Here is a 57671-nt window from a genome sequence, read left to right as displayed (position 1 = left end):
CGCCTTGCAACATCTCACCCATTAAGCCGAATGGAATACCGCTTACCTCGGTCAGGAAAAAATCGGGGTTATTTTTTTCGTAATCAAAATATTCACCAAACCAAAGGCGGTTGAGATACGGAAAATGCTCCATGTACAGGTTAGCGCTGTTATTAAAACCATCACTTTTATTGTACTGATTGGCCGAGTGCAAGTCGATGATACCCGGGTGACCATCTTTAGTCAGTACCCGTTTTACACGTTTCATGGTAACACGGTCAAAGGCCACATCGTCCAGGTAAATGCCATCGATGCCTACGTTTTCGGTGAGCCAGTTCATGCCTTCCACGTAGTAATTGTGCCAGCGGTTCATACCGCTGTTGATGATGGCCGCATCCTTAATTTCAGGAACAAACCAGGCAGCTATATAGTCATCGCCCACGTGCTCCTGCAGCCAGCTAAAGCCCCCGCCTTTGCCCGACGAATAGATCTCATGGCCCAAGCTTCTCAAAGCAAATGTTTCATAGGCGTGATTTGACAACTCACGTATGGTGTTATAGATCTTTACCTTTAACCCGGCAGCATGAGCCGAATCATCATAGGCTTTCATCGACTTCCAGGCAATAAAAGGGTAATTGATATTAGGGTTGATAGCTGTGGCATGATGTATATTGATCACCGTAGCCCCTGCTTGTTTAATAGTATCAATAGGCTTATAAGCATGATAAAACCTGGTTGCCCACTGAAAATCGGTATTTATGGTATGGAACGGGGTGATGAGTAAATTGAAATTGTAATACAAAACATCACCTTTATGCAGTTTTCTTTCGCCGCTGTAATTGTTGGCAAGTACCGCTTTGCCATCATCCTTTACTTTGATCCCGCCTTTGTCGCCATTGCCCCATGATGATGGTAATATCAATGGTTTTTGCAGGTAGAAATTGGTGTTTAACGGGCGCATATATTTATCATCGCGTAGGGAATATTGCAAGCCGGCATTTACATTACCTATCCAGGCACCGTCCTGATTTTTATGTGCCACATCCCATTTCCATTCAAAGTTCTCGGGGCGGTAACCGCCTTTTTGGCCTAAGCCCATCATATATTTGGCAACATCCCTTTTAAAGGGGATGTGCATGGTAATATCTTTCAGATCAATATCATTAAGGGCTTCAACTTTTACTGTGTAGGCCATAAACCCGTCAAATTCTATGGAGGCACTTACCTCCATTTTCAGGCTGTCATTACCGCTTGTAGCTTTCCACTGTACTGTACCCGGCTCCTGTTTGATAAATTGCAGGCCTTCACTTTTCAGCTTGATGTTTTTACCCCCGGCATTTAAAAAATGAAAATGAATGGCCTCGGTTAACAGATTGTTAGGCGTATTGGCATATTCGGTCATTTCGGGAGTAAAAAATGTTTGGATCTGTTTGGGGAAACCATCACTGTTCACCTCTACTTTTCTGCCCAGCAGATCAACTGTGTTATCTTTTACGGCCAATGGTGTATATGGCGCTATCACCGTATTATTTTGCGCCATAGTAGAGTTAAGCCATCCCAGTCGGGTCATTTTCCAGGGCTCATCTACCCCGCCATTTTTTGCGAGGGTTTTGCCAACTGTAATGGCTAACTGAATTTCTTTTGCAGGTTTACCGTTTATGCTGATGGTTGCTTTGCCGTTATAAATTGCAGGGGTAGCATTTGCTGGGACATCAATACCGCACCATAAAGCCTGAATATCACCCTTGGCTACCGTAACGGTTTTGCTCAGCGGCGAACCATCATAAGCTGTACCACCTGTATTGATACAAAAAATAGCCGACGCCGGGATAGCTTTACCCGAAGCAGTCTTCAGATCGCTGAACTTAATTTTTACATCATCAATATTTTGCAAAGCATATATGCCTAACTGAAAAGAAAAATTCTCGCCACGTAATGCTGTCGCCGCGTATCTGCTTTGCGGACCGTGCTCAATCCAGCGCTGCGGCAGGTCTTTGGTTATTCGGATAGAGTTCAACCTGTCTTCAGGGAAGATCAGGAATTGCTCACTTTTATGTTTGCTGATCAATGCATCAGTTTCATTTTTTGTGGCGATCACCTCCATCGGGTAAAAGCTATTGAACGCGTCAATAGATTGAAACTCCTTTACCGAAGCCAGCGGGATATTGGAGCTTAATCCATTTAACCATGCTACCGAAGCTGTGTTCTCGGGTTTTAGGTAAGTACCTTTGGGGTAGTTGGAACGGCCTTCATTTTTATAAGGCATGTAGTACACAAAATAAGTTCCTTTACCCGATGTAGGTTCAAAAACCAACTCGCCAGTTTCCCGGTTTATAGTACCCAACTTTACATTGGTTATCTTTTGTTTTGTTTGGGCATCCTGAATAATGATCCTTTTGTTTTCAGGCTCGGTATCCCTTCTACGCCATGGGATAATGACTTTTGCTGCTTTACCGGTGCCGTTAAAAGTTAAAACCACCCGGTGATTTCCTAATGAATCCTCGGTCCAGCAGTTTTTACAATTGGTGTAAGGTATTTTTTGAGCAAAAGCTGCAAAGCAGGGTAACAGAAAGGCAAACGCAAGGAGTTGTTTTTTCATAATCATTATTCAGTGGTATCTAAATTTAATAAGTTGGTTTAAGCCCTTTACTTTTCCAATAAGCGGCTATAGGTTTATATGGGCCGTACTTGTGCTGTGTTTCAGAAAAGGCATCATTAAAAGGGCCCTTATCATAATCAATAGCCTTTTCTTCATAGTGCGGGTATTGAATTTCTTTTACTTTTTCGCTCGGGCGCGGATGTTTCTTGTCATCATTTATAAAAGCTGCCAGGTCAAGCGCTTCGGCATCAGTAAGGTATGGCTTGCCGTGTGTAACCTTATCATAAGGCATATTGGCCACCAGCCATTGCGCCAGTTTAACCACCCGGTGCATACTTGACCCTTGCCGGTACGCTTTTGCACCCCATAGCGGCGGGTATGTATATGTTACATTACCATACCTCATTTGCCCTTCGCCGGTTGCGCCGTGGCAACGTGTGCAATTTACAGCATAAAGGCGTTCGCCATTGTCTGATGAAGCCGCGGTATCAGGAAAAGCGATCTCCATATTTTTTAAGCCTTTGGTATGGCTATCCACATGCGATGAGTCACTAAGCCATTTTAAGTATGACATGATGGAGATCATTTCCTTACCATCAAGCGGCAGCGGTTTACCCAGGTTTGGGCGCATTACGCAATTGTTTATCCTTTCGGCCAATGACAGTATCCTGCCTTCCCTTGCACGGTATTGCGGATAATTGCGAAAAACTGTTACGAGGTTAAAGGCATAAGGATGTGTGCCTGCATCGCGGTGGCAATTGGTGCAATTCATTTTATTGCCGGTGTAATGCCCGTTAATACCCTCCGGACCAATATAATAAGCGGTATTCAACATCAGTTGGCGGCCATACCTAACAGCCTGGCCAAATTTATCGTGAGGTATTTTTAGTGTATCAATAGTAACCAAACTATCAGCACCAATCAATGCGGTATTTGAATTACTTAAAGTCGCTGCACGATCTTCATTGCAGGAGGTAAACAGTTGCGCTACATCCGCAAGTACCACGAGCATTAAAAGCCAGACCATGTATTGATACCGTTTTTTCATCAGGGTTTTAAATAGGGATTAAGCCGGTCACTTTTTATAAAATTTGCCCGGTAAGTAGGTACCGATGTTTCCATTGTCCATAATAAAACGCCTTTGCGGTTGGTTAAAACAATGATATGCCTTTTGGAACAGCACACCAGCACGCTGGTATCATTGATCATATAAGCGCTGCCCATACGGCCATTAAATACTTCTTTAGGAAGCTGAATATGCAGATCGATCTTTGAAGTTTGCTGCTGTTCATCCAATTTCATGGCAAACACTCCCGACTGGTGTTTTTCGACCCCGTTATCAAAGAACATTAAATCGCCATCGGCATTGATATGCGCGGCGTGGGCCTGGGTAAAATTACATTCGGCGGGCATGGTCATTGTACCACCTTTGCCAAACTTCCAGATCACTTTGCCGGTGTGGGCATCTATCTTCCAGATCTGGCCATTGTTATAGAAGGACATCAGATAATTGCCATCCTTATCATAATTCAAACTGTTGGCGTGCATCCAGTCTTTTTTGGTTTTAAGCAACTTAGGGTCCTTAAGCGGATCCATCACATCAAACACGCTCCATTTCCATTGCTGCTTACCTGTTTTATCCATTATCATGATACCATCGCCATTCACGGTGTCTTTTTTGCTGCCGCCGATAGAACTCAGATCCATAATCTTTTGGTCAACAAACAAGGTTACTATCTGATCTTTATTGTTCTTTAATATTTCGTGGTGTATGGTTTGTTTAAAATCACCCTGCCCTTTTTTCAGATGCAAAAGGGTATCGCCTAACAAGTTAATTTCCAGGATCTCGCTGCCGTAACTGGTGGGTTCATCATTGCGGCCCAAAATGGAAAGCAGGGTATTGTCTTTTGTAAAATGGATCACCTTAAAGCCCAGGTTATCAATCATATGGTACCACCTGATCTGTCCTTTATAATCAACCAGGTAAGCAACGCCGGGGGCATACCGTTTATTGATGAGCATTAAACCATCCTTAAACACAGCGGGAATATGGCCATCGGAAGCACTTTTTGCTTTAAACTGATCCTGCAAAAACAAAGGCAGTTCATTCGATCTGAAAGTATAGGTTTTACTTACACTTTTAACCCCATTGGCTACGGTAACAATATGGTAAGCATAATTTGTTTTTGGGGTTATATTACATAAGATAAACCTATGCGATTCCGTATTTTTTGATACCGGCGAAACTTGTTTCGTGGTATCCGCCCCCTTATCCACCCAATATTCAGCGTAGGCGTCCACGGGTGAGCCGGTAAGCACATCGATCTGAATTTTTAATTCATTATCATTATGCAGGCCTACTTTTATCTCTTTGATCACGTTGCTATTGGAGCAGCCCGCTAATATTGCTGAGGCAACTACTACTGCAATACATCTCAAAAAATACTTCATCATACTATTTACAATACTATATTGGTTTTGTACCATTTGTGTTAAATATAAAAGAATATACAACCCTTTGCAGGGCTGTATATTCTTTTTTTGAAGTTAAAACACAGGTATTATTGCCTTCCGGAGTTACTTAAATTAGGGTTAATAGTAACCTGATTTAAAGGGTATGGGAAATATTGGTCACGTGGCATAACCACTGTTGGTGTTTGCCCTGTTCTTTTCAAATAGGCATTTACAATAACATCATATTTACCCATTCTTATTAAATCAGCTCTTCTTTTTCCTTCATAATACAATTCCCATCCGCGTTCCTGCAATAAGGCATCCCTCAATGTGGCCTGGGAATAATCACTCAACACAAGCTGTTTGGCGTGCGACCGACCTTTAACCTGGTTTATTAAGTTTATACTTTCGGCATTTGGTCCATTCAGTTCGTTCAACGCTTCGGCCCTGCTTAATAATACATCGGCATAACGTAAAATATCAACACTATGACCATCATAATAGGTATTTGCGCCAAGCGGGTCAGCATATTTCATAGTAGCAACATCGGGCATATAAAAAGCTCCCGGAGGCGGGGTAGCGCCTATTGTTGGCGCCTGCTGATGCACTAGGTTATCAACACCGGTATATGAAGTGAAGAACATCTTTTTACGGTCATCCGCATTATCATAACTGTTATAAAAATCCCAGGTTACTGCATAGTACTGCCACCTGTCGGTTAAAACCGGGTGTTGTAACGGACCAAAGTGATTCAATAGCTCCGTACCGTTTACGTTGGCATCGCTCAATACCGAAAAGATATTTTCAGAACACCATTTATTGGCTTCGGCAAATAAACCGGCATAAGAAGGATAAAGCTGGTAAACATTCAGATCCATCACCTGCTTGGTTAAATCAGCGGCTTTTTGCCATTGTTTTTCGCGCAGATAAAGTTTAGCAAGCAATGTAAGGGCTGCTCCTTTGGTTGCGCGGCCTACATCATTGGTTGAATAGATGGAATTACTTTTATAATCAACCGGAAGCGTACTTGCAGCAGCTGTAAGATCGGTTATTAAAAGCGCATCGATCTGGGCAACCGGGGTAACCGGTGGCTGAGCTGTATAATTAGGATTGGTAAGATCTTTTTCGGTAAGGAGTACTACAGGGCCCCAGGCATCGGTAAGATCCATATAGGCCACAGCGCGCAAAAATTTAATTTCGGCGAGAAACTGATTTTTATGATCGGCAGAAACCGAAGTCATTGGTGTAATATTATAGATAGCGTTGTTTGCATTGGCTATCAGCTTGTATATTTGCCTCCAATCCTCGGCCAGCAAGCCATTGGCTGAGTTCCATTGCACTAATGAAAGCTGACCAGGGTCGCCACCATAGCTGCAATGCCCAACATCGGTCGTAAGATCGGTAAGGGCAAAGTGCCTTACGGTCCAATAATCAAAGTTATCGCCAACAGCCGGTCCTTTTAAGCGGGCATAAACCGCATTTACCGCGGCAATAGCATCAGATTCGGTTTTAAAAGCGTTGGCACTCGTTAAACTGCTGTACACCTTAGGGTCGAGGTTTTTATTACAGGAGAACTGAATAAAAACCGCTATGGTGATCAAAAGAATACTATATTTTTTCATTTCTTTTAAATTTTATGTTGATCCTTAAAAAAGGATAATTGTTGTTTTGTTAATGGATAGAAGCTTTTATACCAAAGGTGATAGTCCTGAACGCCGGGAATCCACCAAAATCTAAACCGCCAGCCAGGTTATTAATTGAACCCACATTTTGGGTACTTGCTGAAACAGCAGCGGCATGAACGTTAACCTCCGGATCTGTACCTTTATAGCTGGTAACCGTAAATAAATTCTGGGCCTCGGCATAGATCCTTATTCCCTGAAGAATTTTCATATTCTGGAATAATGACGATGGGAAGCTATAACCCAATGAAACCGATTTTAAGCGTGCAAAAGAAGCGTTCTCTACAAATCTTGAGTTAACATAGCCACCGTAGGTAGTTAAAAAATAACCTTCCCGGGGTACATCAGTATTTTCATTTTTGCCGGCAACAAATCTGTTTAACGCATCGGCACCGGTTGTCGACTCCAGTACGAGCCTATTCATGTTAAATAAGGAATAACCAAACGCGCCCTGGATAAAAATGTTCAGGTCGAAACCTTTGTAATGGAAATCATTACCAAAGCCGGCTGTATAATGTGGGTTTGAGTTACCCAAATAGGTTTGATCACCGTCAGGTGTAATTTTACCATCGCCGTTCACATCCTTATACTTAGGATCGCCGGGTTTTGAATTTGGCTGTGGAGCGTAGGTTTCTCCTGTTTTTAATACGCCTTCGTAAACATAACCGTAAAGCTCTCCCAGCTCAACCCCAGGCACCACTTTGGTAAATGGCTGTCCCGAAACCACGCCGCTTGGGTTAGCCGTATTGGTAACTATCTCTTTAACATTGTTTGATAGTTTCAAGGTTTTTTGCTTGTTATATGAAATATTGAAACTGGTGTTCCATGAAAAATCCTTTGATCTGATATTGCTTGTATTGATAGAAAGCTCAATACCCTGATTTTGGATAGAACCGGCATTTATTAACTGGGTACTAAAGCCCCAATACTGTCCAATAGGAATATTGATCAGCAGGTCGCTGGTTTTTTTACGGTAAATATCAATAGTGGCATTAATTCTGTCGTTAGCAAAACCCATATCTAAACCTAAGTCAAACTGCGCTGTGCTTTCCCATTTCAGGTTAGGATTTGGTAATATTGATGGTTCAATACCCACTTGCAACGGACCGCCGTCGCTAAGCACGGTGCTATAGTTGGTAAATGTAGTGATGTAACGGTTGTTAGGGATGCGGTCGTTACCGGTAATACCGTAGCTTACCCTAAGCTTTAAACTGGAGAAGGTATTTAAATTTTTAATAAACTCATCTTCAGTAAATTTATAAGCTACAGCGCCTGATGGAAAAAGACCATGGCTAAAGTTGGAGCCAAACTTTGACGAAGCATCATCCCTTAAGGTAAAAGTTGCTAAAAGTTTGTCTTTATATGAATAATTTAACCTTCCATAATAGTCGGTAAGTTTAGATTGATCCTTATTACTGCCGTAACCATTTGTAAGAGAACCAGCGCTTAAATTATAAAACAAAAATGCGTCGGTAGGAAAACCTTTAGCTCCCGCGTTTAGTGATTCTGTTACGTCTTTTTGGTTGGAGTTACCTACCAACAAAGTAAACGCGTGATCCTTTAATTCATATTTATAGGTAAAGTAGTTTTCGACCAACCACCTGAATGAAGTATACATCTGCTCTGAGGCTATACCATTATTTGCTTTACCGGCAGTTAATGTTCTTGGGGTGTACTGGCCAGCGGTGGTTTGGTTATATTCGCTACCGGCACCCAGGTGATAGGAAAGTCCTTTAATGATCTGATAATCTAAAGCGATGTTTCCGTTTACCAGTTTGTTACCGCTTGTATTGGTTGGCTCCAAAAGGTTGGCCAGTGCGTTGTTTTTTCCCTGGTAAACATAATAAGTACCATCAGGATTATAAACCGGGATATTAGGCTGTGCTGTTAAAATACTGAACAAAGGCGCTGTAATATCACCAGAATAGGATTGCTGGTTTTGGTTAGTGCTTGCCCCGTAAAAGTTGGCGCTTAGTTTAATATTCTCATTAAGCGTTTTTTCGGCACCTATTCTTGCACTGTATCTTTCCATACTGGTGTTTTTTAGTACACCAACCTGTTTTATATAATTACCTGAAACATAAATTTTTGAATTTTTATCGCCACTGCTGATACTCAGGTTGCGGTTTTGAACGGTTGCATTTTGCGTAGCCGCTTTTAACCAATTGGTATTGGTAACCGGAAAACTTGGTGGAAAAATTGGTGGGTTGCCATCTTCAATCGCTGTGGCGTTCTGAATGGCGGTATATTGAGCACCTGTAAGTAGGTTAGGTTTGTATGTTAAATACTGGGTACCGTTTGATACATCGGCATCAATAGATACCTTACCTGTTTTACCTTTTTTGGTAGTGATCAAGATTACACCATTACCACCACGGGAACCATATATGGCAGTTGCCGATGCATCTTTTAAGATTTGAATATCGTCAATATCATTAGGGTTGATCAGGTTTCCATTATCCGTAATAAAACCATCAACAACATACAACGGCGAGTTACTTGTATTAATAGAGTTACCACCCCTCACCGTAATAGAGATAGCTCCACCCGGTGCAAAGCTTGATTGCTGTACCTGTACACCCGCAGCCTTACCCTGTATGGCCTGGCCAAGGCTTGATGTAGTACCACCCAGGATCAGGTCATCACTTTTTACCGAACTTACAGAACCGGTAAGGTCGCTCTTTTTCTGGGTACCGTAACCTACTACTACAACTTCGTTAAGCTTATTCAGGTCTTCCTCTAAAACAATAGATAGTTCGCTGGATGTTCCGATGGTTACGTCCTGTGTTTTGTATCCTACATAGGTTACCGTTAAAACTCCCGATTTACCTTTAAGTGTTAATTTAAACTTACCGTTTATATCAGTTACGGCATTGTTTTTAACCCCTTTTTCGGTTACAGTTGCGCCAATTACCGGAACGCCTTTATTATCCTTTACTGTACCATTTATTGCGGTTTGGGCACTTGCCCATACCGGTAACAGTACAAGCAGGTAACAGCAGATCATTTTAGAAAAGAGCTTGCATAACCTACGCCCTTTTAAAAATGTACTTTCACTGAAACCTGAGCCAAATTGTGTGTAAACTTTAATCATACATTGTTGGTGTTAGTATTAATTAATCAATTAGTTTTTGTTCGTTTTATTTATTGTTTTGGATATTGGAAATTAGAGATAAGGCCTAAACAAAGCAAAGTTGAAGGCCCGCAAACACCACGCAAACGTTTGTTTTACAAAAACTTAAATGACGCAAACGTTTGATAAATGGGAAAACACACCGGATATTTTAGGAGAAGAGGCTGTAAACAACCTGCTTTACAGATTTTTAACCCGGCGGTTTTTAAACTTTTGTTAAAAAGCTGCTTGTTTTACCTGGGTTGATGATATTTTTTGATTTGGGGTTGAGTTTTAACCTGTTAAGCCTTGATTTGATTTGCCCGACCGTCACTTCGCCTTCGGCAAAAAGAGCGGGTACAAAGTTTTTTATTTTAACTATTATCCTGAGGAACGAAAGATCTATTGGTGAACCTGCCCAATCGCAGAATAGATGCTTCACTATGTTCAGCATGACAAATTTATTTCCTAACCCTCTTTGCAGCGAAGCTGAAGAGAGGTCGACAAGCACAGCGATGTCGGGGTGAGTCTTCGCAAAATGTGCTAATCAGGCTTAAACCTGTACAAAAGGAATGATGTACTTGTAAACCTTCTCCATGCTTTCCATAGGCAATTCAAGCGCTGTATAAATGATGAGATTGGATTTGGAAGGTACCTCAAACCCGGCGCTGATACCCGTAAAGTTGGGTATTTGACTTGATTGGGCCTTTTTATACAGGCCTTTAATGTCCCTTGCCTGGCAAACACTCATGGGGCAGTCCACAAAAACTTCCAGATAATACCCGCCTATGATTTGCGCTGCAAGGGCCCTGTGTTTTTCAAGGGGAGTTATAAAAGAACAGATGGTGATAATATCGTTTTGCAGCATGATCCTGGCTATTTCTGCCGCACGCCTGATATTTTCTGATCTGTCGTCCTCCGTGAACGACAGATCATTATTAATACCAGCCCTTAACACATCCCCATCTAAAGAAACTGTAAAAAAACCATCGTTTTCCAGTTTTTCTTTTAACAAGGAGGCTATGGTTGTTTTACCCGCCCCCGATAATCCGAATAGCCAAACAACAATCCCTTTTTGATTAAGCAAAGCTTTTCCCTTCTATTTAATTTTAAACTAATACAATGTCTTATTCAGGTATTCTGTAAACATTGTTGCTGCGGTCAATATCTGGCAGCTGCCTGTCAGGGTCTAAAATTACTGAAGTTATTTTTGTAGTTGAGTTACATTTAAATACCCATTTTGCACCACGCTGCCAAACCTCAACAGGGAGTTTTATTTGTTGTACAGCTCCGTTTTGTTCGGTTACTTTTATGGCTACAGGCAGGGCCATGCCGCCTAAATTTTCAAGAGTTATCAACGCCCCGGCTACAGGATCGTTTTTTACATACTTTACATCAGTAACAGCCTGATCAAGGTTCCAGGCGGTAAAGAACCACTCTTTCCAAAACCAGTTAAGATCTTCGCCCGCTGCATCATTCATCGTACGAAAAAAATCATCAGGCTGCGGATGTTTATAAGCCCAGCGTTTGATATACATATTAAACGCATAATCAAACCTATCGGCGCCTAAAACTACATTCCGCAAAACGTTTAAAGCCAGTGCGGTTTTGTAATAATACAGACCACCATCTGAAAAGGCCATCACTTCGGGCGCGGTCATCAGGGGATCTTTCTCTTTCAATAAACTACGTGTCATGCTTACTGCCATGCTGCTGGTATCCTTATATTCGCCGTGGTTAAACCAATTAGAGGCATAGCCATTTATAAAAGTGTTTAAACCTTCGTCCATCCACATAAAGCGTCTTTCGTTACTGCCTACTATCATCGGGAACCAGTTATGGCCCATTTCATGCGTAATATCATGCCACAGGTCGTCCTTTTTAATCTTATAGCTGCAAAATACAATACCCGGATATTCCATTCCAAGCGCTACCCCAGCCACCACAAATGCCGAATGCCAAGGGTATTCGAAATAATTTTTGGAGTAAAACTCTATACTATGTTTTAAATATTGGGCAGCACGGCCATATCGTTCATAGCCACGGCTTTCTACCGGGTAAACCGCATTAGCCATTCCCTTTTTTCCTGATGGCAGATTAACTCGGGCGGCGTCCCAAATAAACGCCCTTGATGCCGACCAGGAAACATCACGTGTGTTGTGCATTTTATAGTGCCAGGTTAAGGTACCAGCCTGTTTAGGTCTTGAACCAGCAGTGCCTACCTCGGTCTCGGTTATAATACTTACACTGCTGTCGCTTTTAGCTGCAGCAGCCAACCGTTTGTTTTGCTCAGTGGTTAAAACTTGCTCCGAGTTTTGCAGATCGCCGGATGCGGCAACTATCATATCAGCCGGTACGGTGATAAAATAATCGTAATTGCCGTACTCGCAGTAAAATTCGCCGGTACCAATGTAAGGCAAAGTATCCCACCCATTTACATTGTCATAAACACACATGCGCGGATACCATTGGGCCAGCTGGTAGATCACGCCATCTTTTACAGGTAATTTACCCATGCGGTCGGCACCGTAATTGGGAACATTAAAATCGTAATTGATCTTTATAACGATTTGATCGCCATGCGGTTTTACCGCGAAGGGCAAACGTACCTGCATGCGGGTATCGTTAATAAGAGGTTTAACCGGGTAGTTTTTACCCATATAGGTAACCAAAACAGTTTCAATATGGTAGCCTCCCTTGTTATAACCCTTAACATCAAAGCGGTCGCCGCCCACGGGTGTTGTGGCAGCGCCTCTGGAATCGGACCTGAATAAATTCTGATCGAGCTGAAGCCATAAATAGTTAAGCGTATCAGGACTGTTATTGGTATAGTTGATGCTCACATTGCCCTTGATCAGGGTATCCTTTTCAACCAGCGTGGCATTAATTACATAATCTGCTTTGTTTTGCCAGTATTTTGGACCGGGAGCGCCATTGGCACTCCGTAACTCATTACCATTATGGGTAAAAAATGAATGATCGAAAACCTGGAGCTGGTCATAGGAAGATTTTGTTTGTGCAATAGCAAAAAATGGCATCATTGCCACACAAAAAAACCACAAATTGATCTGTTTATACTTTATCATTATCTCTTGAATAGTTTAAATACGGGCACCTTAGCGACAATGAAAGATAGATACTAATACAGCCTTAAAGCTATATACCTTAACGCAAACGTTTGATAACAGGCCAAAAAATGACGTTTAAAGAACCCGCTTTTATAAAACTTTACTTTTTATATCGCGCAGGATCTGTAATTGCAGTTCCCTGCGGTCAAGATCAGATTGCCGGGCGTTGGTCAGGATCTGTTTTTTAAGCATGTCGTTATCAGCAGTATATTCCTCAACGGCATCTGGCGACGTTAACCCGGTATTGGTTAAGGAGGTAAATACTGGGTAATTAAGCTTTTTCAATACATCATGGCTAACCAGTTCAAATATTTCGAGCTCAGCTGGTTGCAGCTCTTTATGAAACTTGCCTGTATTGTTATTCATGATGGGCTTTTCCAGATTCTGCCACATTTCGCCGGCGGCGGCAGTCGCTTTTGATTCGTTTGAGTTATAAAAACTCAGCATGTTATCCGCGTAATCAATTTCCAGGAACTTACATAGTTTCCTGATCAGCATTTCGGGCTGTGTGATCAATGTTTCATAATTAAGCGCGAAGAAGCGGTCCTCCCCTATACGTTCGGCCAGTTTTATGCAGGCTTGCTGGTCATATGTCCATTGCTGGGCCAGGTGGTAAATATGTTTTTCGCCAACAATAGCTTTTTTAAAGGATACGGCTACATCACGGCCATCGCGGTACAGGTAAATGTATTTTAAATTGGGACTGTGGTTCTCCAGTTCATCGGCATAATGAACGTTGGCCATACTTTTGCAGCACCAGTACGTTGCCTTTTTAGTTATGGCCGCTTGTTCGTAAATAAGCCTGTTTATCTCAAAAATGCTATATACTGTCGAATTCTCCAAGATCCAATCCCTGTTGATCTTTATGCCTTCCCAGGGCACAGGATTGGCCTCAACATAGTCAACCACATCGTTGATCAGTATTTTATACGCACTTTCATTTAAAGGCCCGTAAAACTTTAATAAGGGCACAAAAGTAACCAGTATATGCGGCGGATGAGGTGACGCTATGGCTTCCGACTGATCCAGTATCACCCTTAATAAATTTGATCCCGACCTTTGTGTGCCAATTATCTGGATGCCTGATGGTTTATGCATATTATTCATATTAAATATACTTTGTTAATACCCCAAGTGATATGGAGGCAATGATGAGATAAACAGGGTTTATTTTATACCTATAGCTCAGGATCAAAGCAATTATCGGGATGATCACGATGACTGGCGTTAAATGCAATTGAAACACAATCCTTAAAGCCGATGAAATGATAAGGCCGATGACCACTACCTTAATTCCGCCAACTACATTTTTAACCAGCGCATGGTCTTTGTTTTTCTTGAACAGTTTAGCAACCATGATCATTAAAATGGCCGATGGCGCAAACATAGCCACGGTAGCCAGGATAGCCCCCGCAATTCCGGCTAATTTATAGCCAATAAAGGTGGAGCTTACCAGGATAGGCCCCGGTGTGGCCTGACTAAACGCTATGGCATCAATAAATTCCTGTACGGTAAGCCAGTGCAGGTCTTTTACAAATAATGATTGCATGATAGGGATCATGACGTAACCGCCCCCAAATAAAGAAAGACTTATCCCCGAAAAAACCATTCCTATTTTTAACAGTATATTGTTCAGGTTTTTGTAAACGTTGGTTAAAAATAAAGCCTCATTAACCAGCAATATCCCCATCAGTATAGATGCCGTGTTGATCTTGAACTTATACCCGGTTTTAAAAATATCTCCTATCGATATGCCCGCATGTTTATGACCGCCCATAAAAAAACCTGCTATTGCCCCTATGAAAATAAGTGCAATGGTGACCATGTAGCTATTTAATACAGAAATAACCACAACGGTGAAAACACACAACGCTATTTTTTTATGATCTTTCGAAATTTCCTTTTTGAATAACTGCAAACCTGCCGATAATATGATCGCGCTTACCGTACCAGCTACATACTGCATGATGAGGGCCCATTCCACTTTATAGGAGTAGGTAAAATAAACCCATGATAATAAAAGCATGAGGGTACATGCAGGTAGCAAAACACCCAGCATACTAACCAATGCGCCCGTTTTGCCTTTAAGGTGGTAACCAATGTAGGCTACTACATTTACAGCCAATGGCCCCGGCAGCAGGCTTGCTACGGTAATACCCTCCAATATAATTTCATTGTCAACAACTTCGTCCTTATCAACCATGAGCTTTTGCATGAGGGCAACAAGGGCCATATAGCCACCAAAACTCACACACCCAATTTTAAGGAATGTGTAAAACAGGTAGCTAAGGCTTACCCGGGTTTTTTGAGCTTGAGTTATACTAATTTGTGCAGCCTCCATTAATTTCCTGATTGTTATGATCTTATAAAGATTTTCAGAAAATTACAAATTAAGCGGCCTGCGTTAATAATTAATTTAACGCAAACGTTTGTTAAGGCTCAAAATCTTAATGATGAATTAACGTTTACCTGTTCGGCAGCAACGCGATGGGTGATTATTTCACCTTACATAAAAAGCCCGAATTGAGTAACGAGACCTTGTTGTATAAAAAGGGATCACCATTAGGGGCGGTCATTGTAGCGCCGCTAAAAGTCGCGATAGCTTGGCCGGCCGCGGTGTCCCATTCCATGGTAGGGCCGTGGCGGTAATAAATATGGGCCTTACCTTCGGCTATTAAACAAAATTTGAGCGAACTCCCAGTCGAAATAGTCTCTGTTACCGGATATTGGCTTAGCACGGCTGTTTCTTCTGCCGATGCATGTGAGCGGCTGCCTACTGCTGTCCAATTGGTACTGCTTGTATCAACATGCAGTTGGGTTTTAATTCCGTTTTTTGTTTCTTTCCAGCTTCCAATATTTGCTCCGCCGTAGTACAATTCACCGGTAACAGGTACGTAGATGACCCCTAAAACGGGCGTATCTTTATATATGAGGGCTATGTTTACCGTAAACTCGCCATTATGCTTGATGAACTCTTTGGTTCCATCCAATGGGTCGACACACCAAAAAAACTCCCAGTTTTTCCGGGTATCATAAGGGATATTTTTTCCCTCTTCAGAAATGATGGGGATGTGCGGGGTTAACGAGGTTAGTCCTTTAACTATAATATCATTCGACAGGCTATCGGCAATGGTAAGGGGCGACTGGTCATCTTTCAATGTCAGTTCCATCTTTTCGGGAGGTAAATTATAAATAGTAAGTATCTCTGCTCCGGCTTCTTTGGCTATATCGTTTAATTTCTCTAAATCAATTGCCGGTAAATCTTTAAAAACAAAAATCATTTATGCTTGCCTAAAATTCAATAATACTACCTTTTAGTAAAGATAGTAATTCCGATAAATATCCTGAGAATACTCCTTTCATATCGGTTATACCATCACGCCCTTTTGCATACCATACTTTTACGGTATATGCCTTAAAAAGTATTAAATACGTAGTACTACCTCAACGGAAAAATAGAAAAGAGATAGTCGGATGTTATTTGTTTGAGCTAAATTTATACCGCAGAAAACGGATATATGGAATATATAACCTTACAAAAACATCAGGATATTTGGACACATAAATTTGCTGCAGAGCAAGGCCTACTTTCGGGGGTATTGGGAAAATTTGTAAAAATATATCATGTTGGCAGCACTGCCATTCCCGATCTGTTGGCTAAACCCATAATTGACATTGCTCTTGAATCAAAGGAATTTCCACCGGGCCGGGATACTATTGAACAGCTATCAGCTATAGGCTATACCTATAAAGGTGAGGCTGGCGTTAAAGGGCGAATCTGGTTTACTAAGGGACAGCCGCGGGAAATTAACCTTCATTATTGTGCAACAGGCTCTGAAATTGTAAAGCGACAACTCAGATTTCGCGACAGCTTAATGCAGGATGAATGCTTAAGACGCGAGTACGAACTTATAAAGTTAAATAATTGTAAGGGTAAGGATATAGACGATGCCGGATATGCAGATGCAAAATCTGACCTGATCGAAAAAGTGATCGGTCAATAAAACTTCTCCAAGAATCACCATACTAAGTCACAATTTTGTTAATATGCTTATAGGGCGAAACCTATTGAAATAACATTTGTAAATTCGATAAAACACTACTATGGATTATGTAAGATTTGGGCAAACCGGCATGATGGTTTCAAAATTATGTTTAGGTACCATGACCTATGGAAGGCCAACCGAAAGGTGGCCCTGGGCCCTAAATGAAGAGCAAAGCCGGCCTTTTATTCAAAAAGCGCTGGAGCTGGGTATTAATTTTTTTGATACGGCCGATGTTTATACCGCAGGCGCCAGTGAAGAAGTTGTAGGAAAAGCGTTACGTGATTTTGCCAAACGGGATGATGTGGTAATTGCCACCAAGGTTTTTAATGCTATGGGCTCCGGCCCCAATGACAAGGGACTTTCCCGTAAACATATCATGAGCGCCATTGATGCCAGTCTGAAACGGCTGGGGACAGATTATGTGGATCTTTACCAAACCCACCGCTGGGATTATAACACACCGATTGAGGAAACCATGGAGGCCCTGCATGATGTTGTTAAGGCAGGTAAGGCGCGTTACATTGGGGCATCATCAATGTATAGCTGGCAATTTGCTCAGGCATTATATACGGCAGATCTGCACGGATGGACAAGATTTGTTTCCATGCAACCCCATTATAATTTGATATACCGCGAGGAAGAAAGGGAGATGATCCCGCTTTGCCAGGATCAGAAGATCGCCGTTATACCCTGGTCGCCATTGGCACGCGGGCTTTTAACCGGAAAGCGGACAAAAGAACGAAATGAAACAGAGCGCTCTAAAACAGATGCTTTTGGAAAAACGCTGTACAATGAAAGCTCAGATTTTGATATCGTAAACCGCCTTACTGAAATAGCTTCAGTAAAAGGATTACCTAACGCGCAGGTGGCTTTAGCCTGGATGCTGAGCAAACCCGCTGTTACCGCTCCTATTATTGGTGCAAGCAAACCCGGCCATTTAGAAGATGCCGTAGCTGCATTAACTGTAAAACTTTCTGACGAAGAAATAAAAAGTTTGGAAGAGCTATACCAGCCTCATCCGGTACTTGGTTTTGCGTAAGCACCATCATATAACATCTTGATCCCTTCAACCTATGGTTTGGTTAAATACAAAACATAGGTTGATTTCTTTAATGCCAACCGGCATTTTAGATCCGAAAACCCTTACACTTCGGATAACGAAAAAACTATGAATTACATTTGTAATCTTAAAGTTCCTGCTGTACAAGAGTGCCTAAAGCTTTAAAAGCATCCTCGTTCCTTTTATAATACGTCCACTGGCCTTTACGGGTTGAAGTAACCAGCCCTGCCCGTTGCATAACCGATAGGTTTTCTGAAATGGTAGATTGTGTCATACCGCTCTTTTTTTGAATTTGTCCAACGCATACCCCAAGGGTAAATGGCTCCTGCTGATCTGGGAAATACTTTTCGGGTGTTTTAAGCCAGGCCAGTATCTGCAACCGGGTAGGATTTGAAAGTGCCTTAAAAATTTCCAGGTGATTCATAACACAAATATATATCTGATTTTCCCGATATACCAATTAATATCTCTTAATTACAATGTATTGACTTATGATAGTCTTTCCCTTTTAACCAATAACAACCAGGCATTCGTTTTTCTAAAATGAAAAAACAAGAGTTTAGTTAGTCGCTTTCTGCTGCTTAAGCTATCTTATTGATCTTTTTCACATATAACTCATCAACCAGGATCATAACAATAGCCAGTAACGGAACAGCCAATATGATACCCAAAACACCCGATAAAGTAGCCATCAAAACTTGCGCAAGTATAGTAAGGGCAGGCGGCAGATCCATCATCCTTTTCTGAATAAGCGGGTTTACAACATTGCTCACAATAGTTTGGGTTATAATATACATCAGCGCTACAATTATAGCGGTATTGGTACTGATAGTGAGCGCAAGCAATACCCCCGGTATCATAGCTGCCAGCGATCCGAAGTTGGGAATAAGCTTAAGCAAACCTGTAAGCAGTGCCAGCACAAGGGCTACGGGTATGCTCATGATGCTTAAACCAACAGTAAGTAAAATAAACACCAAAACCATGGATAGCATCATGCCTTTAAGCCAGCTTTTGAGTGCCACGCTGATGCGGTCAATAACCTCTTTGGCAAGATCTTTCCGGTCTTCAGGTATCAGCTTGATGATACCACTTTTATATAAATCGGGATTTGTGGTAAAAAAAATAGCCAGGAAAAAAATAATATACAGATTGCCCAAAACACCAAAGCTGGTACTAAAAAACTGCCGGGCGGTGGCAAATAACTTGTCAGAATTATCATCTGATAAATAGGACAGCACTTTATTCCCTAAAGGTGTCTCGGCCATCTTTAATTTAGCCGTACGGACTGTATTAGGTAACGAATCGCTTAATATGGCTATTTGGTTGGAGATCTTGCTACCCATAAACCAAAATAAAACAGCAAGTATGATAAATGAACCAGCCACAGAAATGATCATGCAGGGTCGCCTGCTCCATTTGGTGTTTCGCTGAATCATATCTCCCAATCCATGAAAATAAACCGATACAAGGACGCCTGCCAATACCATCAGCAGTACATTAAAGGCCACACGTGCTATCAGGATAACAACAACCAGCAGTGCAACTATGGCAACCGTGTGCCATACTTTTTCAATATAAGTTAGCTCCTTTTGTTTTTCGTTTTCGGTAGGGAGTTTATTGTTTGGGGTCATAGGCTCTGTATGCGGTTAAAGCGTACAGATAAGTACAATAATTAAGCATAAAAGTTTTAATCATCAGTCCGGGTCTATTTATTCGTTTTGCCCGGTGGTACAAAGTAAAACGGGAACAGGGCTTACCACCATGTTCCCGTTTATGCGCTTATAATTTATTATTGCTTATACAACTCCACCCATAACCGGGTCTGTAAAGCTGGCTGCACCTGTCTCTACCCTGCCGGCGTACCGTTGTTCAAAATGCTCAGCACCATCGGCCTGAACACTAAAATCATACCAGTCGAAGCTTGATTTCAAATCAAGCACTATGTTTTGTGTACTGCCGGTGGCTATTTGTTTTTTAATATCATTTTTATGGTAGCCCTGATCCTTAATAGTAACAGCATAAGTTTTTGACGGATCAGAATTGATGATTTTCACTATCACATTCCCTGTTAATTTTCCGTTTTCGGCAGTACGTTCATATTCTGCGGTAATATTTAACAGCGGGTCATTACCGGTTCCAATGAACTCCCTGTAAAATCCATTCGGGCCATTCACCCTCAAATGATATTTATCTCCCTCAAAAGCATTAACCGGCCAGTTATAAGCTAAAGGATCTCCAACGGCAGCCGCGAACGACCAGTTACGGCACACTTGCGTAACTGGCTCCGTTAATGCATCATGAAATTTACCAGGTGCATAAACAGTAAAAGGTGAACCTGCGGATTGCTCTCCAAAAACTTTATTGCCTGCTTCAAGCTTTAGCTCAAAACTCTTTTTATCAGCACTCAATTTACCATGCGCATAAAGCTCATACGGCAAAGCACATGACGGACGTACCCCTTTTTCCTGCAACGGTACAACATCCCCGGCAAGCGGTTTATCCATATATTTTGCTACATCCTCGTCCGATAGTTTTTTGTACCCCGATGGGTCTTCTTTAAACCTGGCGTTATATATTTCCTCTACAAAATTATTGCGGTTTAAAAAGTCAATCTTATCCGGTTTATCACCATCATACGGACTAAACACCGAAGTCAGGTCGCCGCATATGGCACGGCGCCATTTACTGATATTATCTATCCTAATACTTTTCTTGTACTTTTTATTAAAAAAGGTTTCCAGGAATTGTAAGGTTGAAGTGTGATCAAACACTTCTGAACAAACCTTACCTCCCCTGCTCCAAGGCGAGGCAATAATAGTAGGCACCCTAAACCCGAGCCCGATAGGTGCTTCGCGTGCTTGTTTTTCGGGGATGCCCTGTTTAAGCTCATTGGCCAACCTAACGTGTTCTACCTCGGTATCTATCCCTTTTGATACTTTTCCGGTGCCGGGTATTTTTTCATCAGGTATTGAAAATGGCTTAACATGATCAAAATAGCCATCGTTTTCATCGTATGTGCTGATAAAGATGGTTTTTTTCCATACCTCGGGGTTTTTAGTCAATATATCCAGTATTTCAGAAACATACCATGCACCATACCACGGGGCGCTTGGATGGTCCGAAAAGTTTTGAGGTCCGGCCAGCCAGGAAACAGCCGGGAGTTTACCGGTGTTTACATCCTGCCTAAACTGGTGCAGCACATCACCCTTAGGTACGGTTACCTCGCGCTGTGTATTACCATCATTGTAACTAAGTGTAGTAACATCACGATAATCAGGATCACCTGAATTTACAACAAAAGCTCTTTGGTACAAGCTCTTCTCTCTTGCCGATAATTTATTAAACTGTTCCTGGTTATACTTTTTCAGTTCGGCTTTGGCATTATCCAATACTGCCTGTTTGGTTTGTATGCTGGCCTGTACTTTTGCATCTGCAGAGGGGTTTTTCTCCTGCAGCTTTCTGATCTCGGCAGGGAGCACATCCACCTGCCGCTGTAAATTTTTCACATATCGCGACGTAAATTTAACGTTATACGCGGCGTAGAACTCTAAATTATTACAGCCGAAATTGGAAAGCCAGGATCTCTCTTCGCCTTTAAATCCGCCGCCGCAATCCAGCTCATTCTGGTAAAATTTCCATGAAATATCATTATCTTCCAGTAATTCGGGGAATGTTTGCCATGGCATTTTTCCATGATCAAAATCATCATTCCTGATGTTCACTTTGGTGAGGCCATTTTCTTCGCAGCTGGTTTTACCTGTCCAGAAAAAAGCCCTGTTGGGCGTAGTACTTGTCATGGCCGAACAAAAACTTTGATCGCAAACGGTAAACGCGTCGGCCATGGCATAATGAAACGGCAGATCTTCGCGGGTATAATGACCCAGGGTTAAGGGCATACCCGCATACTTTTTATTCCCTGATTTTTTGGAGAGTAGCCACTGGTCATATTTACCATTGTTATAAGCATCAACCTGGCTTGCTCTTGAATGCGGCAATGATCCTATCCAGGTAACTTTTGAATCTTTAATATTTAAACGGAATGGGGCGTAGGTTTCGCCCACCGCGTTAGTTTGCATCCATACTGGTTTTTTATCGGGCAGGTTTATAGCTCTTGGATCGTTAAATCCCCTTACTCCCTGCAGGGTTCCAAAACAATGATCAAATGACCTGTTCTCCTGCATCAGGATCACAATGTGCTCGGCATCTAAAAAGGTACTGCCGGCCTTTGGATCAATGGCAAAAGCGCGTTGTATTGATGCCGGGAACATGGCGGTAAGGCCAGCTGCGCCCGATAATAACAATGATTTTTTAATAAAGTCCCGTCTGGATTCCATAATTGTAGTCTGTATTTTTCTTAAAAAACTTCGCCGCAATTTCTCTCTTTTTAAATATAGATAAGATCATCGGCTGTAAAATTTATGTTATCATAATACCTAAACAATATTAACAGTGAGTTGCAACATTTTGCTTTTTATCCTTACAACCTCACCTGGTAATATATTAAACCTATTTAATATTATTGATTTCTCAAAAATTTGCCCTAATTTTCGGGTCGTCTACCATTCTGCATATATCTGTTTAAGGAGAAAGCTATCAATTTTGAATATCCATACAATGAATTACGCTGAACCACAACTCAGAACCATTAATGTGATACGCTACGTAACCCCCTTACGCGAAGGCGGTTCATTGCCTGCCATTGCCGAAGGCGACGATGAGTTTTTGTATGTGCTCAAGTTTCGCGGCGCCGGACAGGGCGTTAAAGCGCTTATTGCCGAACTTATTGGCGGCGAAATTGCCCGTGCCCTGGGTTTAAAAGTACCAGAACTGGTTTTTGCTAACCTTGACCCTGCCTTTGGCCGCTCAGAAGCGGATGAGGAGATACAGGACTTGCTGAAATTCAGTGTAGGACTTAACCTTGCCCTGCATTACCTTTCGGGTGCTATTACCTATGACCCCGTTGTTAATACGCTTGATGCAAAACTGGCTTCGCAGATTGTATGGCTTGATTGCCTGCTTACCAACGTTGATCGTACTCCCCGCAATACCAATATGCTGATGTGGCATAAAGAACTATGGCTTATTGATCATGGCGCGGCACTATACTTTCATCATTCGTGGGATAACTGGGATGAGCAGGCTATGCGCCCTTTTATAAAGGTTAAGGATCATGTATTACTGCCACAGGCCTCGGCACTGGATGAAGTTGATGCAGAGTTTTGTTCTATTTTAACCGAAGACCGTATCCGCTCCATTGTAAACCTGGTTCCGGATGAATGGCTTATCGATGATTCGGATAATGGGACACCTGACGAGCGCCGGGATGTTTACACCCGTTTTTTAACCACACGCATAGCCGCGTCTGATATATTTGTAAAAGAAGCACAATATGCAAGAGCAATACTTATTTGAGTACGCCGTGATACGCGTTGTGCCCAGGGTGGAGCGCGAGGAATTTATAAATATTGGCGTGATCATTTACTGTCCCAAACAACAGTTTTTAAAAGTACGCTTTATGCTTGACAATGTCCGCATCAGCGCGTTCGCGCGCGGACTGGATATTGATTGTATTAAAGACAATATTGGCTCCTTCGAAAGAATCTGTAACGGTGATAAACAAGCCGGTCCTATTGCCAAACTGGATATGGCCTCCCGTTTCCGATGGCTTACCGCTACCCGGAGCACGGTGGTACAGTCGTCAAAAGTACACCCCGGTTTGTGTTTGGATGCTGATGAAACGCTTACAAAATTGTTTGAGCAGTTGGTGGGTTAAGCATTTAAAAATTGCCATCCTGAGCATCGCGAAGGATCTACTCGCAAATATGCTTAGCGTAGAATAGATCCTTCGTTCCTCAGGATGACAAAGATGTATTAAATCTATCTCGCCACTACCTTTTTCTCTTCCTTTTTCACCGTCCACGGATAACTGAACGTATACTCACCCGAGCCGAGCTTTATGGTGGTGCCGTTTTCATCGGTTCTCCCGGTAACAGGTTTGCCATCCTGCTTTATATCCTGACCATTGGCCTGCGGCAGGGTTACATCGGCTGTGGTGTTGGGTGGTATTTTAACGTGCATTTGCATGGTAGCATCTTTTACTTCCCATGATGACAATACCTGTCCGTACATGGTTTCGAACGTTGCCTTTGTAAAGGTGAATTTGCGGTGCGGCTCGGGTTTTATAATGATGTGTTTGTAGCCGGGCGCGCCTATCTGCAACCCGGCCATTTGCTGGTACATCCAATCGCCAACTGCTCCGTATGAGTAGTGGTTAAAGGAATTCATGCTTTTATCCTGGAAAGTACTGTCGGTCTTGATGCCGTCCCAGCGTTCCCAAATGGTGGTGGCACCCATTTTTACAGGGTACAGCCATGAAGGATACGTTTTTTGCAGCAGCAGGTCATAAGCCACATTGGTATAACCGTTTTGCGATAGCACCTGGCACAAATATGGTGTACCCAAAAAGCCGGTAGATAAATGATTTTTACGGCTGTGTACATCCTCCACGAGGTAAGCCGCGGCTTTGGCCTTCAAACTATCGGGTACCAGATCAAACTTCAGGGCCAGCACATACCCGGTTTGCGAATCGGCAAATATGCGGCCTGTTGGGGTAATGTAGTTATGGATAAAGGCTTTTTTCACCGCCTCGTGTATATCGCTGTACTTCTTCTCATCGGCGGTATTACCTAAAACACCCGCCGCCTGGCTCAATAGTTTTGACGAGTAGGCATAAAACGCGGTAGCTATCAGATCGGGATTGGTATAACCATTAGGTTCGGAGAAATCATAAATGCCCGGACGGTAAAACAGCCAGTCGCCAAACAAGCTACCGCCGTGCCAGATGTATTTATCACCCGCCTTTTTAACTATGTAATCCACATAGGCTTTCATACTGGGATATTGGGTCTGCAAAATGTGCTTATCTGCATAAACCTGGTACATTGTCCAGGGTACAATCACGGCTACGTCCCCCCATCCTGCCGATGTGGCCTGACCGGTTGGCAAATTATCGGGCACCACAAAGGGTATCCCCCCACCCGGAAACTGGTCGGCAGCTACATCCTTCATCCACTTGGCAAAAAACGGGGCCACCTGCATATTAAATGCCGCCGTGCGCGAAAAAACCTGCGCATCGCCCGTCCAGCCCAAACGTTCATCACGTTGCGGGCAATCCGTAGGGATATCTAAAAAGTTACCTTTTTGTCCCCACAGTATATTGTGCTGCAGTTTGTTGATCATGGTATCTGAGCACGCGAACGTGCCAGTTACAGGCATATCTGAGTGAACAACCACAGCCGTAAAATTTTCAGGCTTCAGTTCACCCGGAAAACCGTCAACAGCTATGTACCTGAAACCCATAAAAGTAAAATGCGGTTCAAAGGTTTCTGCTCCATTACCCTTAAGTGTATAATTGATGGTTGCCGTTGCCGAACGCAGATTGGCTGTATAAAACTCACCAAACTTATCCAATACTTCGGCATGGCGTATGGTAATGGTTTGCCCGGCCTGGCCGCTTACTTTTAGGCGTACCCAACCAGTAAGATTCTGTCCAAAATCAATGATCTGTGTTCCTTTAGGGCTTTTAAATATAGCAATAGGTTTTATCTCCTGAATTTTATGTACGGGTACACTCTCTACCCCCACCAGCATCTTTTTATCATAAGTAACTGTATCAACAGGAACCCAGGCGGCGTCATTAAAGCCTTTACTGTCCCAGCCGGGTATTTCCTTACGGGCATCATAGTTTTCGCCATCATATATACCATCAAGTGTTATAGGACCGTTTTGCGTACTTTTCCAGGAGCCGTCAGAATTTACGTATTGCACCGTTCCATCGGCATAGGTAATTCGCAACTGGCATAGCAAGGTCAGTTTTTTACCCCAAACGGCCCATTGACTGGCAAAGCCCGTTGTACCACGAAACCAACCATCGCCCAACATAGCACCTATCACGTTATCCCCTTGTTGCAGCATGGTGGTAATATCATAAGCTTGGTATTGCAGTCGTTTTTTATATTCTGTCCAACCGGGGGTAAGCAGTTGGTCGCCTACCCTTTTACCGTTAAGACAAAGCTCATATAAACCATGCGCGGTAGCATAAACCCTGGCCGATACTATTTTCTTACTAACCGCAAATTGCTTGCGCAGCATTATTGCCGGTATTTTGCGCAACGTATCCTGTTTAGGTTGTACCCAGGTGGCGGTCCAATCGGCAGGCGAAAGCAGGCCCGTTTCAAAATAAGCTGGTTTGCTCCAGGCAGATGCATGGTTATGATTGTCCCAGACCTTTACCTGCCAGTAATAACGCGTGGCCGATTTTAATGCAACGCCGTTATAGGTTATCAACACCGAAGAATCGGCATTTACTTTACCTGTGTTCCAAACTGTTTTTGACGATGAAAAGGATGCATCGGTGGCTACCCTGATATTATAAGCCTGCTGCAGGGTATTCCTTTGCGGGGTGTTTATTTTCCAGCTAAAGTGGGGATGTAATACATCAATACCTATTGGATTGGTCAGGTATTCGGAGGTTAAACTTTCAACAACAGGGGTTTGCGCCAGGCACATTGCCGGGAAGGTAAGCAAGAGGTAAAGGAGTATATGCTTCATGATTTAAATTGGTAAACCAAGTATATCAATTGTATTTTGAAACCGCAACCCCGTCTATCTTCTTGCTAAAACGTGTTAACCTTAATAAGTTATGTTTTTTTGCCTTTTAACATATCTAAAGAGTAAAAACTATCGCGCCAATAAATACCACCCTGCCTTATTGTTAAAAATGCGGATTTTAAAGTGGTATATACTATAAGAAAACTGGTAAACGGGATCATCAGGGCATACCACCATTTATTAGGACGAACAGCTACCATGTAAAATATCTGGAACAGAAACACTACTGCTGCCATTAAACGAATTTCGGTTGATCCGAAAATTAACATAGCAGGCATAGGTAACGCAAAACATACCAATACCATCAAAGCATTTATAATTGCATGACCAAGTTTATATTCGACTACCGAGAATGAATTTTTCATAAGCCCGTTACAAAACTCCTTCAGATTTTTGTACCACTCCAAACAGATATATTGCTGACCACCCAATACATCCTGTTTTAAACCAACCGACTTAATGGTTTGACCGAGCTGCATATCATCATCGGGCCTTAATTTGATACGGGCATGTGTCCCTATCTTTTCGTATGCATCGCGCCGCACTAAATTAAATGCACCAATACCCGCAAAGCCTTTTGATTTGGGATCTTTGGCTCCCCAGGGCTTCATGTGCATCATTAATATGATACCGAACGTGCCCAGTACACTGTTTAAAATTACAGATCTGGATATCGCCTCGGGCAGTATGGTTAAATGGTCGAGCTTGTGCTTAACCGCATATCCTAAAGCCTTATTAACGGCATCCCGGTGAAACACGATATCGGCATCGGTAAAAAGCATCCATTCTTCAGAACTGCTTAAATAACCCTGGTACAATGCATTGTTTTTACCCAGCCACTCATCTGGCAAGGTAGTGATTGTGGTAACGGTAAGTTTTGGGTAACGTACAATAAAACCCTGTAATATATCTGCAGTACGGTCTGTAGAACGATCATTCACTACGATAATACGATAGTTATTGTAATTGATATTGCAAACGCTTTGCAGGGCATTTTCAAGATAATCCTCCTCGTTACGTACTGCAATAATGATAACTACAGCCGGTTGCGCTTCAATTAGGGGTTGTATTTTCAATTGTTCAATCTTTTTCAGGTTGATGAGCAGGTAAATGATCATGCCTACCCACGAAAAGCTTACCCATATGCTGTAGCAAAGAAAAATCATTGTAATGAGGTTTTGATAAAGGTGAGCAAAATTGCACCTCTTTTCAACTATTTTTTCATTTATAAAAACCTGCTGACATAGGGCTGTCACTTGCCGGTTGTTACTTTGAATTATAAACAAAAACAGTAAACACTTAAAACAATAAAGTCATGTCAATCATCCCTATGTTATTAAAAGAAATGGAGCAGGAAGCTCAAACAACCCGTAAAATGCTGGAACGTGTACCTAATGATAAATATCAATGGCAACCACACGAAAAAAGCATGACCATACAACGCCTGGCCAACCACATTGCCGAACTGCCTACCTGGGTATCCATGGCGCTTAACACCAGCGAGCTCGACTTTGATAAAAACCCTTATGTAAATAATCCCATAAATAATACAGCCGACCTGCTGAATTTTTTTGAAGAATCGCTGGAAAGCGGAAAAACACGCCTGGCTGTGGCAAATGAAGTAGATCTTGAAAAAGAATGGACGCTGAGGAAAGGCGATTACATTATCAGCGTATCAAGCAAAGGTGATATCATCAGAATGGCTTACTCACAAATTGTGCATCACCGGGCACAATTGGGTGTATACCTGCGCCTGCTTAACGTACCCATTCCGGGTAGTTACGGCCCCAGTGCCGATGAGCAAGGTTTTTAATAAATCAATAAAAATGCAAAAGCCATTGTCCAACAAATAGGACAATGGCTTTTGCATTGCACAAATACTAATGTTTGTGCTTTGATAGTTTACCTTCATTAATTTCTTCCAGGAAACCATCTTCATTTATTGCATAACGGGCATATTCAGTATCAGTATCAATTTTATACTTAAACTCAGGTTTTGACCTTTTCCTGAATTTTTTCCGTATAGCTAATAATGGCAGGATAATTACAGCAAGCAGAGCGGTAATTTGTAATAAAATAATATACATAACTTTTTTGATAAAATTTATTTGAAAGCAGGACTAACATACCCTAATAATAAAATGCTTTTATAATCGGTTTATTGTTAAGCAGCCATCAAATAATTATATAGCTAAATATGTGCCATAATTTTAATTGCCTTTAATTATTGCTTATATGTTAAGTTTTTAATGATAAATAATTGATATGGTGAGGAGTATGAATTAGTGAATAAAGGCTATTACCTGCTAATTTTGGGGTTGCACCTACGGAGCAATGTTGTTTTTTGGTTTGGCTTGCTACAAACAGGTAGCTCCTAACGGAGCATATAAACTTGTGTAAACATGATAGTGCCTTTGGAAAGGTTAGGTATCTCAAATGATTCTCATTTGAGATACTATAAGTTATAAAAACTTGTGGCATTATCGCCCCAAAATAACACCTGTTCTGTTGCTGATAGCTTTGCGCAATAATTATTCATCACCTGCATAGTACCTTCATAACCACCGGCAAGCAGGCATACCGGCCAGTCGGAGCCAAACATTACCCGGTTAATACCAAAGGCGTTGAACACTACATCCAAATACGATGTAAAATCTTCGGTTTTCCAGGAATTCCACTTGGCCTCGGTAAGCATCCCTGAAATTTTGCAATGTACATTTTGGTGTTTGGCCAAAGCCTGGATATCCTTTTGCCAGTCGCTTATTTTTTGATCCTTAATATGTGGCTTGGCCAAATGGTCAACCACAAACTGCTGATCAGGAAAGCCCCCGGCCAACTGTACCGCGTAGGGCAAGTGTTCAGGATATATCAATATATCATACGTATAACCGTGCTTTTGCAGCCGGGCTATGCCCTTTTGAAATTGCGATTGTAACATGTACTGTTTATCGGGCTCCGACTGTAAAATATGCCTAAACCCTTTCAACTTATCATATTGCTTGTAATCCTGTAACCTTTTATCAAGATCATTAGCTTTCAGGTCAACCCAGCCCACCACGCCTTTAACTTCGGGGCTTTCGGCTGCAAGGTTTAATAAAAAACGGGTTTCTTCTTCAGATTGACTGGCCTGTACTGCTACACAACCATCAATGCCGTACTGCTGTAATACGGGTAACAGATCGGCTGGTAAAAAATCACGTTTTATCACCAGCATTTCATCGTTGATCCAACTATCCCTAACCGGGTCAAATATCCAGAAATGCTGGTGCGCATCAATTTTACGCATAAGCTACAACGTTTTGCTTTGATTCACCCAATCCATCGATGCCTAATTCAACCACATCACCAGGTTTTAAATAAAATGGAGGTTTCATACCCAGACCAACACCAGCTGGCGTACCTGTTGATATAATATCACCTGGCAACAGGGTCATGAACTGACTGGTATAAGATATTAAATGCGGCAGATTAAAAATAAAGTTTGAAGTAGTGCCATCCTGCAGGATTTGTCCGTTCACCTTAAGCCACAAGCGCAAGTTGTGCGGATCGGCAATTTCATCAGGCGTAGCCAGGAAGGGGCCAAGCGGTGCAAAGGTGTCGCAACCTTTTCCTTTATCCCAGGTACCATTACGCTCCAATTGAAACTCGCGCTCTGACACATCATTATGCAATACATATCCGGCCACGTAATCCATAGCGCTGGCTTCGTCAACATACGATGCTTTTTTGCCGATCACAACGGCCAGTTCCACTTCCCAGTCTGTTTTTACAGAGTTTTTAGGGATCACAATATCATCAAACGGACCAACTATAGCGGTGGTAGCCTTCATGAATATTACCGGCTCAGGTGGCAGCGGTGCATTGGTTTCTTTAGCGTGATCGGCATAGTTTAAGCCAATGCATACAATTTTTGATGGACGCACAATCGGACTGCCCAAACGTACATCAGCGGCAAGCTCAGGCAATTGTTTATCTTTTATAAAAGCAGCCAGACGGGCAACACCACCGGTTTCAAAAAACTGCTCGGTATAGTCTTCGCCAAAAGCCGAAACATCGTATTTTTTATCGTTAAGGATCACTCCTGGTTTTTCCTGTCCGCTGGCGCCAAATCGTATAAGCTTCATATGGTTATTGTATTGTTTTTTTAAGATTAGTTGTTCAAGGTAATAAATCCACCGTCAATAGGGTAATCGGTACCGGTAATAAATCCGGCCTCGTCAGAGCACAGGTACAATGCCAGCGCCGCTACTTCCTCTGATTTGCCCATACGGCCAATTGGCTGACTTTTGGACAATTTTTCAAAGATCTCGGCTTCCTGCCCGGCATAGTTCTTAGCTATAAACCCATCAACAAAGGGAGTATGGATACGTGCCGGCGAAATACAGTTACACCGGATGTTATCATGCAGGTAATCGCGCGCTACCGAAAGTGTCATGGCATGTATAGCGCCCTTGCTTGTAGAGTAGGCAAACCTATCGGTAATGCCTACGCTGGCTGCTATGGAAGCCGTATTTAAGATGACACCCCCTCCATTAGCTTTGAACATAGGGATAGCAGCGAAAAGACAGTTATAAGCCCCTTTTACGTTCACGTTAAATACGCGCTCAAAATCTTCAGTACTGGTATTATCAGCACGACCAATATGGGCTATCCCCGCGTTATTTATCAGGATATCAATTTTACCGATCTTGTTGAATGTATCAACTACCTGCTGCTGGTTACTTACATCGCAGGCATAGCCTGTTGCTTTTCCGTTGGCGGCTTCAATCTCATTTACTGTTTCGGCTGCTGCTTTGTCATTTAGTTCGATGATGTGTACAGTGGCACCCTGCTGTGCAAACAATACAGACATAGCTTTGCCTATACCGCTGCCGCCGCCTGTAATCACTACCGATTTATTGGTTAATTTAAACATGTTAGCCCCCTCTAAATCTCCCCCTAAAGGGTGAGACTTTTTTGTTTTATTTTAATGTTACTAATTTGTCTTTTCTTAAGCCCTCTCCTGAAGGAGAGAGTTGGGTGAGGCTTCTTTTATAACGATACTCCCCTTTTCCATGGTATAAAATCATCCTGACCTAATTTTACTGCTTTAGGCTCGGCCTCGCCGCTGGCAACCTGTATCACATAGTTTAATATACGCTCGCCAGCTTGCTGAATGGTTTCATCGCCTTCAATAATGGTACCGCAGTTAATGTCGATAATATCGGGCATTTTTTCGAACATGACCGTATTGGTTGATAGTTTTACTACCGGAGTTATCGGGTTACCGGTTGGCGTGCCCAAACCGGTGGTGAACAACACGATATTGGCGCCTGATCCTACTTCGGCGGTGGTGCTTTCTACATCGCTGCCGGGAGTACAAAGCAGGTTTAAACCTGCTTTGGTTACTTTTTCAGGATAATCAAGCACGGCGGCAACTGGTGATGTCCCTCCTTTTTTAGCTGCTCCTGCCGATTTAATGGCATCGGTAATTAAACCGTCCCGGATATTTCCGGGTGATGGGTTGGCATAAAATCCTGAGCCATCTGCCTCTGCACGGGCGTTGTAGGTGGTCATTAAATGCATAAAGCGGTTGGCGGTTTCTTCGTCAACACAACGGTCGCTTAGTTCCTGCTCCACACCACAAAGTTCAGGGAACTCTGCAAGGATCACCGAGCCGCCCATAGTTACAAGAAGATCAGACACATAACCCAAAGCTGGGTTTGCCGAAATGCCCGAAAACCCATCAGACCCACCGCACTCCATACCAATACAAAGTTTTGATAACGGTGCAGGCTCACGTTGTGTTTGGTTTGCTTGTACCAAACCGGCAAAAGTTTGCTTCAGAGCTTGTTGTAACAGTTCGCTTTCGGTACCTACTTTTTGCTGCTCCAGTACCACTATTGGTTTGCTGAAATTGGGATCACGTTTGGCTATCTCGGCCTGTAAAATACTTACCTGGGCATGCTGGCATCCTAAACTTAAAATGGTTGCCCCAGCTACATTTGGATGGGTGATATAACCCGCGATTAAACCGCATAGGGCATCTGAATCATCCTTGGTACCGCCGCAGCCCATGCTATGGTTTAAAAACTTAATACCATCTATATTTTTGAATAAGCGTTTAGAATCCGGCCTTTCGGTGGAGGCCTGAATATCGGCATTCAAAATTTCCTCAACCGATTTACCTGCCTGGTAAAGCTCCATCAGCTGCTCCACGTCACCCTCATAGCTTTTGGCTTTTTTATAACCCAGCTTATCAACCAGGGCTTCTTTTAACACATTGATGTTACGGTTTTCGCAAAATACAAGGGGTACAACTATCCAGTAATTGCTGGTACCCACCGAACCATCGGCACGGTGATAGCCCTTAAATGTTTTGCCTTCGAAATTGCCCGTATCAGGCTGGTGCCATTGCAGTTTACGTTCGCCCAAATGAAAACCGTCTGACGCATGGTGAACATTCTGCGTACTCAACAGGCCACCTTGCGGTATGGTACTTGTTGCTTTACCTACCAATACGCCATACATATAAATTTCGTGACCCGCCGGTAGCTCGTTTATGGCAAATTTATGTTTTGCTGCTATACGATCAGCTAAAGCAAAGGTATTGCCCTCAAAGCTTATCATTGTTCCCTGCTCCAGATTTTGCAGGGCTACCAGCACATTATCATGCGGGTGTATCCTTAAAAATGTTTCTTTTTGTGCTGACATTATATCAAGTTCCTTATTCCTTTATCTATATTCTTTTATCTAATTATTGAGCGTTAATTCAATAACCGGTATCTCGTAATCGGGCTTTTTGGTTGGCAGCGTTAACACCAGATCTTCTGGGTTTGTTGCCGATGGTTTAAACAAAAGCTCTGAATGATCATTTAAAAACTGCGCGTATGATATTTTACCATTGTATCCCGGTAAAACAATTGAGCCTGTATTGGGATAGTTATACAAATGTACGTATAAACGTTTGGTTGCTTTATTATAGGTAAGTTTTGAGCTATCGGGTTTTTTATAAGTATCAGGCGCGTAGGTACAGTTATAAATAGCGTTGCTGTTGGCATGCATCCAATGGCTCAAGCTATCCAGGGCACGGGTGGCACGAAAATCAAATTCGCCGCGGGCTGTTGGGCCAACATTCAGGATCAGGTTACCGCCGTTACTTGCCGAAGTAATTAACAGATCAAGCAGCTGACGATGTGTTTTCCAGGTATTTTCATCACGATAGTATCCCCATGAACCCGAAAAGGTTTGGCAGGTTTCCCATGTTTTGCCCCGATATTTTAATAGTTCGGCGGTGCTTACCTGCTCAGGGGTCTCAAAATCGGCTCCGTCCTTATATTCTTCCAGGTTAAGCCTGTTATCTACAATAATACCTGGTTGTAGTTTCCTGATCAATTTTAACAGTTCAACTGATCCCCATTCGTCCTTGCCTTTTCCATGACCATCTTTACGAGGGAATGAAAAATCAAGCCATAGGATATCTATTTTCCCATATTTGGTCAATAGCTCCGTGATTTGGTTGCGCATGTACTGACGATATTTGGCCATATCACGATTTTTATTCAAAGCGGCATAAGAGGCATCGCTTTTATCTTTTGGCGATTGCGGGTGAATTTCGTCAATGGTATAATCAGGGTGGTGCCAATCGAGCAGGGAATAATAAAACCCAACCTTTAGGCCCTGCCCGCGGAAAGCGTTCACATACTCGCGTACCAGGTCGCGTTTGGCTTTGGTATTGGGAGCTTTGTAATCGGTAAATTTCGAATCGAACAAACAAAAACCTTCATGGTGTTTGGTGGTCAATACCGCGTATTTCATACCCGCGGCTTTAGCTTGTTTCGCCCATTTTTGCGGATCGAACATATCGGGGTTAAACTGATCGAAATATTTTTGATAACCCGCATTATCAATCTTTTCATTATGCTTTACCCACTCGTGCCTGGCCGCTCCCGAGTACAAGCCCCAGTGAATAAACATGCCGAAGCGGTCGTCTTTCCACCACTCCATACGTTTTTCTTTTTGGGCATCGGTTTCGTTGCCTATCATTTTTTGTGCAGATACCTGTGAGACGGTTAAAAGCACCAGCGCTAATAGTAATTGTGTTCTTCTAAGCATAATTATTTATTTAGTTGGCATTGGTTACAAGGCAAATATTTTATTCATCAAAACCCACTTTTCGCCCTTCAGGGCGCCTTTTACAGGTTGTTGGTATTTCCACATCAGGGTTTCCCATTCCTGCACTTTGGGGTTGGCGTCATCCACAGCGGCTTTTTGTTCAAAGCTGAAGCTGTCGTCAGTTTCCATGATCATAAATAAACGCACATCAAAACGGTAGATCTCCATATTGGTGATGCCCGAGTCGACGATGCTTTTACGGATCTCGGGCCATATGGCTTCATGATACTTTTCGTATTCGGCAATCAAACCTTCGTCATCAACTAAATCAAGCGCTAAGCAATATCTGTGGCCCATAAATATGTTATAAATCAGGTGGTATTGGTAGTACAAAGAAATAAGGTTTGCTGTAAAATAGTTATCAGAAAATCGTCAAAGTGTTCAGCTTTTTTGGCATGGGAAGGGTTGTGAGTATTTTGATCCGATATATATATATTCCCTCCCCACGGGAGGGGTGTGATGGATTGTGTAGTGGCAGGGAGGGGTGTCTACACGTGACACAAGCGTGCAATGCCTACGAAACCCCTACCTCCCCCTTCCCCAAGGAAGGAATCGCACTAAGCCAGGCTTTCTTTATTTTTTCGAATACTTACGAATTCTTGCCCGAAAAGTAGGTTGATATTTAGGATTTCTCTCTAAAACCAATCCTTTTCCAATAAACCATAGTCCCGGTTAAGCCGCCGTGGGGCTTTAACGCAAACTCCGGGATCACACCGGTGAGGGTGAAACCCAGCTTTTCGTAAAGTGCGGATGCTCCATCTTCTTCCGCGGTATCAAGAACCAGTAGGGTTTTCTTTTGCTCAATGGCTAAACGTTCTGCAACTTGCATCAGCGCTTTGGCAATGCCCCTGCCCCGATAGCTGATGCGGGTCATCATTTTGGCTATTTCGGCCCGGTGCGGCTGGTTGGGTGGGAGGCTAAGCAGCAGCGTTACAGTCCCTGCAAGGATATCGCCATCAAATGCGCCCAGCACTATGCGTTCACCTTTTTCGGCCGCAGCAAGCGAGCCATCCCAAAAGGCATTGGCCTCCTCTAATGCCAGCGGGTGCATGAAACTAACCGATCCACCGTTAGCTACTACTTCAACCAGTATTTCGCTCAACACCTCACGGGTTTGTAGTGTGTTATTTAAGGGTTCAATTTTGATAGATGACATAATTATTCGATATCATTCATTCCTCAACGATGAAGTAGGATTTGCCAACGCCGCCCTAAATGTTAAATAGAACGTAGTTGCTACCGCGATGCTTATTAAAGCAAATACTGGCAGCACAAACTGCCACCAGGTTAGTGTTACCCTAAACGCGTAATTATTAAGCCATTGGTTAATAAATATGTACGCAACAGGCAAGGCAAACAGGCTTGATATCAGTATAAGCTTCACCACATCCCAGGTGAGCAGGGAAATGATATTTTGTACCGATGCGCCCAAAACTTTGCGTACGCCTATTTCTTTGGTGCGGCGGGCCGCAGAGTAGGCGGTTAAGCCAAAAAGACCAATACAAGCTATAAATATAGCCAGTGATGAGAACAGGGTAAACACATGGCCGAACTGGGTTTCCTGGCTATACTGTCGGTTATAAAAATCGTCAAGGAAAAAGAAATCAAATGACGATTCGGGAAAGTTGTTATCCCAGGTACCTTTAATGTTGTTCACCATTTGGGCCATGTTATGCTGGCTTACTTTAACCGAAAAATAATCGGCCGGGATCCATGACAAACCGGGGTCCATGAACAATATTACCGGGGTATATTTTTGTTGCAGCGATTGCTGGTGATAATCCTTTATCACACCAATGATCTCATTTGGCCGTTTTTCTAAAGTTTCGATCCATATTTTTTTACCGATGGCATCCTGCGGGGAGTTAAAACCAAACTGTTTTACTGCCGATTCATTAAGCACCATTCCGGTTGAATCCGCAGGGCGACTTTTATCAAAGGCCCTGCCTGCAACCAGTTGCATATTATAGGCCTGGATAAAATCATGATCAACCCGCAGCATTTCATAGGTGCGCTCCTCTGATTTTGGCGCACCAAAACGCCGGTTGGCTAAAAATTTGCCCACCTCCTTACCTGGTACCGCACCCGACAATGTAACCACTTTTACACCGGGAAACGCCAGCAGCGTATTTTTAAAGCTATTGGTTTTTTGCGCGTAATTGCTTGTATTTACCGGTGTTTTTATAACGATGGTTTGGTTAATGTTTACCCCGGTACTTTGGCTGCTCATGTAAACAATTTGCCTGTAAACAGCAAAGGTACCCGCAATAAGCAGTACGGATGCCATAAACTGAAAGGCCACCATCCCCCTGCGCAACAACACCCCGCTTTTTGAAAACGCGAACCGCCCTTTAAGCACCGCTATAGGTTTTAACCGGGCCAGCACTGTAGCCGGGTAAATGCCCGATATTAAAATACAGCCTAAAAACACAGCACTTATTTTTAATAATAACGCGCCATCAAACAACAGGCCATAAGTATTGCTATCATATAAATAATGCAGCAGGCCATAGCGGGCACCCATCACTAGTATAATGGCCGCAAACAGGGCAGCTATGTTGATAATGAACGACTCCATCAGGAACTGGAGAATAAGTTGTGACGCGTGCGCCCCGCTTACTTTGCGGATACCTACCTCACGGGCCCTGTCGACTGATTTGGTTGTGGCCAGGTTAATATAATTGATACAGGCTATAAGCAGGATGATATAAGCTATTACATTTAAAAAATTAACCGCGAAGCGGTTGCCTTTAACCTCAACTTCATTGGGTTTTGCCGGGTTTAAGTGAATATTGGTAAGTGGTACCAATTGGATACCCCATTTCAGATCTTTTAGCGACGGGCCTGTTTTATACCTTTCGGCAAGTGCCGGAAATTTAGCTTCTACCGCCAAAGCACTGGCTCCGGGGTTAAGCTTTACAAAAGTGTAGCTTTCGTGCTGATACCAAAAATCTTTCAAAAACTTTGGTGTGGTAGCCCATGATATCAGAAAACTAAACTGCATGGTGGAGTTGGCTGGGATGTCTTTAAACACACCGGTAACCATGCAATGGTAACTATCGCTCAGGGTAGTTATATCCAGGAACTTGCCCACAGGATCGGCATTGCCAAAATACTTTTTTGCTGCCGATTGCGAGATCACCATGGTATTTACCTCTTTAAGCACCGTTAAGGGATCGCCCTTTACCAGCGGATAGGCAAAAAAACTAAAGAAGTTACTGTCGGCAAAGCAAACATGTGTTTCACGGTATTTGGTGTTGTTATATTTTACTACCCTTTCTGAATTGCTCCAGTTAATACGGGCGTATGAAGCAATTTCGGGCAGGTTGGCTTTCATGGCTGTGGCATATCCATTGGTGCTGGTAGGCCAGCTATCGGTAAGGTTATTTCCACGGTAAAACTGACTCTCAACACGATAAATGTGAGCCGCATCCGGGTGGATGCGGTCAAAGCTTTTTTCAAAATTCACAAATGCGGTAATGAGCATGAATGCCGCCATACCCAGTGCCAAACCAGTTACATTAATAAAAGTGTATATTTTGTTTTTTACAAGGTTGCGGTAAGTAACCAGCAGAATGTTACGGATCATAAAGTGCAAAGGTTGAATGCTAAATATAAGGTTTTTTGGTAAAGTTCAATCCCGTTCATTGCCGCGGGTGTTACAAAATAACGGGCACGGCATTGCGAGGCGCGAAGCAATCTCTACAAAAGTAGGTGCATCGTATAAGGGTTAAACTTTAAGGCTGCTCTGTACAGCATAGAGATTGCTTCGTACCTCGCAATGACGTGTTTTTAATGATTTAAAGCCCTCTTCTTTGCAGAGGATTAAGTGAGGCGTTCAGTTCTTGGTAAACTCCTTTTGATACATGAGCGGGCTTTTGCCGGTTACTTGTTTAAAGTGTTTATGAAAGGTCGAAAAATTATTGAATCCACTATCGTAACACAATTGCTTAATGTTCAGCTTGTCTTCAATCAGTAGTTTGCAGGCATAGCCCACCTTGATCTCAATAATGAACTGCGAATACGTTTTGCGGGTTTTGGATTTAAAGTACCGGCAAAATGAGTTGGAACTTACCCCGGCTATTTCGGCTATTTCGTCCAGGTATATCTTTTTCCTGAAATTACGTACCGAGTATTCATAAATATTATTCAGCCTGTCGTTCTCTGATTCGTTATGGTCATATTTAAAACCAATGGATGTAAGGTAGTTTACCGGGTTGGTAGTGGCCACGGTATTGAGGGCCTTAAGCAGCATGATGATCCTGTCGGCGCCATCAGTATTCAGCATAGCCGCCAGCAGATCGGCTACTTTATCTTTAGTGCCGCCTGTTATTTGCAAGCCCCTTTTTGACCGTTCCAGTAAAACTTTTATCAGTTTATTTTCCGGCAGTTGTAAAAACTGGTCGCCCCAAAAGTTTTCGCAAAAATGCACCACGATCATCTCCACCTTTACATTTTCGTCGTGATGAAAATAAGCATCATCAAAACGCCAGTAGTGCGGCAGGTTTGATCCAACCAGGGTCATATCACCGGCTTTAAACTGCTTAATACTATCACCGATAAACTGTGTCCCGCTGCCTTTTTTAAAATATATCAGTTCAAGCTCAGGATGGCAATGCCACCTGTTATTTATATCGGGCAACACATCATGCCTTACGCTAAATGAGTGCGCAGGGCCCGAAGAAACTTTTAGTAAAAGAGGTTTCATTCAACTTAATTTACAATTGAAGGGGTAAATGTATATAAAAAATGTAAAAATAGCTCATTTTTAATTCTGATGATCATTGTAAAATGATTGTTATTATTATTTTAATATCTTGCCGCCGATTTCAAACCTAAACCAATCTGAATGAAACACTTTTACAAATTATTATTACCTGCTCTATTATTACCTTTTTTTTCTTACGCCCAAAGCAATTATAAACCAGGCTACGCTATAACCGTTAAAGGCGATACTTTACGCGGCTTTATTGACATGCGCGAATGGGCAACCAATCCACGGAAAATTAATTTCAAAACAACCGCTGATGGAAACAATACCCATAGCCTTGGACCCGCTGATATTTCATTTTTTGATGTAACCGGCTTTGAGTCCTATCAGCGACATATTGGAACACTTAATATCGACCGTGTCAATGTAAATTCAATGACCGTTGGCCGCGATACCAGCACTATTACCGATTCTTTATTTTTGAAAGTTATTCAGAAAGGTAAAAGCATAACGCTTTACGAATATTTCGAGGGCTCAAAGAACCACTTTTTTGTGTCAGAAAACACAGACAATAAACCCATTGAGTTGGTTTATCGACTATATGATGATGGCGGAAAAACTGTAAACGAAAATGGATACATGCGCCAGTTGTATGCACTGGCCATAAAATATAATGTTGACAACGAGGTCTTAAAAATACAAACCGAAAGGGCCGATTATAAACTTTCTGATATAGAGCTCATAACAGGCATTATTAACCGTATTAGTAAAAAGGAAATTAAAAAGGCTTCTCCGCTTAATAAAGGCACTATATTTTTTGTGGGCATTGGTGTAAATGTCGGAATAATAAAAACCGAAAGCTTAATTTCTTCAACAACTTACACTTACTCAACATCGGTGCTTCCAAGGATAGCAGCCGGGCTCAACGTATTAGCCAATCCAAATGTAGGCAGGTTTATATTCAGGATTGAAGCCGCTTTTTGGGCTAACAGGATTAATGCAAGTGTACCACTAAATGGAGCCACTTATAATTACAAGTTAGACCAATATACCTTATCAATAATACCCCAGCTGTTATATAATTTTTATAATACCGACCATCTTAAGTTTTATGGTGCCGCGGGTGCTTCGTTAAACATATCCCGATATAAAGATAATTACGTTACCATTAATTATGACAATAAGGTAAGTGCTGCACATGCTGATCCGAAAGTTACTAAAGGGTGGACTTCATTTCCGCTAAAAGTTGGTATAGTACTTAATAAAAAATATGACCTTTTTGTATCATACAGCGCTTCGGCCCCTTTTACAGACGCCGCGGAATATGATATAGTGGCCAGCAGCATTCAGGCAGGCTTAAATTATTCGTTTTAATAATAAAACAACCTGGAACCGGCTACAAATGTGCTATTGTGTTGATCAATATCAGGGCAAACATTCATTATAATTTTTTGTAGCTAAGGCCACTTTATTAGAGGCAAAAAAAAGTATATTTTTTTTCACAATCGATTGAGTGATTTAAAAGCAATAGTTTATATTTGTTAGTGTTCAATACACACTCAACCTAATTTAAACTATTGCTTTTATTATTTTAAACCTAAATAAACGGGGTTAACGCCTTATGAACAGAATTTGGCACGCGTTACGTGTAGCTTTTTATTATTTCGTTATATTTAGTAAATGCAGCATCAATCGTTAACAAATACGCTTTCGCTGTGGAACAATAATCTGATATAAAAACTGAAAATTATCAAACTTAAATGACGCAATCTACGTATATCAACTAAATAAAAAAGCGTTCCGGTATCTCACCCCCGGAACGCGCGGTTATTGAATAAATCAATAACATCAACTAAATCCAGATCAACCTCATGTTTGATCTATCTCACCATCTTTCTCAGGGATGGTAAGGTCTTAAATATTTTTTAAGGCTTTATCAGTCTTAAAACGGTGGCGGTCCTCCGGGGCCGCCGCCAGGTGGTGGTCCGCCTGGCCCCCCTGGTCCTCCCATGGTTGGCCTTTTTCCGGCAAATTTCTGTAGTTTAAGTGTAAATGTAAGCAGGTAGTATCGCCCTAAACGGTTCGAATTCGTTTGTGTTACATAGCTTCCGCTTTGGGTACTGGTATAACCGGTATTCTGGTTAAACACATCCATTGCTGATAAACGGAGCGTACCAACGTTTTGTTTTAAAAACCTGCGTTCTATGTAGGTATTCAGTATGTTAGGGTTGGTGGCACCGGTATAACCATAGTACAATACTTTGGAGTAATCGTAGCTCAGGGTCCAGTTTTTCCATACGTAATTTTTACCGTTAACTCCCAGGTTAAGCATCCTGAAATTATTGTTGATGTTGGCCTGGCTTACGGAGTTATTTGATTTGTTAATGCTGTAGGAGGTACTGGCTTCCGCATCAATAACATCGGCAATGCTCACGCGAAAGCGTACGCCTTGCGATAGTACCAGGTTTTTGGCGATGTTTTTCTCTGTAGTCATTTGATAGGTATCAGCATCTACGTTAGATATATATGAGACGTTGTTATTGTATGAAATGTTACCAATAAAAAATAAATTATACTTTCTTTTTTCCCATGGCTTGGCAAACACATAAAAACCCGAAGCCGAATAATAGCCATCTGCATTTAAATACTGCGTTAATATACTACCGGCCAGCTTGCTATCGGGCGCGTAAACTTTAGGGTAGTTAATGGTATTGGCCACAATTTTATTATCGGTTTTGGTGAACGAAAAATTACTGAAAAACACATTTCCGGTTTCGAAATTGAACTTGTTATACTTGATAGAAAGGCTATTATTAAACTCCGGTTTCAGATCAGGGTTACCCTGTACCGGGTATGATGCGTTCGAAAAATCAGTCACCGGCTGCAGCTCGGTATAAGTTGGCGGGCTGCTGCTGCCGTTATAATTAAAGCTTAATGATTGATTACGCGAAAAATTATAAATGAACCTTGCCGTAGGCGCAAAATTAAACATACTGATATTGGTTGACGTCCCTGCCATTGACGATTGGCCCTTTAAAACCGATGGCTGGGCCACCACACCTAAGGTATAGTTATACTTTTTGGCAATAAAACGGTAGTTAAGCCCAAAGCGGTTGGTGATAAAAGTAGAATTATAGTTATTGCTCAACAGATCATACTGCTCACGGTTGCCATTATCGGCCAGTGTATCTGTCAGTTTATCGGCAGTGGTATAGGCATAATGATAGGCATAATTGAGTTCCAGGTATCCCCTTTTGCTTACCGGCTCTAAAAATGATAATGTGGTACCAATACTATCGGTATGGCTATCGGTATTAATGAACTGATTAAGCGGCGCGTTTGCGGCTCCTTCAATATAAGTATAAACCGGGTTTTGGTATTTATTAATGCTGTAACTGCCGGCACCCACGTTTAAGCTCAAGTTACGCCCGTGACTGTTAAACCGGTGGTTAAATAATATGTTGGCCCCGTAATTTGGTTCAGACGAATTACTCAGGGTATTAAAATTATAATTGGAGATGGTTTCAGCATTATTGATGAGGCTGTTGCTGCCTGCCTGCGTGCTATTTACTTTGGCGTAGGCAAATGATGGGGTTATTTTTACATAATTAACCGTATCGGGCTTGTATTCTATATTAAAATTAAAGCGGTGATTCAGGTTCTCATCATTTTGCGAATTAGTTTGCGTACTGGTACTTGGGTTGCTGGGCGACAGGTTATTTTGGATAGTATTGCTCAATGTAAAAACCGAATTATCGGCAAAACTATAACTACCATAGGCCGTTATTTTTTTACTCCAGCTATCGCGGTAATTAAATCCAAATGAGCGGGCAGTGGTTATACCATTGGTTGAGGAACTATTCCTTCCCCCGGGTGGCCCACCAGGACCACCACCCCGTGGACCACCGGCACCAAAGCTAAACAGGTTGGTATTGGTGTTATTTAAATTGCCCAAAAAGGCCAACTGCCTATCGCCACTAAAACTGAACACGTTTGCCTGGGCCACATAGCGGTTCCCTTCTTTATCGCTGGCTATGCCGGGTATGGCATCCTTGCCCCCACCTACACTGGCCTGGCCAAAGTAACCGTAGTTTTTACTCTGTTTTATGGTAATGTTTAAAACCTTATCAGGCTCACCGGTTTTTACACCCGTTAAATTAGCCTGATCGCCATAATCATCAATGATCTGTATATTTTGTACAATATCGGCAGGTAAATTCTTCGTGGCTGTTTTCAAATCTCCCCCAAAAAAGTCCTTACCGTTCACCCTTACTTTGGTTACGCTTTTGCCTTGCGCGGTTACATTTCCATCTTTATCAACGTCAACACCAGGCAGTTTTTTCAAAACATCCTCAACAGGTGCATTATCACGTACTTTGTAAGCATCGGCATTAAATTCAATGGTGTCTTCCTTTAACTTTACCGGGTTTACATCGGCAATAGTAACTGTGTTTAACATGTAAGTTTCGGTTTTCAGGATGATGGGTGCCAGCGTTACGGGCTTATTATCGGCATTTAAAATAAACCTGCGTTTTAAGGCTCTGTAACCTATTGATCTTACAACCAAACTAAACTGGTTGGCCTTTACCGGGTTAAAAACAAAACCACCTTTAGCATTGGTAATTACGGTGGTACTGTCTGTACCGGTTAGCAATTGTACAGTGGTGCCGGGCAAAGTAACCCCGGTTGAATCCTGCACCGTTCCGCTAACCTCACGACCGCTTTGGGCGTAGGTATTAAGGTTAAGCAAAAATGCAGCGGCTATGAGTACGTATAGAAATTTCATTTTATGGTGATATGATTAGTCACAAAAAAACACTACCACTTTTATTATAAAAAACAGAATAGACCTACAAGAGGAGAACATAGATAAGGGCCTGATTTTACCCTATAAAAGCACACAACCAAAACCCGTTTATGTGACAATCTGTTTAAAAGAGCAGCATCAGCCGCTCATCGGTAAGTTTTGCCTGTTGAGCGATTATGATTGGTTGATGCCCATATTGATTAGTATTATTGACAAATTATRTACTTAAATTTAACAACAGCCGTAAGCAAATAAATGAGCCTCAAATCAAAAAGTAACTTTATAACCATACTAATTCATGTACTTACATGGGTAGTATTGAGTGTTTCGCTGTTCCTGTATCAGCCATTAACAATGAATATTCAATTGCCCTACCAGTTTTGGATAAAGCAGGGAATAGTTTTAAGTATGCTCATAGTAGCCTATTATATTAATGCCAGGATACTTGTTCCACAATATTTATTAAAGAACCGTACTGGTGTATATTTCCTGTTTATACTGGCTTTGGTAGGGGTTATAGTTTTATTGAACGCTTTTGTCGATAACTGGCTTAATATGCACCAGCTTATTGATGCGGCTTTTCATAAACACGGCCCCCCAAGACGTCGTGGAAAAAATCATGATTTTGATGTTGCCATGGTAGCCATAATCGCGTTAGTACTTGGCATAAGCACCAGCATTACCGCCATACAAAAATGGCAGGGCGATATCCGCCTGCGCGAGGCTTTGGAACAGGATAAAATAAGTTCCGAACTATCGTTCCTGAAAGCGCAGATCAACCCGCATTTCTTTTTTAATACCCTTAATAATATTTATGCCCTAACGCTGGTAAATGCCGATACATCGCGCAAGGCGCTGCACCAGCTATCGCGCATGATGCGGTATGTATTGTATGATACCCAGCATGGCACAGCCCAGCTTAGCCAGGAAATAGCATTTATAAAAGATTATATCAGCCTGATGGAACTGCGGCTTACCGATAAGGTTACCGTAACATTTAATTTACCTGACACAATAAATGGCACAACCGTTGCCCCTATGATATTTTTACCCTTTGTGGAGAATGCTTTTAAACATGGCATTAGCGCCACGCTGCCCAGCAGTATCTTCATTAGTATTGAGCAACATGCCAATCAGCTGGAACTAATAGTGAGGAACAGTATATTTAAAGAAAATAATGCAAATCTGGAAGAAAACAAGGGCATAGGCCTTACCAATACCATTCGCCGGCTCGATCTGCTTTATCACAATAAATATGATTTGCTCATCAATGAAGATACTGCTACTAACACTTATTCCGTTCACCTAACGCTCAACCTATCATGATATTGAATTGTATAGCAGTTGATGACGAGCCCCTTGCACTCGGATTGGTTTGCAGCTTTATTGAGCAAACCCCATTTTTAAAGCTTACCGGTAGCTACTCAAGCGCTGTTGAGGCATTGGTGGGCCTGCAGGATAAAAAGGTTGACCTTATTTTTCTGGACATACAAATGCCCAATTTAAATGGCCTTGAACTGGCCCGGGTGCTGGATAGCCGCGGCCCGAACAAGCCCCGTATTATTTTCACTACAGCCTATAACCAGTTTGCACTGGAGGGTTACAAGGTTGACGCGCTTGATTACCTGCTTAAACCCTTTAATTATGAGGAGTTTTTACATGCAGCTAATAAAGCCTTAACCTATGTAGAACTGTTACAACGCTCAAATACGGCTTCACTGGCAGTTGATGAGCAGCGTATGGAAGATGAGTACTTGTTTTTAAAGATAGAATACCAGCTGGTACGCATTGCCCTGAAGGACATATTGTATATGGAAGGCCTCAAAGATTATGTAAAAATATATCTTCAAAATACCGAGAAACCACTGCTGTCACTCACCAGTTTAAAAGCACTGGAAGAAAAACTGCCCGCCAAACGTTTTATGCGTGTGCACCGCTCTTTCATCGTTTCGCTTGATAAAATAAACTCCATTACCCGTAACGCCCTGCAAATTGGCAAAATAAATATTACCGTTGGCGATCAGTACAAAGAGGCTTTTGGTCAGTTCCTGAGCAAGTGGCTATAATTTACGCGTTAATGTAACTTATAACCCGTTTAGCTATTCAATTTAAAAATCATCCGTATTTTAGCAAAAGCAATTTTGCTGGGTTTAATATGTGCGCTATTTTTGTATGCACCCATAAAACCGTTGAATATTAATAGCTAATTTTAATACATGCAAACAGTAACCGCATCCTGGCTAAAATCACTCGAAATTTTAAATAGTGTACCTGAAGAGCAGCTTCAATGGCTGTTAGATAATAGTGAAGATAACGTATTTGAAGATGGAGAATTCCTGATGCAACCCGGCGAACCTATGAGCGGACCTCATATAACCGTAGAGGGCAGCATGCGTTTTTTTATGCTGCAAAGTGGTTTCAGGCGCGAATTTACGGTAGTGGGCCCGGGTAACGTTACGGGGTACCTTCCCTTTTCAAGGGGCAAAATTTCAAAGGGGTATGCACAGGCTATTGGCAGGTTGCAATTACGCAGCTTCAATACCGAGATGATACCCGAAATGATAAAAAATCATTACGAGCTTACACAGGCCCTGGTAAATATCATGACCACCCGTGTGCGTGATTTTACTGCCCTGCAGCAGCAAAATGAAAAAATGATGGCCCTGGGTAAATTGTCGGCCGGGCTTGCGCATGAGTTAAACAACCCGGCATCGGCTATCGTTCGCGATTCACTGACATTAAAAAAACACCTCGAACAAGAGCCGGAAAGCATTAAGGCTATATTTACGATGAAAATTGAACCTGAACAGGTTACTGCTATCACCAAAAGCCTGTTTGAGCTGCTCGACGAGAAAAACTTTACACGGCTAAGCCTTAAGCAACGTACAAAGCGCGAAGATGAAATAATTGAATGGCTTGATGAGCATGAAGTAGAAAATGGATATGATATTGCTGAAAGCTTTGTTGATTTTAATTTTACCATTGATACGCTGGAAGCATTTAAAAAACATACACCTGAGGGTAATTTAATGCATGTACTAAACTGGATAAGTGATATGCTGGTCACCGAAAAAATGGTCAGGGATATCCAGGAGTCTGCAAGGCGCATTGCCGAGCTGGTAAGTTCTGTTAAAACATTTACCCACATGGATCGTGCGCAGGATAAGCAATATGCCGATATACACATAGGCATTCGCAATACGCTTACCATGCTTGGTTATAAGATAAGGAAAGGAAATATTAACGTTGTTGAAGATTTTGATGAAACACTGCCCGAAGTAAAGGCCCTGATTGGTGAACTTAATCAGGTATGGACCAACCTGATTGACAATGCTATTGATGCTATGGAACCGGCCGGCAAAGGCACACTGACCATTAAAACCCGCCGCGACCGTGAATTTGTTGAAGTTTTTATAGTTGATGATGGCCCTGGAGTTCCGCCCGATATACAAACGCTGATATTCGACCCATTCTTTACTACCAAAGAAATGGGCAAAGGTACCGGTATGGGGCTTGAGGTTGTACAACGTATTGTAAAACAACACCGTGGCTCCATAAAAGTAAAATCGGAGCCGGGCCATACTGTATTTAGTGTTTGTTTCCTGATTGACGGATAGCGTATCAAGTAGCTGGTATCAAGTATCAAGACAGTATTCAAATGGCACTGTACTAATAACCTCAGAATCTTGATACTTGATACTAACTACTCGATACTAAACAAAATATTAATTATTTACCTATTAGAAAAACACCCCTATGAGCCGCCCTATAATATTTTCCATTGATGATGACCCGCAGGTACTGCGGTCAATAAGCCGCGATTTAAGATCGCAATATGGTAAAGAATACAAAATATTGAGTACAACATCGGCAAACGAAGCCCTTGAAAGCCTTACTGAGCTTAAAAACAGCTCGGATGTGATCGCCTTGTTCCTGTGCGACCAGCGCATGCCCGAAATGGAGGGAGTTAAATTTTTGGAGAAAGCAAAAAAAATATATCCCGATGCCAAGCGTGTACTGCTTACGGCTTACTCTGATACCGAAGCCGCTATAAAAGCCATTAATGATGTGCAGCTTGATTATTACCTGATGAAACCCTGGGATCCGCCCGAGGAAAAACTTTTTCCGGTAATAAATGACCTGCTCGAAGACTGGCAAAATAATTATGTACCCGAGTTTGTGGGCATTAAACTGGTAGGCTACCAATTTTCGCCACAATCGCACCAGATAAAAGATTTTTTAGCCGGTAACCTGATACCTTACCGCTGGCTTGATGTTGAAAAGAACATTGATGCAGGCAGCCTTTTGGCATTGAACAATTTAACAACTGATTGCCTGCCACTGGTAGTTTTTGAAGATGGCAGTTATATAGCCAAACCGACCATCAGGGCCATAGCCGAAAAGCTGGAGAAAAATCCGCAAACACTTACTGATGTTTATGATGTAGTAATAATTGGCGCCGGGCCTGCCGGACTGGCCGCGGCTGTCTACGGTGCATCAGAAGGATTAAAAACTTTGCTGATTGAGCGTAAAGCACCCGGCGGACAAGCAGGTACCAGTTCGCGTATTGAAAATTACCTGGGTTTCCCTGCCGGTTTAAGCGGGGCCGACCTCACCAGGCGCGCCATAAGCCAGGCCATGCGTTTAGGCGCCGAGTTTCTATCGCCCCAATCAGTAAGCGATATCAAACAAAAAGATGGCTATAAAACCATCGTTCTGGATGACGGACCCGAGATCATCAGCCGTACTGTGGTAATTACTACCGGTGTTGATTACCGCAAGCTGGAAGTAAAAGGCGTTGAAAACTATACAGGAGCAGGCATTTATTATGGTGCCGCTACTACCGAGGCCACTGCTTGTACCGGTAAAGAGGTGTATGTAATTGGTGGGGGTAACTCTGCAGGGCAGGCTGCTATGCACCTATCCAAATTTGCCAAAAATGTGTACATCGTCATCCGCAAGGATAGTTTGGTAAGTACCATGTCGGCCTATCTGATAACGCAAATAGGTGATACTCCCAATATTGAAGTTATACCCGATACTGAAATTATTGAAGCCAATGGCACCAACTGCCTTGAGGAGCTTACGCTGTTAAATTGTAAAACACAGGAAAAGGTTACTAAAGAGGCTAATGCCCTGTACATTTTTATCGGTGCAAAACCTTATACCGACTGGATAAAGCTCGACATTATAAAAAACAATAAGGATTTTATTGAAACCGGCCGCGAACTGCGCAGTTATGAGGGCTTTGGTAAAATATGGAAGCTTAAACGCGATCCGTTTTTACTGGAAACCAGTTGCTCCGGCATATTTGCCGCTGGCGACGTACGCGCCGGAGCCATGAACAGGGTAGCATCAGCCGTAGGCGAAGGCTCCATGGCCATTAGTTTTGTACATAAATATTTAGCCGAGGTTTAATGATGGAAGAAGATGAAATATGCCAGCACCTGGCTGCCATTACTGATATAAAACAACCGCAGGATCACGTTTGCGAGGAGTGTGTAAAAACGCATTCCTCGTGGATGCACCTGCGTACCTGCCAAACCTGTGGTGTTACCCTTTGTTGTGATAGTTCGCCCAATACGCACATGACCAAACACTTCCAGGCAAGTGGTCACGCGGTGGTTATATCAGCCGAGCCCGGCGAACGCTGGCTATGGTGTTATGTTGATGAACTGGTAACCGGATATTGACCGCTGATTTAAATGATCAGTGTGATTTGTTCATTTTTGTCTGAACCATGATTTTGTCTGAACCGTGATTCATTGGATTAAAGGATTACCATCATTCTTAACTGCCCTTAAACCATAAAATTAGAACATTCAAGTAAAGTCCTCTCCTTTGGAGAGGATTTAGGTGAGGCTTCTGCAACACTACTATTCCGAAAGATATTTATCCAAAGAAATTGGGCCCGAACCCAATATGGTGAACAGTACCAACAGGATCAGTGCGGTAATGGACGGCCATGCCATAGCATTAATGGCTTCCTGAAAAATACTTGTTAAAAATACAGCGCCCAAAACTATGGGTATTTGAATAATGGATGCCAACCGGGTTAATATACCCAAAGCTATCAGTATCCCCCCAACCATGTGGGCAAAGGTTACATAATAAACCAGGATTATTAACACAATAGGCGACAGGTCAATTACATCCTGGCTATCAATTATATTTTTCAGGTAAGCCGTATTTTCCATGAACGCTATACCTTTTAACAATAAAAATACACCAAGCGCAATACGTACCAGGTCAAGTATCTTAGGGTGATGAGTGTCGCCCCAGTTTTCAATTTTATGAACTAAGTTCATGACAGCCTCCTTTCTTTTTATAAGGTGTTATTGGTTATAAAGTAAGCAGCGGTTTTATTGGGTTAAAAAGGCATGCTTTTACTTTTACTAAATATAGTAACAAACTCGTTATAAATGCAAATTGTTTTTCTTCACTGCCTGTCATTTCGACCTTATACTATGAGCATATCCCGTGTATAAGATCCCTCCTCGTACCTCGTTCGGGATGACATTCGAGCCGCCTGGGTCTTTACGCTACACCATTGATCATGACAACCCGTTGTCTTTTAACCATCCCCTCAACGTAGTCAAATCCTTTTGTACAACAGTAGTAAACTCCTGTTTGCTGATAGTTATTTGTTTGGCGCCGTCCTGCGCACCGCCCAAAGCTTCATACTCACAGTGTAAGCTCAGTGGTCCTCCTATGTTGTTTTGTTTGATAACAGCAAAATACTTTTTAAAATCAACCATCCCCTCACCCAGCGGAACGCTTTTTACCTGCCATTTACCATCCTTTTTCTCCCAGTAAAAATCCTTGATGTTGGTTGTTTTAATATGTGGAACAAGCGGCTGTATAGATGTGGCCCAGGTATCAGCCCCTTCGGTAGTGGCATGCCTGATATCGTACTGGCAGCCTATCGAAGTTGGATCGAGATCTTTAAGTGCCAGCCAAAGGTCCCAAATGGATGCACCAAATAAGTCGCCCGAGTGATTTTGGTAAGCGCCGTGGATGTTATATTGTTTATTTAAAGCAGCCAAACCAGCAAACTGTTTGGTAATTACCTGCAAATTGGCCGGAACAGTAATGGCATTATTATAATTGAACCAGGCTGTGCGGTAATATTTTATACCCAATGCTGATGCTGCCTTTAAAATATCCACCGTATACTTTTCGTTGGGCTGTTTAATGTTGGTTACTATGGAGTATACTTTTAACCCGGCCTTTTCAACTGCGGCCACCGCTTTGGGCAAATCTGCAGCCACATTTTCGGGCTGCACATGACCATCGGGCCTTACGGTTAGGTCAACACCATCAAAACCCATTTCAGCAGCCAGTGCAGTCATATCGGTATAGTTAAGCCAGTGCAGATGTTTGGAGAATATACTTACCTTAATTTTTTCGGCAGCAGATGTGTTATTAGTTCCGTTATTATTTAAAGTTACCGGGGCAAGTGCTCCCTTTCCTAAAGCACTCAGGCCAAACGGGATACCGGCAGTAACCAGCGCGGCTGTAGTTATAAACTTTTTACGGCTGATGGTTTTCATAGGCTTTATAAATTGGTAATGCAATATAATAAAGCTGCATTGAATTTTAATGAGAAAGTTGGCCACCTGGCATCGCTGCGAGATTAATAAAATAACCACATTACCAGGAGTGGCGCATGACAACTATATTTTACTCAAACCCCAAAAACTTAAACATAGTTTGCTAAGTAATCAATCGCCCGGATGGTAGGTTTTTTGAGCGTGCTTAAGTACATCACTTTTATAAAACAACACATCTTTAAACTTCCCGTCAATAAATCCCTGCGCCTGATCGGTAAAGTTTTTTGAGGCAGGATCAAAAGACTGTCCCCCGGTCATTATACTCCTGGCTTTTATACGCGGCCCAAACTCAATGGCTGCAATAAAGCTATTGCCCGAGTATCCATAGCGCTTTTGCGTATTTACAGTACGGCTCTGGAATGATGGCAACTGCCCAAAGCCCGAACCGGTTGCACCAACGGGAATACTTGGTAATGTATCATCAAACGTAATGCCATCGGCAGGGCGCTGGTACCGGTTAACATCACCCCACTGTATTTTCCACGTGCCAAAGCGGCTTTGCAGGTTTTTTAAAACATCGGCTAAAAATTGGAGTTGTTGCCCACCGCCGGTTTGTGAAAGTTTTTTAACACGTTGAGTAATAAATGTGCTTTGCTGATCAGTTTGAGGCGGCGGCATGGTTTTCATCATAAGGGTTCCCCACTCAATGGCCAGGGTACTGGCCACAGCATTTGCCGCGCTGCGTTTGTCCCATTGTTTTAATAATTCTATAGGTTCTGCAAGTGATTTTTTAACAGAATCAGGGGCATTATCATAAGCCTTAAACAAAGGCGGCAGCAGGTCATCAAAAGCAGCAAGGTAATGATCGTACCCCTTGGCTATCAACCCATCGAGGGTGATATGATCCGCATCTTTTAATAATTTAATGGCTGTAATGGCCCTGTAATTTTCGCCATCGGGTGCCATGTAAACCGGGTATTTGTTTTTATCGGGGCTGCTTGTTCCTGATGCAGTATAGGGTGTGGAATTACAGTTCTGGATCCAGCCGGTTGCAGGATTCATATCGGTTATGATATCCTTAAGTGGATGTATACCCTGCCATTCTGTTGCAGAGGTGCTGCCATCAACAGGCAGGCTCCAGTTAAATGCGGGATTACGTTTGGGAATGTAATTGCCATACCAAAATATGATATTTCCTTTGTCATCGGCATAAACCGTGCTGTTTGATGTGTTTGATACCAGTTCCATTGCCTTTTTATATTCGGCCAGCGTATTGGCTTTGGTGATCAGCCATGATTCAAGCAGCGCGTTATAGGAGCGATTATTCGCTTTCAGAGCCAGCCATTTACCATCTCTGCTGCCCACTACAGGGCCATGATGGGTGTAATAACCTGTTATAGACCGCTGTTCTAACTGATCGCCCTTTTTAATGCTCGGTACCAGTTTGCGGGTGGTAACAGGCCTAAGCGATCCATCATACTCATAATACCATTTGCCATCTTTTTTGCTCACCTTTTCGGCATACAGATCACCTACATCGGCGTAGCTGCTGGTATGCATCCAGCCGCAGTGCTGGTTAAATCCCTGGTAAATAAAAAATTGCCCCCAGGTAACCGCACCGTAGGTATGAAGCCCTTCATCGCTCACCAGCTCTACCTCGCTGCGAAAATAAAAGGGCACATGCGGGTTAATGTATAACAAAGCGTGCCCCGATGCCGACTTTGATGGTGCTATAGCAAAGCCGTTTGATCCGGTTTCCCGCTCGTTCACCATGTCATAAACTGGTGTGGGCTTGTTAATCAATGCGCCAAGCTTTTCGCTGCCTCCATTATAAAAATCCTGCGTTTCTGATAATTTTATACCACCGGTTTCTGTTGCGGCCACGCTACCATCGGTAAACATTAAGGCGTACCAGGGTTTAAACCGCTTAAATACTTTGGGTTTTACTTCAGGGTGTTTGTACAGGTAATAATTAATGCCATCGGCAAAAGCATCCATCAGTTTTTTAAACCACGGCGCGCTGGCCTTATAATCTTTAATGGCATCGGCGCTATCGGCAATCAGTTGCAACTGCACATCGGTATATAAGCTATTTTCGCCATCGGCTTCGGTTTGCCGTCCCAACTGGTAAAGATAATTGCGTTCAATACCTTTAAAGTTGTCTTCACATTGCGTATACATTAATCCAAACACTGTTGCAGCATCCGTTTTTCCATAAATATGGGGCACACCCCAGTTATCCCTAATGATGGTTACCATCTTTGCCTGGTTTTCCGCGCGTTTGATCTCCTGCGGGTTAAATATTTGAGCAAAAGCTATTACCGGCGAAAATATTAAAGCAAAAATTAAATAAGGTTTCATAGTAACAATATTTTTACCTATCAAAAAGGCCTTTTGGATATAAAATTAAAGGGTATTTTAATAATAACAGTAAATTTGACGCTTAAGCTATAATATTTATAATACCCCACCGTTCCTATTCAATTATTTATAATTAATACGGAGCGGAATAATTAAGCTCAAAAAACAGCATAGCTACAAAGTAATAAAATTTTGTTTACTGAAGCTGAACCATCAGTAAATATATAAGAGCTTGGGTACTCATTAAGCATGATATCTGAGATTTAGTTGATTCAATATCGTTTGATATGATATTGCGGTGCGTTCCGGGGTGAGATACGGAACGCACTTTTTTATTATTGGTTCAATGGTTCATTAGTTCAATTGTTCATTGGTATTAGCAAGCGGTACATCCGGGCACAACAACATGGTTGTTCGTTCAAACTAATGAACAAATGATACTAATCACGAACCCAGTGATCACGCTCGCGGGCCATTACCAGCAGTACCATACGGTTATAGGTTTCAAGGCCCTGGGGCTGGTTATTTGCCTTTAAAAAGTTATCATAAAAAACGCTGCTTATTGCACCCAGCTTATTTTCATAGGATAGCCAGTAATTGTGCTCAATCACATAATCCTGATGTACATTTTTTGAAAGCAGGGCCTTCAATTCTTTATGGGCCAGCGTATCGCGCCTGCCTAATGAGTACATAAATTCACTAACCGCCAGGTGATAGGCCGAATAACGCAGCAACCTGTCCCGCGATCTTATAGCGACCACAAAACCGGCAAAATCAGCTTCGTCTTCGGCCCCATAGCCCATCTGGTGCGACATTTCATGACAGGCCACAAACGGCCGATTAAAAATGGGCATCTGGTAATTGATCTGCGCCTCGGAGGTAAAAGGGTTATAATAGCCCGATGTACCAATATAGTTTAGCAAGAATGTTAACAGTGATGGTTTAATATCGGGATGRTAGGACCGAAAATTAACAGAATCGGCAGAAAGTGAACTTACAGCCTGTACGGCGGTATGATAAATAGCGCTGTTTGTTTGGGCCATATCCGCGGCGGTAACCCGCGCCCGGGAAGCGTTGGCACTATCAATCAGCAATTTGGTTACGGCTTTCAGGTCGGCAGTTGTAAAGGAGGTATCCCGTAAATTAAGCCGCTCGGCTGCCGATGGCCTGAAATAATTCATCCCCCAAAAAAGATAAAAAGCCAGCACGCCTGCCTGTACACCAATAACCAGTCCTAATAATACCATACCTATCCTTTTAAACTGCTTTTTAAAAAGCAGTTTAAAAACCCCGATGATCTTATAAATTAAATAACCTATTACCGTTATGTACAATATATCGCCAACACTAAATGGAAATAAATTTAAAACCGGATGAAAAACTCTGCAAATGAATATATAAAAGCCACAGGAATAATAACGCTCAACTACAGCAGGATAACCTGCCAACTGCATTAGTATAAAAATAGCCAGTGTTAATAATAATATGACAACTGTTCTTTTTAATAAAGGTTTTTTGCTGAGGTTGTAATGCATTGATAGTGTAAATATAGCTAATAGGAGTTTGCTAAATTAATATTTAAACTGATACCTGTAATGATATTAAACCCAACCATAAGCCATAAAAAAAGCCCCGTAAACGAGGCTTTAATGTGATCAGGTCAATTAAAAAAATCTTTATTTTACGGAAACAGGCACTTCAAATGTATCCCATTTCAGGTTAAACCCGCCTTTATCAATTGCGTAGGTAAGGCTTTCCTGTTTTGGAATAGTTTTGCCTTTAACAGTAACCCTTAACTGGTCATTACTTTCTTTATACGTATAAGCGCCCCATTGTTTTGGATTTTTATCAAAAATAATGGTCCATGTTCCTTTTTCAGATGGGATTACAAAAAATGCATACCTGCCTGCCGGAAGCGATTTACCTTCAACCTTTATAGCTTTGCTGGTTGTAATACTGGTTGCCGAATCGGCGCCGGCCCGCCATACTTTATCATAAGGCACTAATCCACCTAATACTTTACGGCCTTTTACATAAGGGCTGCCATACTTAATTTTAATAGTTGAACCAGCCACAACAGCAGTTGTACTGTCATGCGGACTTGCGGGCTTTTTATCCTGGGCAGATACCATACTGCTTACAAACAGGGTAATTGCAAAAAGCAACGCAGCTTTAAATTGGAATGTTCTTCTCATAATATTTTTCATAATTTAATGGTATAAATATAAGAGGAAATTTGTTTGATTATCCATTAGCGTGATAAATAAAGTGAAATTAGCACATCCTAATAAATACACAAACAATTTGATATACAGCACTGTTTAATAGGAAGAAGATCACATTGCAGTTAGGAATTGACCTTAGGGTTTCATAGCCAAAAGGTTAAACAATTGTTGTGGTTTTTTTGACCCTTGCCGCAAGGCAGGGGTTTTTTATGCAACTTTTACCGGGGGGGGGCTATAGTTACATTACACTTCAGCGTCTTCCCTCATCTCTTCCCAGTAAACTGATTCAAAATAAAGGCCGTTTTGAATAGCCACCTTGCATCTTACTTCCTGCAGTTCGGCCCTAATCTCTTCGGCGGAGCGTTCGCTGCTAATGGAATGATAATAAATTACGTAACCAGTTCTACAGTTTATAAATTTATAATGTTTATCAGCGGGTTTCATAATGATGAACTTGTATAAATATAATCAACATGATGGCATATTGTTTTATCAGGGCCAAAATGTTACATAGTATTTATAAGCTCACCGCTTAAATTGGGTGTTTATTAACCCTGCCTGAAAAGTAATGCCATCCTGGCCAGCTCACTTTCGGTAATGGCCGTGGGATTTTCAAATTGTTGTACGATAATGGCTACCGGAAAGCTGATGCTGCCACCTGATGTTTTAACCATAACGCCGGTATCAAATACACTATGGTTTTTATAGTCGCCTATTAAATAATTATATCGCGATAACCTTATCAATAATTCAACAATGGCATAAGTAGGCAAACTGTGTTTCGGCATGGCTGTAAAGATACGCCAACAAATTAATAATATTAAATTAACACTACGTTAACAATTACGTGACCTTTAACAACAAATTAATATCTACATTTAACCGCAATATAATTTGTGACTTAAGTAGGTTAATCAATTAACATACAGAGTTTTAATTTTCTACCATTTAAAACAAGATCATAAAAGTTTAGCTTTATGTCGATATTCCCCAATTCAAATAAGATTTTTTATGATTTGTTTAACAAAGCTGCGGCCAATGTTGCCGAAATGGCTACGTTACTAAATATCGCAGTGAACTCGGCCGATCTTTACGAGCAAAAGTACAATTTCACTCATATTGATAAGTTA

General features: G+C 42.1%; 45 protein-coding genes (1 of these 45 running past the window's edge). 11 read left to right on the top strand and 34 right to left on the bottom strand.

The genetic code is table 11. From position 1 onward, the window contains the following. The 11 genes from AC1DRQ_RS12140 to cysQ form a co-directional block, all read right to left on the bottom strand. Positions 1-2578 carry the 5' portion of a glycoside hydrolase domain-containing protein gene (locus AC1DRQ_RS12140; protein ID WP_477424683.1) on the bottom strand. The gene continues 404 nt to the left of window position 1, outside the view, so 2578 of the gene's 2982 nt are visible here — the first part of the coding sequence; its start codon is at positions 2576-2578; its stop codon lies off the left edge, out of view. A 25-nt stretch (positions 2579-2603) separates the two neighbouring features. Further along, a complete protein-coding gene (locus AC1DRQ_RS12135) occupies positions 2604-3626 on the bottom strand; it encodes a c-type cytochrome (protein ID WP_477424681.1) in 1023 nt (340 codons plus the stop codon). After that, positions 3626-5032: an aryl-sulfate sulfotransferase gene (locus AC1DRQ_RS12130; protein ID WP_477424679.1), complete on the bottom strand. Its 1407-nt coding sequence runs from the start codon at positions 5030-5032 to the stop codon at positions 3626-3628. Before AC1DRQ_RS12130 ends, AC1DRQ_RS12135 begins: the two co-directional genes overlap by 1 nt. Before the next feature lie 107 nt (positions 5033-5139). Further along, positions 5140-6654 carry a RagB/SusD family nutrient uptake outer membrane protein gene (locus tag AC1DRQ_RS12125; RefSeq protein ID WP_429398280.1) on the bottom strand — a complete coding sequence of 505 codons (1515 nt, stop codon included), beginning with the start codon at positions 6652-6654 and terminating at the stop codon, positions 5140-5142. A 49-nt stretch (positions 6655-6703) separates the two neighbouring features. Then, a complete protein-coding gene (locus AC1DRQ_RS12120) occupies positions 6704-9721 on the bottom strand; it encodes a SusC/RagA family TonB-linked outer membrane protein (RefSeq protein WP_477424677.1) in 3018 nt (1005 codons plus the stop codon). Between the two features lie 331 nt (positions 9722-10052). Then, positions 10053-10280: a hypothetical protein gene (locus tag AC1DRQ_RS12115; protein ID WP_477424675.1), complete on the bottom strand. Its 228-nt coding sequence runs from the start codon at positions 10278-10280 to the stop codon at positions 10053-10055. 99 nt (positions 10281-10379) lie between these two features. Next, positions 10380-10913, bottom strand: a complete 534-nt coding sequence (cysC, locus tag AC1DRQ_RS12110) for an adenylyl-sulfate kinase (protein ID WP_477424673.1) — start codon at positions 10911-10913, stop codon at positions 10380-10382. 40 nt (positions 10914-10953) lie between these two features. After that, on the bottom strand, positions 10954-12912 hold the full coding sequence (locus AC1DRQ_RS12105; protein WP_477424671.1) for a M1 family metallopeptidase: 1959 nt from the start codon (positions 12910-12912) through the stop codon (positions 10954-10956). A gap of 132 nt (positions 12913-13044) precedes the next feature. After that, positions 13045-14052, bottom strand: a complete 1008-nt coding sequence (locus AC1DRQ_RS12100) for a sulfotransferase family protein (protein ID WP_477424669.1) — start codon at positions 14050-14052, stop codon at positions 13045-13047. Positions 14053-14062: 10 nt separating this feature from the next. Beyond that, complete coding sequence (gene chrA / locus AC1DRQ_RS12095) at positions 14063-15295, bottom strand: chromate efflux transporter (RefSeq protein ID WP_477424667.1); 1233 nt, start codon at positions 15293-15295, stop codon at positions 14063-14065. 154 nt (positions 15296-15449) lie between these two features. Further along, positions 15450-16235 carry a 3'(2'),5'-bisphosphate nucleotidase CysQ gene (gene cysQ / locus AC1DRQ_RS12090; protein ID WP_477424665.1) on the bottom strand — a complete coding sequence of 262 codons (786 nt, stop codon included), beginning with the start codon at positions 16233-16235 and terminating at the stop codon, positions 15450-15452. A 237-nt stretch (positions 16236-16472) separates the two neighbouring features. Here cysQ and AC1DRQ_RS12085 point away from each other — a divergent pair, with 237 nt between their 5' ends. Together AC1DRQ_RS12085 and AC1DRQ_RS12080 are read left to right on the top strand one after the other, a co-directional pair. Then, entirely contained in the window at positions 16473-16958 is a 486-nt protein-coding gene (locus tag AC1DRQ_RS12085) for a GrpB family protein (protein ID WP_477424663.1), read from the top strand. 100 nt (positions 16959-17058) lie between these two features. Then, positions 17059-18039 carry an aldo/keto reductase gene (locus AC1DRQ_RS12080; protein ID WP_477424661.1) on the top strand — a complete coding sequence of 327 codons (981 nt, stop codon included), beginning with the start codon at positions 17059-17061 and terminating at the stop codon, positions 18037-18039. 148 nt (positions 18040-18187) lie between these two features. On the opposite strand, the gene AC1DRQ_RS12075 is transcribed toward AC1DRQ_RS12080, so the two are convergent. The 3 genes from AC1DRQ_RS12075 to AC1DRQ_RS12065 form a co-directional block, all read right to left on the bottom strand. Further along, positions 18188-18484 carry an ArsR/SmtB family transcription factor gene (locus AC1DRQ_RS12075; protein WP_429398298.1) on the bottom strand — a complete coding sequence of 99 codons (297 nt, stop codon included), beginning with the start codon at positions 18482-18484 and terminating at the stop codon, positions 18188-18190. A 157-nt stretch (positions 18485-18641) separates the two neighbouring features. Next, the gene (locus AC1DRQ_RS12070; RefSeq protein WP_477424659.1) at positions 18642-19691 is read right to left on the bottom strand and encodes an AI-2E family transporter; all 1050 of its coding nucleotides are present in this window, start codon (positions 19689-19691) and stop codon (positions 18642-18644) included. A 165-nt stretch (positions 19692-19856) separates the two neighbouring features. Beyond that, the gene (locus AC1DRQ_RS12065; protein ID WP_477424657.1) at positions 19857-22394 is read right to left on the bottom strand and encodes a phosphocholine-specific phospholipase C; all 2538 of its coding nucleotides are present in this window, start codon (positions 22392-22394) and stop codon (positions 19857-19859) included. Between the two features lie 280 nt (positions 22395-22674). Between AC1DRQ_RS12065 and AC1DRQ_RS12060 the strand changes: the two genes are divergently transcribed. Beyond that, positions 22675-23472: a HipA family kinase gene (locus AC1DRQ_RS12060; RefSeq protein WP_477424655.1), complete on the top strand. Its 798-nt coding sequence runs from the start codon at positions 22675-22677 to the stop codon at positions 23470-23472. Continuing rightward, positions 23450-23833, top strand: coding sequence for a DUF3037 domain-containing protein (locus tag AC1DRQ_RS12055; protein ID WP_477424653.1), 384 nt, complete (start codon positions 23450-23452; stop codon positions 23831-23833). Before AC1DRQ_RS12060 ends, AC1DRQ_RS12055 begins: the two co-directional genes overlap by 23 nt. A gap of 104 nt (positions 23834-23937) precedes the next feature. On the opposite strand, the gene AC1DRQ_RS12050 is transcribed toward AC1DRQ_RS12055, so the two are convergent. Together AC1DRQ_RS12050 and AC1DRQ_RS12045 are read right to left on the bottom strand one after the other, a co-directional pair. Continuing rightward, positions 23938-26670, bottom strand: coding sequence for a glycoside hydrolase family 78 protein (locus AC1DRQ_RS12050; protein WP_477424651.1), 2733 nt, complete (start codon positions 26668-26670; stop codon positions 23938-23940). An 89-nt stretch (positions 26671-26759) separates the two neighbouring features. Beyond that, positions 26760-27896 carry a glycosyltransferase family 2 protein gene (locus AC1DRQ_RS12045; protein WP_477424649.1) on the bottom strand — a complete coding sequence of 379 codons (1137 nt, stop codon included), beginning with the start codon at positions 27894-27896 and terminating at the stop codon, positions 26760-26762. 149 nt (positions 27897-28045) lie between these two features. Between AC1DRQ_RS12045 and AC1DRQ_RS12040 the strand changes: the two genes are divergently transcribed. Further along, complete coding sequence (locus AC1DRQ_RS12040; RefSeq protein WP_477424647.1) at positions 28046-28543, top strand: DinB family protein; 498 nt, start codon at positions 28046-28048, stop codon at positions 28541-28543. A 67-nt stretch (positions 28544-28610) separates the two neighbouring features. On the opposite strand, the gene AC1DRQ_RS12035 is transcribed toward AC1DRQ_RS12040, so the two are convergent. The 10 genes from AC1DRQ_RS12035 to AC1DRQ_RS11990 all read right to left on the bottom strand — a co-directional run bounded on the left by AC1DRQ_RS12035 (position 28611) and on the right by AC1DRQ_RS11990 (position 39592). Further along, on the bottom strand, positions 28611-28817 hold the full coding sequence (locus AC1DRQ_RS12035) for a hypothetical protein (RefSeq protein ID WP_429398311.1): 207 nt from the start codon (positions 28815-28817) through the stop codon (positions 28611-28613). Positions 28818-29185: 368 nt separating this feature from the next. Then, entirely contained in the window at positions 29186-30016 is an 831-nt protein-coding gene (locus AC1DRQ_RS12030) for an amidohydrolase family protein (RefSeq protein ID WP_477424645.1), read from the bottom strand. Further along, positions 30009-30854, bottom strand: coding sequence for a fumarylacetoacetate hydrolase family protein (locus tag AC1DRQ_RS12025; protein ID WP_477424643.1), 846 nt, complete (start codon positions 30852-30854; stop codon positions 30009-30011). The genes AC1DRQ_RS12030 and AC1DRQ_RS12025 overlap by 8 nt, the downstream gene beginning before the upstream one ends. Before the next feature lie 26 nt (positions 30855-30880). After that, positions 30881-31645: an SDR family NAD(P)-dependent oxidoreductase gene (locus AC1DRQ_RS12020; protein WP_477424641.1), complete on the bottom strand. Its 765-nt coding sequence runs from the start codon at positions 31643-31645 to the stop codon at positions 30881-30883. Between the two features lie 116 nt (positions 31646-31761). After that, on the bottom strand, positions 31762-33423 hold the full coding sequence (locus AC1DRQ_RS12015; protein WP_477424639.1) for a UxaA family hydrolase: 1662 nt from the start codon (positions 33421-33423) through the stop codon (positions 31762-31764). Positions 33424-33462: 39 nt separating this feature from the next. Continuing rightward, a complete protein-coding gene (locus tag AC1DRQ_RS12010) occupies positions 33463-34824 on the bottom strand; it encodes an alpha-L-fucosidase (protein WP_477424637.1) in 1362 nt (453 codons plus the stop codon). A gap of 24 nt (positions 34825-34848) precedes the next feature. Next, positions 34849-35181 carry an L-rhamnose mutarotase gene (locus tag AC1DRQ_RS12005; protein WP_477424635.1) on the bottom strand — a complete coding sequence of 111 codons (333 nt, stop codon included), beginning with the start codon at positions 35179-35181 and terminating at the stop codon, positions 34849-34851. A 325-nt stretch (positions 35182-35506) separates the two neighbouring features. Further along, entirely contained in the window at positions 35507-36040 is a 534-nt protein-coding gene (locus AC1DRQ_RS12000) for an N-acetyltransferase family protein (protein WP_477424633.1), read from the bottom strand. 12 nt (positions 36041-36052) lie between these two features. Continuing rightward, entirely contained in the window at positions 36053-38473 is a 2421-nt protein-coding gene (locus AC1DRQ_RS11995) for an ABC transporter permease (RefSeq protein WP_477424631.1), read from the bottom strand. Positions 38474-38722: 249 nt separating this feature from the next. Next, positions 38723-39592: an AraC family transcriptional regulator gene (locus tag AC1DRQ_RS11990; protein ID WP_429398328.1), complete on the bottom strand. Its 870-nt coding sequence runs from the start codon at positions 39590-39592 to the stop codon at positions 38723-38725. Positions 39593-39733: 141 nt separating this feature from the next. Here AC1DRQ_RS11990 and AC1DRQ_RS11985 point away from each other — a divergent pair, with 141 nt between their 5' ends. Beyond that, positions 39734-40969 (top strand): outer membrane protein, encoded by a 1236-nt coding sequence (locus tag AC1DRQ_RS11985; protein WP_429398330.1) that lies wholly within the window; start codon positions 39734-39736, stop codon positions 40967-40969. A gap of 568 nt (positions 40970-41537) precedes the next feature. Here AC1DRQ_RS11985 and AC1DRQ_RS11980 read toward each other — a convergent pair. After that, a complete protein-coding gene (locus AC1DRQ_RS11980; RefSeq protein ID WP_477424628.1) occupies positions 41538-44381 on the bottom strand; it encodes a TonB-dependent receptor in 2844 nt (947 codons plus the stop codon). Positions 44382-44657: 276 nt separating this feature from the next. On the opposite strand from AC1DRQ_RS11980, the gene AC1DRQ_RS11975 reads away from it, so the two are divergent. The 5 genes from AC1DRQ_RS11975 (at position 44658) to AC1DRQ_RS11955 (ending at position 50095) form a co-directional block, all read left to right on the top strand. Then, a complete protein-coding gene (locus AC1DRQ_RS11975; protein ID WP_477424626.1) occupies positions 44658-45728 on the top strand; it encodes a sensor histidine kinase in 1071 nt (356 codons plus the stop codon). Continuing rightward, entirely contained in the window at positions 45725-46468 is a 744-nt protein-coding gene (locus AC1DRQ_RS11970) for a LytR/AlgR family response regulator transcription factor (protein WP_429398336.1), read from the top strand. The genes AC1DRQ_RS11975 and AC1DRQ_RS11970 overlap by 4 nt, the downstream gene beginning before the upstream one ends. Before the next feature lie 150 nt (positions 46469-46618). Beyond that, complete coding sequence (locus tag AC1DRQ_RS11965) at positions 46619-48019, top strand: ATP-binding protein (RefSeq protein ID WP_477424623.1); 1401 nt, start codon at positions 46619-46621, stop codon at positions 48017-48019. 139 nt (positions 48020-48158) lie between these two features. Next, entirely contained in the window at positions 48159-49820 is a 1662-nt protein-coding gene (locus tag AC1DRQ_RS11960) for an FAD-dependent oxidoreductase (RefSeq protein WP_477424621.1), read from the top strand. Beyond that, the gene (locus tag AC1DRQ_RS11955; RefSeq protein WP_477424619.1) at positions 49820-50095 is read left to right on the top strand and encodes a UBP-type zinc finger domain-containing protein; all 276 of its coding nucleotides are present in this window, start codon (positions 49820-49822) and stop codon (positions 50093-50095) included. Before AC1DRQ_RS11960 ends, AC1DRQ_RS11955 begins: the two co-directional genes overlap by 1 nt. A gap of 183 nt (positions 50096-50278) precedes the next feature. Here the strand turns inward: AC1DRQ_RS11955 and AC1DRQ_RS11950 are convergent, their stop codons facing one another. The 7 genes from AC1DRQ_RS11950 to AC1DRQ_RS11920 form a co-directional block, all read right to left on the bottom strand. Next, positions 50279-50710 carry a DoxX family protein gene (locus AC1DRQ_RS11950; RefSeq protein WP_477424617.1) on the bottom strand — a complete coding sequence of 144 codons (432 nt, stop codon included), beginning with the start codon at positions 50708-50710 and terminating at the stop codon, positions 50279-50281. A 246-nt stretch (positions 50711-50956) separates the two neighbouring features. Continuing rightward, a complete protein-coding gene (locus AC1DRQ_RS11945) occupies positions 50957-51955 on the bottom strand; it encodes a sugar phosphate isomerase/epimerase family protein (protein WP_429398346.1) in 999 nt (332 codons plus the stop codon). Positions 51956-52126: 171 nt separating this feature from the next. Continuing rightward, the gene (locus AC1DRQ_RS11940; protein ID WP_477424615.1) at positions 52127-54316 is read right to left on the bottom strand and encodes a penicillin acylase family protein; all 2190 of its coding nucleotides are present in this window, start codon (positions 54314-54316) and stop codon (positions 52127-52129) included. A 440-nt stretch (positions 54317-54756) separates the two neighbouring features. Then, entirely contained in the window at positions 54757-55851 is a 1095-nt protein-coding gene (locus tag AC1DRQ_RS11935; protein ID WP_477424614.1) for a DUF3810 domain-containing protein, read from the bottom strand. Between the two features lie 141 nt (positions 55852-55992). Further along, positions 55993-56511, bottom strand: coding sequence for a DUF2911 domain-containing protein (locus AC1DRQ_RS11930; RefSeq protein WP_477424612.1), 519 nt, complete (start codon positions 56509-56511; stop codon positions 55993-55995). Positions 56512-56784: 273 nt separating this feature from the next. Further along, entirely contained in the window at positions 56785-56985 is a 201-nt protein-coding gene (locus AC1DRQ_RS11925) for a hypothetical protein (protein WP_429398354.1), read from the bottom strand. Between the two features lie 104 nt (positions 56986-57089). Then, positions 57090-57329: a hypothetical protein gene (locus AC1DRQ_RS11920; protein ID WP_429398356.1), complete on the bottom strand. Its 240-nt coding sequence runs from the start codon at positions 57327-57329 to the stop codon at positions 57090-57092. Positions 57330-57671 lie beyond the last annotated feature (342 nt).

It is taken from the genome of Mucilaginibacter sp. P4_E8, from assembly GCF_056401495.1.
The sequence above is the reverse complement of the archived record's forward strand: the minus strand, read 5'-3'. Positions and strand labels throughout refer to the sequence as shown.

Bases quoted from the DNA above. Each gene is read 5' to 3' on its own strand.
- AC1DRQ_RS12035 (WP_429398311.1), bottom strand. From the start codon at position 28,817: ATGTATATTATTTTATTACAAATTACCGCTCTGCTTGCTGTAATTATC.
- AC1DRQ_RS12120 (WP_477424677.1), bottom strand. From the start codon at position 9,721: ATGATCTGCTGTTACCTGCTTGTACTGTTACCGGTATGGGCAAGTGCC.
- AC1DRQ_RS11960 (WP_477424621.1), top strand. From the start codon at position 48,159: ATGAGCCGCCCTATAATATTTTCCATTGATGATGACCCGCAGGTACTG.
- AC1DRQ_RS11975 (WP_477424626.1), top strand. From the start codon at position 44,658: ATGAGCCTCAAATCAAAAAGTAACTTTATAACCATACTAATTCATGTA.
- AC1DRQ_RS12085 (WP_477424663.1), top strand. From the start codon at position 16,473: ATGGAATATATAACCTTACAAAAACATCAGGATATTTGGACACATAAA.
- AC1DRQ_RS12025 (WP_477424643.1), bottom strand. From the start codon at position 30,854: ATGAAGCTTATACGATTTGGCGCCAGCGGACAGGAAAAACCAGGAGTG.
- AC1DRQ_RS12045 (WP_477424649.1), bottom strand. From the start codon at position 27,896: ATGATTTTTCTTTGCTACAGCATATGGGTAAGCTTTTCGTGGGTAGGC.
- AC1DRQ_RS11945 (WP_429398346.1), bottom strand. From the start codon at position 51,955: ATGAAAACCATCAGCCGTAAAAAGTTTATAACTACAGCCGCGCTGGTT.
- AC1DRQ_RS12020 (WP_477424641.1), bottom strand. From the start codon at position 31,645: ATGTTTAAATTAACCAATAAATCGGTAGTGATTACAGGCGGCGGCAGC.
- AC1DRQ_RS11965 (WP_477424623.1), top strand. From the start codon at position 46,619: ATGCAAACAGTAACCGCATCCTGGCTAAAATCACTCGAAATTTTAAAT.
- AC1DRQ_RS12040 (WP_477424647.1), top strand. From the start codon at position 28,046: ATGTCAATCATCCCTATGTTATTAAAAGAAATGGAGCAGGAAGCTCAA.
- AC1DRQ_RS11990 (WP_429398328.1), bottom strand. From the start codon at position 39,592: ATGAAACCTCTTTTACTAAAAGTTTCTTCGGGCCCTGCGCACTCATTT.
- AC1DRQ_RS11985 (WP_429398330.1), top strand. From the start codon at position 39,734: ATGAAACACTTTTACAAATTATTATTACCTGCTCTATTATTACCTTTT.
- AC1DRQ_RS12125 (WP_429398280.1), bottom strand. From the start codon at position 6,654: ATGAAAAAATATAGTATTCTTTTGATCACCATAGCGGTTTTTATTCAG.
- AC1DRQ_RS12005 (WP_477424635.1), bottom strand. From the start codon at position 35,181: ATGGGCCACAGATATTGCTTAGCGCTTGATTTAGTTGATGACGAAGGT.
- cysQ (WP_477424665.1), bottom strand. From the start codon at position 16,235: ATGATTTTTGTTTTTAAAGATTTACCGGCAATTGATTTAGAGAAATTA.
- AC1DRQ_RS12100 (WP_477424669.1), bottom strand. From the start codon at position 14,052: ATGCATAAACCATCAGGCATCCAGATAATTGGCACACAAAGGTCGGGA.
- AC1DRQ_RS11930 (WP_477424612.1), bottom strand. From the start codon at position 56,511: ATGAGAAGAACATTCCAATTTAAAGCTGCGTTGCTTTTTGCAATTACC.
- AC1DRQ_RS12030 (WP_477424645.1), bottom strand. From the start codon at position 30,016: ATGCGTAAAATTGATGCGCACCAGCATTTCTGGATATTTGACCCGGTT.
- AC1DRQ_RS11970 (WP_429398336.1), top strand. From the start codon at position 45,725: ATGATATTGAATTGTATAGCAGTTGATGACGAGCCCCTTGCACTCGGA.
- AC1DRQ_RS11925 (WP_429398354.1), bottom strand. From the start codon at position 56,985: ATGAAACCCGCTGATAAACATTATAAATTTATAAACTGTAGAACTGGT.
- chrA (WP_477424667.1), bottom strand. From the start codon at position 15,295: ATGGAGGCTGCACAAATTAGTATAACTCAAGCTCAAAAAACCCGGGTA.
- AC1DRQ_RS12000 (WP_477424633.1), bottom strand. From the start codon at position 36,040: ATGTCATCTATCAAAATTGAACCCTTAAATAACACACTACAAACCCGT.
- AC1DRQ_RS12015 (WP_477424639.1), bottom strand. From the start codon at position 33,423: ATGTCAGCACAAAAAGAAACATTTTTAAGGATACACCCGCATGATAAT.
- AC1DRQ_RS12060 (WP_477424655.1), top strand. From the start codon at position 22,675: ATGAATTACGCTGAACCACAACTCAGAACCATTAATGTGATACGCTAC.
- AC1DRQ_RS12115 (WP_477424675.1), bottom strand. From the start codon at position 10,280: ATGCTGAACATAGTGAAGCATCTATTCTGCGATTGGGCAGGTTCACCA.
- AC1DRQ_RS12055 (WP_477424653.1), top strand. From the start codon at position 23,450: ATGCAAGAGCAATACTTATTTGAGTACGCCGTGATACGCGTTGTGCCC.
- AC1DRQ_RS12070 (WP_477424659.1), bottom strand. From the start codon at position 19,691: ATGACCCCAAACAATAAACTCCCTACCGAAAACGAAAAACAAAAGGAG.
- AC1DRQ_RS12010 (WP_477424637.1), bottom strand. From the start codon at position 34,824: ATGCTTAGAAGAACACAATTACTATTAGCGCTGGTGCTTTTAACCGTC.
- AC1DRQ_RS11950 (WP_477424617.1), bottom strand. From the start codon at position 50,710: ATGAACTTAGTTCATAAAATTGAAAACTGGGGCGACACTCATCACCCT.
- AC1DRQ_RS12050 (WP_477424651.1), bottom strand. From the start codon at position 26,670: ATGAAGCATATACTCCTTTACCTCTTGCTTACCTTCCCGGCAATGTGC.
- AC1DRQ_RS12065 (WP_477424657.1), bottom strand. From the start codon at position 22,394: ATGGAATCCAGACGGGACTTTATTAAAAAATCATTGTTATTATCGGGC.
- AC1DRQ_RS12130 (WP_477424679.1), bottom strand. From the start codon at position 5,032: ATGATGAAGTATTTTTTGAGATGTATTGCAGTAGTAGTTGCCTCAGCA.
- AC1DRQ_RS12105 (WP_477424671.1), bottom strand. From the start codon at position 12,912: ATGATAAAGTATAAACAGATCAATTTGTGGTTTTTTTGTGTGGCAATG.
- AC1DRQ_RS11940 (WP_477424615.1), bottom strand. From the start codon at position 54,316: ATGAAACCTTATTTAATTTTTGCTTTAATATTTTCGCCGGTAATAGCT.
- AC1DRQ_RS11995 (WP_477424631.1), bottom strand. From the start codon at position 38,473: ATGATCCGTAACATTCTGCTGGTTACTTACCGCAACCTTGTAAAAAAC.
- AC1DRQ_RS12135 (WP_477424681.1), bottom strand. From the start codon at position 3,626: ATGAAAAAACGGTATCAATACATGGTCTGGCTTTTAATGCTCGTGGTA.
- AC1DRQ_RS11920 (WP_429398356.1), bottom strand. From the start codon at position 57,329: ATGCCGAAACACAGTTTGCCTACTTATGCCATTGTTGAATTATTGATA.
- AC1DRQ_RS11980 (WP_477424628.1), bottom strand. From the start codon at position 44,381: ATGAAATTTCTATACGTACTCATAGCCGCTGCATTTTTGCTTAACCTT.
- AC1DRQ_RS12080 (WP_477424661.1), top strand. From the start codon at position 17,059: ATGGATTATGTAAGATTTGGGCAAACCGGCATGATGGTTTCAAAATTA.
- AC1DRQ_RS11955 (WP_477424619.1), top strand. From the start codon at position 49,820: ATGATGGAAGAAGATGAAATATGCCAGCACCTGGCTGCCATTACTGAT.
- AC1DRQ_RS12075 (WP_429398298.1), bottom strand. From the start codon at position 18,484: ATGAATCACCTGGAAATTTTTAAGGCACTTTCAAATCCTACCCGGTTG.